General features: G+C 65.3%; 42 protein-coding genes (1 of these 42 cut by a window edge). 10 read left to right on the top strand and 32 right to left on the bottom strand.

Going from position 1 to position 48,726, the window contains the following annotated elements; all coding sequences use genetic code 11:
• Positions 1-248 precede the first annotated feature (248 nt).
• From MA09_RS20950 to MA09_RS20940, 3 genes are all read right to left on the bottom strand, one after another.
• Positions 249-1,274, bottom strand: a complete 1,026-nt coding sequence (locus MA09_RS20950; protein ID WP_036245303.1) for an IS110-like element ISMass1 family transposase — start codon at positions 1,272-1,274, stop codon at positions 249-251.
• 126 nt (positions 1,275-1,400) lie between these two features.
• Positions 1,401-3,062 carry a cation acetate symporter gene (locus MA09_RS20945; RefSeq protein ID WP_036252765.1) on the bottom strand — a complete coding sequence of 554 codons (1,662 nt, stop codon included), beginning with the start codon at positions 3,060-3,062 and terminating at the stop codon, positions 1,401-1,403.
• Entirely contained in the window at positions 3,059-3,385 is a 327-nt protein-coding gene (locus MA09_RS20940; protein WP_036252763.1) for a DUF485 domain-containing protein, read from the bottom strand. Before MA09_RS20940 ends, MA09_RS20945 begins: the two co-directional genes overlap by 4 nt.
• Positions 3,386-3,545: 160 nt before the next feature.
• On the opposite strand from MA09_RS20940, the gene prpR reads away from it, so the two are divergent.
• The 3 genes from prpR (at position 3,546) to MA09_RS20925 (ending at position 7,885) form a co-directional block, all read left to right on the top strand.
• On the top strand, positions 3,546-5,150 hold the full coding sequence (gene prpR / locus MA09_RS20935) for a propionate catabolism operon regulatory protein PrpR (RefSeq protein ID WP_036252761.1): 1,605 nt from the start codon (positions 3,546-3,548) through the stop codon (positions 5,148-5,150).
• A 186-nt stretch (positions 5,151-5,336) separates the two neighbouring features.
• Positions 5,337-6,716 carry a cystathionine beta-synthase gene (locus MA09_RS20930; RefSeq protein ID WP_036252759.1) on the top strand — a complete coding sequence of 460 codons (1,380 nt, stop codon included), beginning with the start codon at positions 5,337-5,339 and terminating at the stop codon, positions 6,714-6,716.
• Complete coding sequence (locus MA09_RS20925) at positions 6,713-7,885, top strand: PLP-dependent aspartate aminotransferase family protein (RefSeq protein WP_036252758.1); 1,173 nt, start codon at positions 6,713-6,715, stop codon at positions 7,883-7,885. Before MA09_RS20930 ends, MA09_RS20925 begins: the two co-directional genes overlap by 4 nt.
• Positions 7,886-7,957: 72 nt before the next feature.
• On the opposite strand, the gene MA09_RS20920 is transcribed toward MA09_RS20925, so the two are convergent.
• The gene (locus MA09_RS20920; RefSeq protein WP_036252756.1) at positions 7,958-8,431 is read right to left on the bottom strand and encodes a DUF2127 domain-containing protein; all 474 of its coding nucleotides are present in this window, start codon (positions 8,429-8,431) and stop codon (positions 7,958-7,960) included.
• A 94-nt stretch (positions 8,432-8,525) separates the two neighbouring features.
• On the opposite strand from MA09_RS20920, the gene MA09_RS20915 reads away from it, so the two are divergent.
• From MA09_RS20915 to MA09_RS25555, 3 genes are all read left to right on the top strand, one after another.
• On the top strand, positions 8,526-8,966 hold the full coding sequence (locus MA09_RS20915) for an FKBP-type peptidyl-prolyl cis-trans isomerase (protein ID WP_036252754.1): 441 nt from the start codon (positions 8,526-8,528) through the stop codon (positions 8,964-8,966).
• Between the two features lie 389 nt (positions 8,967-9,355).
• Positions 9,356-9,778: a post-PEP-CTERM-1 domain-containing protein gene (locus tag MA09_RS20910; RefSeq protein WP_152594745.1), complete on the top strand. Its 423-nt coding sequence runs from the start codon at positions 9,356-9,358 to the stop codon at positions 9,776-9,778.
• Positions 9,765-11,201, top strand: a complete 1,437-nt coding sequence (locus MA09_RS25555) for a PA domain-containing protein (RefSeq protein ID WP_036252750.1) — start codon at positions 9,765-9,767, stop codon at positions 11,199-11,201. Before MA09_RS20910 ends, MA09_RS25555 begins: the two co-directional genes overlap by 14 nt.
• 222 nt (positions 11,202-11,423) lie before the next feature.
• Here MA09_RS25555 and MA09_RS20900 read toward each other — a convergent pair whose 3' ends face one another.
• The 4 genes from MA09_RS20900 to clpS all read right to left on the bottom strand — a co-directional run bounded on the left by MA09_RS20900 (position 11,424) and on the right by clpS (position 19,316).
• Complete coding sequence (locus MA09_RS20900; protein ID WP_036252748.1) at positions 11,424-13,004, bottom strand: methyl-accepting chemotaxis protein; 1,581 nt, start codon at positions 13,002-13,004, stop codon at positions 11,424-11,426.
• Positions 13,005-13,140: 136 nt separating this feature from the next.
• Positions 13,141-16,557 carry a S41 family peptidase gene (locus tag MA09_RS20895; protein ID WP_036252746.1) on the bottom strand — a complete coding sequence of 1,139 codons (3,417 nt, stop codon included), beginning with the start codon at positions 16,555-16,557 and terminating at the stop codon, positions 13,141-13,143.
• 159 nt (positions 16,558-16,716) lie between these two features.
• Positions 16,717-19,017: an ATP-dependent Clp protease ATP-binding subunit ClpA gene (gene clpA / locus MA09_RS20890; protein ID WP_036252744.1), complete on the bottom strand. Its 2,301-nt coding sequence runs from the start codon at positions 19,015-19,017 to the stop codon at positions 16,717-16,719.
• Entirely contained in the window at positions 19,014-19,316 is a 303-nt protein-coding gene (gene clpS, locus MA09_RS20885) for an ATP-dependent Clp protease adapter ClpS (protein ID WP_027864722.1), read from the bottom strand. The genes clpA and clpS overlap by 4 nt, the downstream gene beginning before the upstream one ends.
• 318 nt (positions 19,317-19,634) lie before the next feature.
• Here clpS and MA09_RS20880 point away from each other — a divergent pair, with 318 nt between their 5' ends.
• The gene (locus tag MA09_RS20880) at positions 19,635-19,838 is read left to right on the top strand and encodes a cold-shock protein (protein ID WP_020653506.1); all 204 of its coding nucleotides are present in this window, start codon (positions 19,635-19,637) and stop codon (positions 19,836-19,838) included.
• Between the two features lie 99 nt (positions 19,839-19,937).
• Here the strand turns inward: MA09_RS20880 and MA09_RS20875 are convergent, their stop codons facing one another.
• Positions 19,938-20,228: a hypothetical protein gene (locus MA09_RS20875; protein ID WP_036252742.1), complete on the bottom strand. Its 291-nt coding sequence runs from the start codon at positions 20,226-20,228 to the stop codon at positions 19,938-19,940.
• Between the two features lie 89 nt (positions 20,229-20,317).
• Complete coding sequence (gene icd / locus MA09_RS20870; RefSeq protein WP_036252740.1) at positions 20,318-21,571, bottom strand: NADP-dependent isocitrate dehydrogenase; 1,254 nt, start codon at positions 21,569-21,571, stop codon at positions 20,318-20,320.
• Between the two features lie 209 nt (positions 21,572-21,780).
• Here icd and MA09_RS20865 point away from each other — a divergent pair, with 209 nt between their 5' ends.
• A complete protein-coding gene (locus MA09_RS20865) occupies positions 21,781-22,329 on the top strand; it encodes a pseudouridine synthase (protein ID WP_036252738.1) in 549 nt (182 codons plus the stop codon).
• A 200-nt stretch (positions 22,330-22,529) separates the two neighbouring features.
• Here the strand turns inward: MA09_RS20865 and MA09_RS20860 are convergent, their stop codons facing one another.
• Both MA09_RS20860 and rpsT read right to left on the bottom strand, forming a co-directional pair.
• On the bottom strand, positions 22,530-24,764 hold the full coding sequence (locus MA09_RS20860) for an NADP-dependent isocitrate dehydrogenase (protein WP_036252736.1): 2,235 nt from the start codon (positions 24,762-24,764) through the stop codon (positions 22,530-22,532).
• A gap of 311 nt (positions 24,765-25,075) precedes the next feature.
• Positions 25,076-25,342: a 30S ribosomal protein S20 gene (gene rpsT / locus MA09_RS20855; RefSeq protein WP_036216299.1), complete on the bottom strand. Its 267-nt coding sequence runs from the start codon at positions 25,340-25,342 to the stop codon at positions 25,076-25,078.
• Between the two features lie 255 nt (positions 25,343-25,597).
• On the opposite strand from rpsT, the gene murJ reads away from it, so the two are divergent.
• Positions 25,598-27,148 carry a murein biosynthesis integral membrane protein MurJ gene (gene murJ, locus MA09_RS20850; RefSeq protein WP_036252734.1) on the top strand — a complete coding sequence of 517 codons (1,551 nt, stop codon included), beginning with the start codon at positions 25,598-25,600 and terminating at the stop codon, positions 27,146-27,148.
• A 123-nt stretch (positions 27,149-27,271) separates the two neighbouring features.
• Here the strand turns inward: murJ and MA09_RS20845 are convergent, their stop codons facing one another.
• From MA09_RS20845 to MA09_RS20790, 12 genes are all read right to left on the bottom strand, one after another.
• A complete protein-coding gene (locus MA09_RS20845; RefSeq protein WP_036252732.1) occupies positions 27,272-28,027 on the bottom strand; it encodes a type II secretion system protein in 756 nt (251 codons plus the stop codon).
• Between the two features lies 1 nt (position 28,028).
• On the bottom strand, positions 28,029-28,412 hold the full coding sequence (locus MA09_RS20840) for a type II secretion system protein (RefSeq protein ID WP_036252730.1): 384 nt from the start codon (positions 28,410-28,412) through the stop codon (positions 28,029-28,031).
• A gap of 5 nt (positions 28,413-28,417) precedes the next feature.
• A complete protein-coding gene (locus MA09_RS20835) occupies positions 28,418-28,888 on the bottom strand; it encodes a type II secretion system protein (protein ID WP_036252728.1) in 471 nt (156 codons plus the stop codon).
• Positions 28,888-30,921: a secretin N-terminal domain-containing protein gene (locus MA09_RS20830; RefSeq protein WP_036252726.1), complete on the bottom strand. Its 2,034-nt coding sequence runs from the start codon at positions 30,919-30,921 to the stop codon at positions 28,888-28,890. The genes MA09_RS20835 and MA09_RS20830 overlap by 1 nt, the downstream gene beginning before the upstream one ends.
• Positions 30,921-31,475, bottom strand: a complete 555-nt coding sequence (locus MA09_RS20825) for a hypothetical protein (RefSeq protein WP_036252724.1) — start codon at positions 31,473-31,475, stop codon at positions 30,921-30,923. Before MA09_RS20825 ends, MA09_RS20830 begins: the two co-directional genes overlap by 1 nt.
• Positions 31,472-32,038, bottom strand: coding sequence for a hypothetical protein (locus MA09_RS20820; RefSeq protein ID WP_051933663.1), 567 nt, complete (start codon positions 32,036-32,038; stop codon positions 31,472-31,474). The genes MA09_RS20825 and MA09_RS20820 overlap by 4 nt, the downstream gene beginning before the upstream one ends.
• 5 nt (positions 32,039-32,043) lie before the next feature.
• Positions 32,044-32,616, bottom strand: coding sequence for a PilN domain-containing protein (locus MA09_RS20815; protein ID WP_036252720.1), 573 nt, complete (start codon positions 32,614-32,616; stop codon positions 32,044-32,046).
• Positions 32,613-33,419, bottom strand: coding sequence for a hypothetical protein (locus tag MA09_RS20810; protein WP_036252718.1), 807 nt, complete (start codon positions 33,417-33,419; stop codon positions 32,613-32,615). Before MA09_RS20810 ends, MA09_RS20815 begins: the two co-directional genes overlap by 4 nt.
• Positions 33,412-35,106: a GspE/PulE family protein gene (locus MA09_RS20805; protein WP_036252716.1), complete on the bottom strand. Its 1,695-nt coding sequence runs from the start codon at positions 35,104-35,106 to the stop codon at positions 33,412-33,414. The genes MA09_RS20810 and MA09_RS20805 overlap by 8 nt, the downstream gene beginning before the upstream one ends.
• Positions 35,103-36,308, bottom strand: coding sequence for a type II secretion system F family protein (locus MA09_RS20800; RefSeq protein ID WP_036252714.1), 1,206 nt, complete (start codon positions 36,306-36,308; stop codon positions 35,103-35,105). The genes MA09_RS20805 and MA09_RS20800 overlap by 4 nt, the downstream gene beginning before the upstream one ends.
• 66 nt (positions 36,309-36,374) lie before the next feature.
• Positions 36,375-36,809, bottom strand: coding sequence for a type II secretion system major pseudopilin GspG (gspG, locus tag MA09_RS20795; protein ID WP_051933671.1), 435 nt, complete (start codon positions 36,807-36,809; stop codon positions 36,375-36,377).
• A 212-nt stretch (positions 36,810-37,021) separates the two neighbouring features.
• Entirely contained in the window at positions 37,022-37,447 is a 426-nt protein-coding gene (locus MA09_RS20790) for a hypothetical protein (RefSeq protein ID WP_036252710.1), read from the bottom strand.
• A gap of 320 nt (positions 37,448-37,767) precedes the next feature.
• On the opposite strand from MA09_RS20790, the gene MA09_RS20785 reads away from it, so the two are divergent.
• Positions 37,768-38,094, top strand: a complete 327-nt coding sequence (locus MA09_RS20785) for a hypothetical protein (protein ID WP_036252708.1) — start codon at positions 37,768-37,770, stop codon at positions 38,092-38,094.
• 107 nt (positions 38,095-38,201) lie between these two features.
• On the opposite strand, the gene MA09_RS20780 is transcribed toward MA09_RS20785, so the two are convergent.
• The 8 genes from MA09_RS20780 to MA09_RS20745 form a co-directional block, all read right to left on the bottom strand.
• A complete protein-coding gene (locus MA09_RS20780; protein WP_051933662.1) occupies positions 38,202-41,186 on the bottom strand; it encodes an ExeM/NucH family extracellular endonuclease in 2,985 nt (994 codons plus the stop codon).
• Positions 41,187-41,383: 197 nt separating this feature from the next.
• Entirely contained in the window at positions 41,384-42,472 is a 1,089-nt protein-coding gene (locus MA09_RS20775; RefSeq protein WP_307184161.1) for a TIGR03790 family protein, read from the bottom strand.
• A 133-nt stretch (positions 42,473-42,605) separates the two neighbouring features.
• On the bottom strand, positions 42,606-43,346 hold the full coding sequence (locus tag MA09_RS20770; RefSeq protein WP_036252705.1) for a PEP_CTERM-anchored TLD domain-containing protein: 741 nt from the start codon (positions 43,344-43,346) through the stop codon (positions 42,606-42,608).
• A 175-nt stretch (positions 43,347-43,521) separates the two neighbouring features.
• Positions 43,522-44,940, bottom strand: coding sequence for a mannose-1-phosphate guanylyltransferase/mannose-6-phosphate isomerase (locus tag MA09_RS20765; protein ID WP_036252703.1), 1,419 nt, complete (start codon positions 44,938-44,940; stop codon positions 43,522-43,524).
• Complete coding sequence (locus MA09_RS20760) at positions 44,937-46,127, bottom strand: sugar phosphate nucleotidyltransferase (RefSeq protein ID WP_036252701.1); 1,191 nt, start codon at positions 46,125-46,127, stop codon at positions 44,937-44,939. Before MA09_RS20760 ends, MA09_RS20765 begins: the two co-directional genes overlap by 4 nt.
• A gap of 37 nt (positions 46,128-46,164) precedes the next feature.
• Entirely contained in the window at positions 46,165-47,163 is a 999-nt protein-coding gene (galE, locus tag MA09_RS20755) for a UDP-glucose 4-epimerase GalE (RefSeq protein WP_036252699.1), read from the bottom strand.
• A gap of 181 nt (positions 47,164-47,344) precedes the next feature.
• Complete coding sequence (locus MA09_RS20750; protein WP_229440804.1) at positions 47,345-48,136, bottom strand: WecB/TagA/CpsF family glycosyltransferase; 792 nt, start codon at positions 48,134-48,136, stop codon at positions 47,345-47,347.
• 38 nt (positions 48,137-48,174) lie between these two features.
• Positions 48,175-48,726, bottom strand: the 3' portion of a protein-coding gene (locus MA09_RS20745; protein ID WP_036252697.1) for an alginate lyase family protein. Its footprint extends 1,425 nt past the window's final position; only the last 552 of its 1,977 coding nucleotides appear in the window; its start codon lies off the right edge, out of view — the gene reads right to left on this strand; it ends in the stop codon at positions 48,175-48,177.

The following is a 48,726-nucleotide window of genomic DNA, read 5'->3' as shown; positions in this document are numbered from 1 at the left end:
GGTCACCCTCCTTTTTGCAAGCTGATTTGTATGATGTAGTTGGCTTGCTCAAATCTATCCGGCGTCATGCTGGAGACTTGCTCCGCGCCACGATGAGAGTTCGCGCCTGATGGTCCTAAAAAAACCCGCGGCTTGATGAGCCGATTTTTTTGCCAGGTTATCCATCAGGCCGGTGTGCCGTTCACGTCATCCAGTATCAGCGTCGCAAAACCAAGTAGGTGGTTAGGTACAGCAAGCTCGGGAGGCCGTCACAGCGATGTGACGGCCTCTTGCATTTTGTATTCGGTATGGTGTGCGGCCATGGCCCAGGCCGTGCGGGCCAGCTTGTACGCCAGTGCGCACGCCACGACGTTGGAGTGTCGTCGCTCCAGCATGGAGCGGGCCCACTGCGCCAGGCGGTCGGTATGCCGGTCCAAACCGCGCATGTAGGATCGCGCGCATTGCACCAGCAGGCGTCGGATATTCTTGTCGCCACGTTTGCTAATGCCCAGCAGATTCGCTCTCCCACCAGTACTGTGCTGCTGGGGCACCAGGCCAAGCGAGGCGGCGAAATCGCGTCCGCAGCCATATTGCTTGCCGTCGCCCATCTCGGCCGACAAGGCGCTCGCAGTAATCGGTCCGACGCCAGGAATCGCCATCAGGCGCTGTCCAAGGTCGTCTTCCTGCAGTTGCCTGCCCAGCTCCTTTTCGAGCTCGTCGAGCTGCTCGTCGAGATACTTGATGTGGGCACGCAGTCTCTCGATCAGGCTGACCAGCCGTACTGGCAGAGCGTGCTCTGCCAGTACGGAAGGCAGGCGCCGTATGATTGCCGGGCCTTTGGGCAGGCCGATTCCAAACTCGAGCAGAAAGGCGTGGATCTGGTTGATTGCCTTGACCCGGTCGCGCATCAGCGACTCGCGCGTTCGGTGCAGGGCCGACAGGCATTGCTGGGCTTCAGTCTTGGGCGTGACAAAACGCATTGATGGCCGGCTGGCCGCTTCGCAGATCGCTTCTGCATCGATGAAGTCGTTCTTGTTGCCCTTGACGAAGGGCCGGACAAACTGAGGGGAAATGAGTTTGGCCTCGTGGCCAAGTGCCGACAGCTGCCGCGCCATCCAGTGGGCGCCGGCACAGGCTTCCATCACGATCGTGCAAGGCTGGAAGTTGGCGAGAAACGTGATCAGGTGCTTGCGGTCGAACTTCCTGCGCAACACCGCCTTGCCGTGCCGATCCTGTCCGTGCACGTGAAAGCCGTGCTTGCCGAGATCGATGCCGATGAGAGCGACGTCTTGCATGATGGCCTCCGTCCAAAAATGAAAACACCCTACAAGCTTAGTAACTTGTAGGGTGGAGGGTGACCATCTCATTAAACCCCGCCGCAGCGGGGTTTTACCTGAACAGCGGTTGGCTCAGCGGGCCGCTCAGTGGGCGGATGCGGCGGCAGCGCCGATACCGGTTTCCGAACGCACTTCCTGCGCCTCGAAGCCGGCCTTGTCGATCGCGGCGCGCGGGCTCTTGTCGGTCACCGAGAAGAGCCAGATGCCGATGAAGCCGACCGCCATCGAGAAGATCGCCGGCGAGGTGTAGGGGAAGATCGCCGTGGCATTGCCGAGCACGTCGACCCATACCGACTTCGACACCACGGTCAGCACGACCGCAGTGGCCAGGCCCAGGAAGCCGCCGACGGTGGCGCCGCGGGTGGTGCAATCCTTCCACAGCACCGACATGAACAGCACCGGGAAGTTGGCCGAGGCGGCGATCGCGAAGGCCAGCGACACCATGAAGGCGACGTTCTGCTTTTCGAAGGCGATACCGAGCAGCACGGCGATGACGCCCAGCGCCAGGGTGGTGATCCTGGAGACCTTCAGCTCGCTGGCGCTGTCCGCCTTGCCCGCCTTGAACACGGTGGCGTACAGGTCGTGCGACACCGCCGATGCGCCCGACAGGGTCAGGCCCGCCACCACCGCCAGGATGGTCGCGAAGGCCACCGCCGAGATAAAGCCCAGGAAGATGTCGCCGCCCACGGCCTGGGCCAGGTGCACCGCCGCCATGTTGTTGCCGCCGAGGAGCTTGCCGGCCGCGTCCTTGAAGGCCGGGTTGGTACCGACAAGCACGATCGCGCCGAAGCCGATGATGAAGGTGAGGATGTAGAAGTAGCCGATCCAGGTGGTGGCCCACAGCACCGACTTGCGCGCTTCTTTCGCGCTCGGGACGGTGAAGAAGCGCATCAGGATGTGCGGCAGGCCGGCGGTGCCGAACATCAATGCCATGCCGAAGGAGATGGCCGAGATCGGATCGGTCAGGAAGGTGCCCGGCCCCATGATGGATTCGCCGCTGGCATGCACTTCGGTGGCGGTGGCAAACAGTTTCTCAGGGCTGAAGTCGTACTGCGCCAGCACCGCGAAGGCCATGTACGAGGCGCCCGACAGCAGCAGCACGGCCTTGATGATCTGCACCCAGGTGGTGGCGGTCATGCCGCCGAACAGCACGTAGACCATCATCAGCGCGCCGACGATCACCACGGCGATCCAGTACTCCAGGCCGAACAGCAGCTTGATCAGCTGGCCGGCGCCGACCATCTGCGCGATCAGGTAGAAGGCCACCACGACCAGGGTGCCGGAGGCCGCGAACACGCGGATCGGCTTCTGGTGGAAGCGGTAGGCGGCGACGTCGGCGAAGGTGTAGCGGCCCAGGTTGCGCAGGCGCTCGGCCATCAGGAAGGTGATGACCGGCCAGCCGACCAGGAAGCCGATCGCGTAGATCAGGCCGTCGAAGCCGTTCAGGAACACGGCGGCCGAGATGCCCAGGAAGGAGGCGGCCGACATGAAGTCGCCCGCGATCGCCAGGCCGTTCTGGAAGCCGGAAATGCCGCCGCCGGCGGTGTAGAAGTCGGATGCCGAGCGGGTCCTGCCGGCGGCCCACTTGGTGATGAACAGGGTCGCCACCACGAAGATCGCGAACATGCCGATCGCGGTCCAGTTGGTAGCCTGCTGGGTGGCCTGGCCGAGGTCGGGCGCGGCCAATGCAGCGCTGCTGGCGGCCAGCAGCGCCGATGCGGTCGAGGTGCGGTAGAGGCGCTTCATGCTGCCACCTTCTTGCCGCCGCCAGCGTTGGCCTTGATGGCCTCGGTCAGCTCGTCGTACTCGCCGTTGGCACGGCGTACATAGATGGCGGTCACCAGGATGGTGAACACGATGACGAACAGGCCCAATGGAATCCCCCAGGTCATCACACCGTCGCCGATGCGGCTGCCCATGAACTCCTTGTTGAAGGCGCAGAGCAAGGTGAAGCCGTAGTACACGACCATCATGCTCCAGGTAAGAATCCAGCCGAAACGCGAACGCTTCGTGACCAGCTTGCGATAGTTGGGGTCTGCCTTGACCCGCTGTACGACGTCTTGATCCACTTGTGTCTCCGGTTATCTATTCTGGTGATGCCTGGTATTCAGGACTGGGACCATCCTACGGGCGCGCCCTTACCGTAGTCTTACACACCCTTACGCGATACTGACAGCGGCAGACGTTGCAGGCTGAAACATGGCACATGGAATCGGCTACACTTGCAACATGAGTCCATCCACCCGCAGCCCGGTGGACGGCGGCGACAAGCCGGTCATTTGGACCGTGTCGGTATCCCGCCTGTCCGACCTGTTCCGCGACATTACCCTCGAGTACGACCATCTCGCGACGATCGAACCGGTCCACCTCGGCTTCGACGAAGCCGCGCGCGCGCTGCGCGCGCGCCTCGCAACCGAGCGCTGCGACGTCGTGATCGCCGCAGGCTCGAACGCCGCCTACCTCAAGGGCAGGATCTCGGTCCCGGTCGTGGTGGCGAAGGCCAGCGGCTTCGACGTGATGCAGGCGTTGGCGCGCGCCCGCCGTGTGTCGAACCGCATCGGGGTCATTACCTACCAGGAACCCCTGCGCGAGCTGGCCGAGTTCGCCGACACTTTCGGCATCGCGATTGCACAGTATACCTACGTGACCGAGGAAGATGCGCGCGCTAGCATCAATGCACTGAAAGCGTCGGGCATCGAGGTGATCGTCGGCGCGGGCTTGATCACCGACCTGGCCGAGGAAGCGGGCCTGACCGGCGTGTTCCTGTACTCGGCCGCCTCGATCCGCCAGGCTTTCGACGACGCGCTCGAGATGGCGCGCCTGACCCATCTGGAGGCGAACCGCGGGCGGCGTGTTGCAAACGCGGACACGCGCCGCGCGCGGCGCGGCCTGCACGACCTGCGCGGCGAGTCTGGCGCGATGGAGCGCCTGCGCCAGACCGTGGTGCTGTACGCCCGCTCCCCGGCAACCGTCCTGATCCAGGGCGAGACCGGCAGCGGCAAGGAACTGGTGGCGCAGGCCATCCACCGCGAAGGTCCGGCGCGCGCCGCCAACCGCCCCTTCGTGGCGGTGAACTGCGGCGCGATCGCGGAATCGCTGCTGGAATCGGAACTGTTCGGCCACGAGGAAGGCGCCTTCACGGGAGCGCGGCGCGGCGGCCACGCCGGCCTGTTCGAGGCGGCCAACGGCGGCACCCTCTTTCTCGACGAGATCGGCGAGATGCCCCTGGCCCTGCAGACGCGCTTGCTGCGCGTGCTGGAAGAGCGCGAAGTGATGCGCGTGGGCGGCACGCGGCCGGTGCCGATCGAGGTGCGCGTGATCAGCGCCACCCACTGCGACCTGGAAGCACGGGTGCGCGAGGGGCGCTTCCGTGCCGACCTGTTCTACCGGCTGGCGGTGCTGCGCCTGGCCCTGCCCGCGCTGCGGGAACGGGTCGCCGACATCGTGCCCCTTGGCGAATGGTCGCTCAAGCATGCGCTGGCAGCGCTGGGCGCCAAACCGCATCCGAACCTGCATGCGGAAATCACGGCCTGCGCATCCCTGCTCGAATCCTACGGCTGGCCGGGCAACGTACGCGAATTGCGCAACCTGATGGAACGGCTGGCGCTGTTCCTGGCGGCCGAGCCGCTGCAGGCGCTGACGCCGAGTTTCCTGTTGTCGATTGCCCCTGAGCTAGCAAAGGGTGAAGACAAGACGCTCGCCTTGCTCGCGCCCAAGGCCGATGCGGAAAGCATTGCCGAGGTGCTGGCGCGCTTCGGCGGCCAGCGCGACGCGGCGGCGAAGCACCTGGGCATCAGCCGAACGACCTTGTGGCGCCGCTTGAAGAATCCGTAGGTGTCGGCTTCGCCGACCACCCTACGAGATCAACACGATGTTAGATTATCGCCGTACCATGTCATTTTCACATGGCCTGGCGCCCATCGATACACGGTTGATACCACCCAAGCGCCAGCTCTTCGACGAGCGTCCGCCCATGAAGCGGCGCAACGCCGGGGTCCTGCCCGGCCTGACGGAGGCACTATGCAACATGCGTCGCAAGCTGCACTGTTTTCCCTGATCGGTGAGACCCCCCTGATCGAAGTGACCCGGATCGACACCGGTCCCTGCCAGCTGTTCCTGAAGCTCGAATCCCAGAACCCCGGCGGCTCCATCAAGGACCGCATCGGCCGCGCCATGATCGAGCAGGCCGAGCACGACGGATTCCTGGAGCCCGGCGGCACCGTGGTCGAAGCCACCGCCGGCAATACCGGCCTGGGCCTGGCCCTGGTGGCGCGCATCAAGGGTTACCGCGTGGTGCTGGTCGTCCCCGACAAGATGGCGGCCGAGAAGATCCTGCACCTGAAGGCGCTCGGCGTCGAAATCCACCTCACGCGCTCCGACGTCGGCAAGGGCCACCCCGAGTACTACCAGGACTACGCGGCGCGCCTGGCGAAGGAAATCCCCGGCGCCTGGTTCGCCGACCAGTTCAACAATCCGGCCAACCCGCGCGCCCACGAAACCACCACCGGCCCCGAGATCTGGGACCAGGTCAACCACAAGCTGGACGCGATCGTGGTCGGGGTCGGTTCCTCGGGCACCCTCACCGGGCTGTCGCGCTACTTCAGGAAGACGCAGCCCCTGCTCGAGTTCGTCCTGGCCGACCCGCAGGGTTCGATCCTGGCCGACTATATCAACACCGGCGTGCTGCGCACCGATGCAGGCTCGTGGGCGGTCGAGGGCATCGGCGAAGACTTCATTCCCGGCATCGCCGACCTGTCGCGCGTGAAGAAGGCCTATACCATCCCCGACGAGGAAAGCTTCAATACCGCGCGCCTGCTGCTGCAGCAGGAAGGCATCCTGGCCGGCTCCTCGACCGGAACCCTGCTGGCCGCCGCGCTGCGCTACTGCCGCGAGCAGACCCGCCCGAAGCGCGTCGTGAGTTTTGTCTGCGACACCGGCACCCGCTACCTGAGCAAGGTGTACAGCGACGGCTGGATGGTCGACCAGGGACTGATCACGCGCCCGAAGACGGGCGACCTGCGCGACCTGATCGGGCGCCGCTACGACGAGGGTGAAGTGGTCACGGTCGCGCCCACCGATACCCTGCTCACCGCGTTCAACCGCATGCGCAACGCCGACCTGCAGCAACTGCCGGTCATCGACAGCCATGGCAAGCTGGCCGGCCTGATCGACGAATCGGACCTGCTGCTGCACGTCACCGCAGAACCGAACCACTTCAGCGCGCCGGTTTCCAGCACCATGACCTCCTCGCTCCAGACCCTGCAGCCGACGGCCGGCATGGGCCACCTGCGCGAGATCCTCGACCGCGGGCTGACCGCCGTGATCCATGACGGCGAGCGTTTCTACGGCCTGATCACGCGCTACGACCTGCTCAACCACCTCCGAAGGACGCTTTCATGACCGACTCGATCAAACACCTCGCCACACGCGTGATCCACGGCGGCCAGGCGCCGGAGCCGAGCACCGGCGCCGTGATGCCGCCGATCTTCGCCACCTCGACCTTCCGCCAGGAGAGCCCGGGCGTGCACAAGGGCCTGGACTACGGCCGCTCGCACAACCCGACCCGCTGGGCGCTGGAGCGCTGCGTGGCCGACATCGAAAGCGGCAGCGCGGCCTTCGCATTTGCCTCGGGCCTGTCCGCCATTGCGGCGGTGCTGGAACTGCTGCCGGCGAACTCGCACATCGTGGCGGGCGACGACATGTACGGCGGCACCTTCCGCCTGTTCGAGCGTGTGCGCCGGAAAAGCGCCGGCCACGGCTTCACTTATGCCGACCTGACCGACCCGGACGCGCTGGCACGGACGCTCACGCCGGAAACGAAACTGGTGTGGGTCGAGACGCCGACCAACCCGATGCTCAAGCTGGCCGACCTGGCCGCCATCGCGCAGCTGTGCCGTGCGCGCGGCATCCTCACCGTGTGCGACAACACTTTCGCCAGTCCGATCGTCCAGCGCCCGCTGGAACTTGGCTTCGACATCGTGGTGCACTCGACCACCAAGTACATGAACGGGCATTCCGACGTGATCGGCGGCGTGGCGGTGGTGGGCAAGGAAGCGCATCACGGGACGCTGGCCGAGCAGCTCGGCTTCATCCAGAACGCCGTCGGCGCCATCCAGGGCCCCTTCGACAGCTTCCTGGTGCTGCGCGGGATCAAGACCCTGGCCCTGCGCGTGGAGCGCAGCAGCGCCAACGCGCTGGCCCTGGCCCAGTGGCTGGAGCGCGAGCCGAAGGTACGCAAGGTGTTCTACCCGGGCCTGGAGTCGCACCCGCAGCACGCGCTGGCGCGGCGCCAGATGAACGGCTTCGGCGGCATCGTCTCGATCGACCTGGCCACCGACCTGGAAGGCAGCAGGCGCTTCCTGGAAGCCTGCCAAGTGTTCACCCTGGCCGAGAGCCTGGGCGGCGTCGAAAGCCTGATCGAGCACCCGGCCCTGATGACCCACGCCAGCATCCCCGCCGAGCAGCGCGCCCAGCTCGGCATCGGTGACGGGCTGATCCGCCTGTCGGTCGGCATCGAGCACCTGGAAGACCAGCGCGAGGACCTGCGCCGGGCGCTGGCCGCGATCTGAGCACCCGGCGACGCTGGTCCCGCACACGCCATTGCACCGCCCGCAAGCGGGCGGTGCCGCCGGCACGGATGCCTAGGTCATATCGCCGGGATGGCCGTCTGGCCGGCGTCTCCTCAAGCTGTAGACCATGAAGGCGACAATGCCCAGGTTGAGGGCCAGCAGGCCGGCGCTCAACAGGCCCGGACGGCGGACCATTTCGGCCAGCTCGAACGGCAGGTAGACGGCGCCGCCCGCCGCCGCGAGGACTTCCGCCCATGCGCGGCCATGCCACAGGCCATAGGCCTCGACCATGCGCACGGCAGAATAAGCGAGGGCCGCCGCCGCAAGCTGCAACAGGCGCGCGTCGTCCAGTTGGCCTGCAAACTCGATGAACACGCGAGGCGTACGGGAGGCGGGGTTCAGGTGCGCGTGCGCCACCAGCTGCTCGGCCAGATGCTGGACGTTCCGGTGCACCAGCGCGAACAGGCCGCAGCCGGTCGACAGCACCACCATGCCCTTGGCCGCCTCGAGCGCGGCGACGGCGCGCAGTCCCTGTGTCGGGCGCATGCCTCCTCCTGCGGGTCCGGACAGTGTTTGTCATGGCGCGGCCGCCATGTATACTGCCGCTGCCTCGCCCCTGTCCCTTTTACGAAAGAATACCTTGAAACAGCTGATCTCCCACTGCATCCTTGGCGTGAGCCTGGCGCTGGCCATCACCGGCTGCAAGCGCGCCGAAACGCCTCCTGCCGCAGCCGCCGACAGCGTCGCGCTGCAAAAGATCGATACCGTCGTCGGCACCGGCAAGGAAGCGACCGATGGCGCCACCGTCGTCGTCCACTATACCGGCTGGCTGTACGCACCCGACACGGAATCGAAGCGCGGCGCCCAGTTCGACTCTTCCAGCGGACGCGAGCCGTTCAGCTTCCACCTCGGCGGCGGCCAGGTCATCCCGGGCTGGGACGCGGGCGTGCAGGGCATGAAGGTCGGCGGCAAGCGCACCCTCATCATCCCGGCCAGCCTGGGCTACGGCAGCTCCGGCGCCGGCCCGATCCCGCCGAACGCCAACCTGATCTTCGACGTCGAGCTGCTCGACGTACGTTAAGAACCTGGTTCAACATGGCGCCGGCGGCCTGCTCCGCCGGCGTCTTCTCCTTCCCGCAATCTTCCCGCTGCCTTGCCTGGCGGCCTTCCCTCCCCCCCAGTCCTGTTCGGCCCCCGCTTGGCTCGGCTTCGCGCGCAGGTCAATACCTCATCTTCGCCCACTGTGCTTTGCGCTAAAAAACAACGCGCGGGATCGCCGTCTTTACACAGGCATGTTGAGAGAGAAAACCGAATTTTATATGCATATGCGACCGAACAAAGATATAAAATTTTTAATAAAACTCTGCAATTTCGTTATTTCCAAAGCTATAGTTATTGACAACCGGCTCTAGAGACGGGGAAAGAAAAGTTGTACCGATTGACGTATATTTTTCTGAGAGAAAACACAACATGCAAATCCGTGTATCCATGCTGCGTAGCGCCGTCGCCATCGCGGCGCTGGCCTTCGCCGGTTCGGCGCTCGCCGCCGGGCAGGAAGGCCAGACCGTTGCCAAGGACCAGCGCACCGGCAAGCTTCGCAATGCGACTGCCGCTGAGGTACAACAACTGAACGCGCTTCGCAAAGCGGAGCGCGAAGCCCAGAAGGCCGCACGCGCAGCATCCGGCGCCCCGGTCGCCGGCGTCGCCAGCCTGCAGGAGAACGGCGTCCTCGCCGCCCACGTCGATGAAGAGTCGATGATGCACACCGTGGTGCGCCGCACCGCCGATGGCAGGCTCGAGGCCGAGTGCGCCCACGGCGAGTATGCCGCCCATTCCGCCCTGTCCACCCCAGTGTCCAAGCACGCCAAGGAGCACCAGAATGAAGTTCAATAAGCGTCCAAACCTCACTCTGGTGGCCGCGGCCCTGGCCCTCGCCTGCGGCAGCATGGGCACTGCCCAGGCAGCAGCAAAGATCGTCATCAACAACCTGAACGCGCCTGGCGTCGGCTTCAATGAGACGACCCCGGCCACGCCCGTCGGCGGCAATACCGGCACCACCATCGGCGAGCAACGCCTGATCGCGTTCACGCACGCGGCCAACATCTGGGGCAAGACCCTGACCAGCGACGTCCCGATCGTCATCAATGCGACCTTCGAACCGCTGTCCTGCACCGCGACCAGCGCCGTGCTGGGCAGCGCCGGCGCCACCCAGGTGTTCGCCAACTTCAAAGGCGCGCCGAAGACCGACGTCTGGTATTCGTACGCACTGGCCAACAAGCTCTACGGCAGCGAGATCTCGACCTCCCCGGGCGGCCAGATCACGGCACGCTTCAACTCCAATCTCGGCAAGCCGAACTGCCTGGCTGGCAGCGCGTTCTACCTGGGCCTGGATGCCAACGAAGGCAACAACATCGACTTCGTCGCCACCCTGCTGCACGAAATGGGCCATGGCCTGGGCTTCCAGACCTTCACCAGCGGCGCGACCGGTGCTCCGTTTGCCGGACGTGCTTCGGTCTGGGATACCTTCCTCCTCGATAACACGACCGGCAAGCTGTGGGTCGACATGACCAATGCCGAGCGCGCGGCATCGGCGCTCAAGCCGGCCGGCCTGTCCTGGACCGGCGCCCGCGTCACCGCAGCAGCACCGTCGGTCCTGACCCCGAGTGCGCAACTGCGTGTGATCGGCGTCGGCGCCGATTCGCCAGCCGGCGACCTGTACGCGGTCGGCGAAGCCGATTTCGGTCCGAAGCTGGACAAGTCGCCGCTGACCGGCCAGATCGCCGCGGTGGCGCTGCAGCCTGACAGCCCGGGCTCGGCATGCACGCCGTTCAACGCTGCCAACGCCGAAGCCGTGCGCCGCAAGATCGCCCTGGTCAGCCGCGGCACCTGCGGCTTCACCGTCAAGGTCAAGAACGCCCAGGACGCAGGCGCGATCGGCGTGATCGTGGCGGACAACGCACCGGGCGCAGTGACCGGCCTCGGTGGTGCCGATCCGTCGATCACCATCCCGGCCCTGCGCGTGAGCCAGGCCGATGGCGCCAAGATCCTGGCCAGCCTGACCAAGCCGAACGGCAACGCGAACGGCACCGTGGCCAAGTTCGAACGTTCCAAGACCCAGCTCTCGGGCGCCGATGCCCAGGGCCGCGTCACGATGTTCACGCCGAATCCGTTCCAGCAGGGTTCGTCGGTGTCGCACTACAACACCACGACCACCCGCAACCAACTGATGGAACCGTCCATCAGCGCGGACCTGACCCATTCGGTGACGGCGCCGGTCGACCTGACGATGGAACTGTTCAAGGACATCGGCTGGTAATCCTCCGGCCGCTGCAAGCGAAAGCCGCCTGCTTGCAGGCGGCTTTTCTCTTTGTACTCGACAAGAAACAAAGCTGAGTTTTGGCAAACAGAACCGCAGGTGCGGCTTGCCGATGCATGCAAGGCGGCGAGTGCGCCGCAGTGCGAACACTGCAAGCAGGCGCCAACGCAGCAGCGCTGCCGGTTATGACAGCCAACAACACATTTGTTTATGGGCGAGTACTTAGGTTACGGCAAGCGCGCGGGGGACATGCGCGGCCTGGCGCACTTTGAAAGTCGCCACCAGTTTCGACAGCTCGGCTGCCTGCTGGCGCATCGATTCCGCGGCTGCTGCGGCCTGCTCCACCATGGCGGCGTTCTGCTGGGTCGATTCGTCCATCTCGGCGATCGCCTGGCCTACCTGAGCCACGCCGCTGGCCTGTTCGCTGCTGGCGGTGGAGATGGTGTCGAGCAGGCCGGCCACGTCGTGCACGTGCTCCAGCACGGCGCGCATGGTCTCGCCCGCGGCGCCGGCGATGTCGGTGCCGGCGGCGATTTCCTCGGTCGAATCCTTGATGAGCTGCTTGATTTCCTTGGCCGCGGATGCCGAGTGCTGGGCCAGGCTGCGCACCTCGGCCGCCACCACGGCGAAGCCGCGTCCCTCGGTGCCGGCGCGCGCCGCTTCCACCGCCGCATTCAGCGCCAGGATGTTGGTCTGGAAAGCGATGCTGTCGATCATGCCGGTGATGTCCGTGATCCTGTCGGCCGATGCCTTGATCGCCCCCATGCGCACCACCACTTCCTCGACCGCCTGGGCGCTGCGGGTGGCGACGTTCGACGCCGACTGGGCGAGCGCGTTCGCGGAGCGGGCGCTGGCATTGTTCTGGGCGATGGCCTGGCTCAGCTCTTCCATCGCGCTGAGGGTCTGGCGCAGGCTCGATGCCTGGCGCTCGGTGCGGCGCGACAGGTCCTGGTTGCCGTCGGCGATTTCGCTCGACGCCGAGTCGATCGCCTGGGCGCCGGCAAGCACCTGGGAGACGGTGGCGGAGACGCCGCCGGTCATGCCGTTGAGGGCGTCGAACAGGCGGCCGATCTCGTCGCTGCGCGCGTGGCGGATGACCGGACGCAGGTCGCCATGGGCCACCTGCTCCGCCAGGGTGACGGCCTGCTGCAGCGGACCCACGATGTTCCGCGTCAGCATCCAGGCGAGGAGCCCGCCGACGCCCAGCGCGCCGAGGCCAAGCGCCAGCACCAGCGCTTTGCCGAACATCGACGCGGAAGCCGATTCCTCGGCCAGGCGATGGGCCTCCCCGGTTTCATGGGCCAGCAGGGCTTCCAGCGCGCCGGTATAGGCTTTGTAGTTCTTCTCCCAGTCGCCGCTGACGAGCTGCTCGACGACCCCGGTCTGGCCGAACTCCTTGGCCTGGAACAGCGCAGCCTGGACCTTCGCCAGCGCCGCCTTGTGCTTGCCTGCGTCACGGATCAGGGCGGTTTCAAGCTCGCCGCGCGGCAGCCTGCCCAGCTTGGCTTCAAGCTCGGCGGCGGCCTTCTTGCCCGCTGCCAGCTGGGCGCCGAAGTAGTCGGCCAGCTCCAGGCTGTCGCTGCGTGCGATGGCGACCGTGCGCGAGCCGTTCAGGCGTTCGACGCCGAGCAGGTCGGAAGTCAGCTGCTGCTTGGCCAGCTTGTCGTAGACGAGGTCGGAGGTCAGGGCATCGTTGGACTGCATGCGCCATAACGCCACGCTTGACAGCAGAACGATCAGGAAGGAAACGACGCCGAAGGAGCCAAGAATTTTGGTGCCGGTCTGGAGCTTTGCGAGGGGCATTGCAAGTATCGGAGTTGGAAGGATACTTGCAGTTTAGAAACTCAATATGACATGGCGATGAAATTCCGTGACATCCACCGGCGCGGATGTCACGGAAGCGCGCCGGGAATGGGTGCATTCCCGCTCACCATCGCGCCTACTTGTTGGTCGGCGGCGCCTTGTTGGCAGCCTCGCCGGCTTCCCATTGACGCTTGAGCGCGGGAATTGCCGCCGGCTTCCATGGCCTGACCGGCTGCTCCTTCATCTTCTTCTCGAGCAGTTCGATCGCCACTTCCAGCTGGCGGTCGCGGCCTTCGAAGGTCTCGTGCGGCAGGTTGTCGACCTCGACGTCCGGCGACACGCCCACGCCTTCGATCAGCCACTCGCCGTCGGCGGCGAACTGGCCGAACTCCGCCACGCGCGCCCTGCCGTTGTCGGCCAGGCTGTTGCCGTCGCTGAGCCAGACGCCGGCGCCGGCGGTGCGCTTGCCGACCAGCGGGCCCAGTTTCAGGGCCTTGACGCCGGCGGCGAAGGTCTCGCCGTCCGAATAGGTCAGCTCGTCCATCAGCACCACCAGGTGGCCGCGGAAGGTGTTCTGCATATTCGACTGCGGCAGGGCGCCGTTCGAGGTCCAGAACGCCCACGAGCGGCGCAGCAGCTTCTCGATGATCCAGCTGTCGATGTTGCCGCCGTTGTTGCGGCGCACATCGATGATCAGGCCTTCCTTGTTGATGTTGGCGTAGAAGTCGCGGGCGAAGGCATTGATGTCGCGCGCCACCATGGCGCGCAGGTGCAGGTAGCCGATCCTGCCCTTCGATGCCTCGTCGGCCTGCCGGGCCCTGCCCTGCTCCCAGTCCGCGTAGCGCAGGCTGGCGTGCTGCGCCATCGAGACCGGCGTCACGATGACCGGGCGCGGCCTGCTTCCCGGTTTGTCGCCCGGGCTCTTCACGTGCAGCAGCACCTGCTTGTCGGCCTGGTCGAGCAGCAGGTCGGCGATGTCGCGCGCTTCGGTGAGTAGCTTGCCGTTGACGGCGGTGATGATATCGCCTTCCTTCACGCCGACGTCGGGTGCCGCCAGCGGGCCGCGCTCGGACGGCAGTTCCGGCTCGCTGCGGTAGACGCGGTCGACACGGAAGCCCTCGGGCACGCGCGTGAGCACGGCGCCCAGGCTCGAGGGCACGCCTTCGCCCCCGGCACGGCGCACGTCGCCCGGGATGATCTGCGAGTGCAGCGCACCCAGCTCGCCCACCATCATGCCCAGCACGTCGTTGAGCTCGGCGCGGTCGGTCACGCGCTCGACCAGCGGCGCGTAGCGGTTGCGCACGGCCACCCAGTCGATGCCGCGCATGTTGGCGTCGTACAGGAAGTCGCGGTGCATGCGCCAGGCGTCGTTGAACATCTGCTTCCATTCCAGGCGCGGGTTGGTGCTCACCGCCCAGTCGTCGATCTTGATGCGTGCCTTCGACACGTCGGCCGGGGCCTTGGCGCCGGCGGCGACGATCAGCATCTCGCCCGGTCCATTCGCGCTGAAGGTGCGGTAGAAGACGTGCTTGCGGTCGGTGCTCAGGCCGAACTCGCGCACGTTGTTGACGAAGACCTCCGGCTGCGGGCTGCTGCGCGAGATTTCCAGGGTCTTGAGCGCACCGCTGCGGCCGTTGTCGGACTCGAGGATGTACAGGCGCTTCTCGTCGATGGCCAGGGCGCGGTAGTTACCCGGCGCGACCGGCACTTCGTACAGGCGCTCGCGCAGGCCGGCATAGTCGATGGCCGGGGTCGGCGCCGGCTTGGCCTTGGGATCGGCTGCATTGGCCGCGGCGGTGACAGCGGCAGCCACGGCGACCGCGGCGGTCTTGTCGGCGTCTTCCTTGCCGGGCGTCTGGACCGCGGCACGCGCGGCGGCTTCCGGCGAAGTTGCTTCCGGCTTGGTCAACTCGTCCTCGGGCTTGAAGGGGAAGCGCACGCCGGGCTGCAATGCCAGCGCGTAGATACCGACGCGGCGGTCGAACACCGGGCCCATGTTGCGGTCGCCCCAGGGACCGGCATTACTCACGTTGAAGTGACGCGAGGACAGGAAGTACAGCCACTTCCCGTCCGGCGAGAACACCGGCGAGTCGGCCGTGTAGCGGTCGGTGGTGACGAAGGCCATGGTCTTGCTGGGCAGGTTGTACATGCCGATCTGGTTGCGCTGCTCGCTGCTGCCGACGCGCACAAAAGCCAGGTTGCGGCTGTCCGGCGACCACACCACCTGGTCCGGACGCTCGGCGCCGACCTGGTTGGCGTCGTCGATGATGACATTGGTCCTGGCCTGCAGGTCGAGCAGCCAGGTGCGGCCCTTCTTGTCGGTGTGGGCCAGCCACCTGCCGTCCGGCGACGGATACAGCCCCGAGCGGTGGCTGGCGCCGTCGATGGTCAGGCGCTCGCCCTTGCCCGAGCCGTCGGCGGCGTAGCGCCAGATTTCGTTCTCGCCGGTGGTGTCCACGAAGGCATAAATCCACTTGTCGTCGTGGCTGAACACGGCGCTTCGAGCGCGCGCGCCTTCCGGCACGGCGATCTCGACGCGGCGGTAGGTGCCGGTGCCGGCGATGGTCACCTTGCCACGCGCGGTCAGGACGATGCGCTGGGCCTTGTTGGCGACGTCGATGTTGGTCAGCGCGTCGAGCGGCGAGCGCACGCGGCGGGTGCGCTGCTGGTCGAAGTCCGAGACCAGGCTGGCCTGTACGCGTGTGTCGGCGCCACTGGCGATGTCGAACACGCGCAGGTCGGCGCCCAGCTGGTAGGCGATGCGACCGTCGCCGAGCGAGGCGGTGCGCACGTCCCATTCCGTGTGCCCCGTGTGCACCTTGCGGTCGCTGCCGTCCGGCAGCGCGGACCAGATGTTGTCGGTGCCGCCGGCATCGCTGATGAAGTAGATGCGGCCCCGCCACCACATGGCGCGGCGGTTGTTGGCATTGTCGTCCTTGAACAGTCGGGTGGCCTCCCCTTTCGAGCCTGTTTCGAACCGCCACAGCTGGGCATGGGCGCCGCCGCGGTAGGCCTTGACGTTATCGTTGGTCATCGACAGGCCCATGCGCGTGAAGAACACGGTGCGGCCGTCGTCGCTCAGCACGGCGTCGTTGGCGTCGGCCAGCGGCAGCACGCGGCGCGTCATCTTCACGGGGTCGAGGGCGGCGACGATACGGTGTTTCGACGGTCCCACCGAATTTTCGGTACTTGCCAACACTTCGCCCTGCGCGGTCCAGCCCAGCACGGTCACGCCGCCATTCTCGAAGGTGATGCGCTTGGGCAGGCCGCCCTCGATCGGCATCACATAGGCTTCCTGGGCGCCTTCGTAGGAGGCGACGAAGGCGACGTGCTTGCCGTCGTGCGAAATCGCGGCCTGGGTTTCGCTTGCTGGGTGCGTTGTCAGGCGGGTCGCTTTGCCGCCCTGCGTGGTGGTGCGCCACAGGTCACCCTCGGCGGTGAAGACGATGCTGTCGCCGCGGATGGCGGGGAAACGGAAGTAGGGGTCGGCGGCGGCGGCCTGGCTGCCGATCAAGGCAAGCGACAGGGCAAGGATCGGGCGGAACACGGGCATGTTTACATGGGGCAAAGTTTACTCAAGAGGAAGAGTTTGCCACATGAGTGCTGCCGCGCGACGGGCAAATGTGCAAAAAAAGCTGGGCCGGTCAGCTGCGTGCCGGACAGGCATAAAAAAACCGCGCTTGACGCGCGGTTTTTTGCGATACCCGATCGGTTACTCGATCTCGACCGTCTCGGCCGGAGCCGGTGGCGGCAGAACGTCCCCTTCCGGGAACTCGAGGATGACGTCGTCCTTCTCGTTCAGGTCCACCGTGACGCGGCCACCGTTGACCAGGCGGCCGAACAGCAGCTCGTCGGCCAGCGCCTTGCGGATCATGTCCTGGATCAGGCGCGACATCGGACGGGCGCCCATCAGCGGGTCGAAGCCCTTCTTCGCGAGGAACTTGCGCAGCTTCTCGCTGAAGACCGCTTCCACCTTCTTCTCGTGCAGCTGCTCTTCCAGCTGCATCAGGAACTTGTCCACGACGCGCAGGATGATGTCCTCGTCCAGCGCGCGGAAGCTGATGATCGCGTCCAGGCGGTTGCGGAACTCCGGCGTGAACATGCGCTTGATGTCGGCCATCTCGTCGCCCTGCGCCTTCGAGTCCACGAAGCCCACCGAGCGCTTGGTCAGGCTCTCGGCACCCGCGTTCGTGGTCATGATGATGATCACGTTGCGGAAGTCGGCCTTGCGTCCATTGTTGTCGGTCAGCGTGCCGTGGTCCATCACCTGCAGCAGGATGTTGAAAATGTCCGGGTGGGCTTTTTCGATCTCGTCCAGCAGCAGCACCGCGTGCGGCTTCTTGGTGATGGCCTCGGTCAGCAGGCCGCCCTGGTCGAAGCCGACGTAGCCCGGCGGCGCACCGATCAGGCGCGACACCGCGTGGCGCTCCATGTACTCGGACATGTCGAAGCGCACCAGCTCGATGCCCAGGATGAAGGCCAGCTGCTTGGCGACCTCGGTCTTGCCGACGCCGGTCGGGCCCGAGAACAGGAAGGAGCCGATCGGCTTGTCGGTCTTGCCCAGGCCGGCGCGCGCCATCTTGATGGCCGATGCCAGCGCGTCGATGGCAGGATCCTGGCCGAACACCACGTTGCGCAGGTCGCGGTCGATGGTCTGCAGCTTGCTGCGGTCGTCCTGGTTGACGGTCTGCGGAGGGATCCGCGCGATCTTCGCGATGATGTCCTCGATCTCGGTCTTGCCGATGGTCTTCTTCTGCTTCGACTTCGGCAGGATGCGCTGTGCGGCACCCGCTTCGTCGATCACGTCGATGGCCTTGTCCGGCAGGTGGCGGTCGTTGATGAAGCGCGCCGCCAGCTCGGCCGCGGTCGACAGCGCCGAGGCCGAATATTTCACGCCGTGGTGCTCTTCGAAGCGCGACTTCAGACCGCGCAGGATCGCCACGGTCTGCTCGACCGACGGTTCGTTGACGTCGACCTTCTGGAAGCGGCGGCTCAGCGCATGGTCCTTCTCGAACACGCCGCGGAATTCGGTGAACGTGGTCGCGCCGATGCACTTGAGCTGGCCGTTCGCCAGGGCCGGCTTGAGCAGGTTCGATGCGTCCAGCGTGCCGCCCGACGCGGAACCGGCGCCGATGATCGTGTGGATCTCGTCGATGAACAGGATGCCGTTCGGTGTGTCCTTCAACTGCTTGAGCACGGCCTTCAGGCGCTGCTCGAAGTCGCCGCGGTACTTGGTGCCGGCCAGCAGCGCGCCCATGTCGAGCGAATACACGACGGCGTTCTGCAAGATCTCGGGCACGTCCTCCTGGACGATGCGCCATGCCAGGCCTTCGGCGATGGCGGTCTTGCCGACACCGGCCTCGCCCACCAGCAGCGGGTTGTTCTTGCGGCGCCGGCACAGGATCTGGATCACGCGGTCGACTTCTTCCTCGCGGCCGATCAGCGGATCGATCTTGCCGTCGGCAGCCGACTTGTTCAGGTTCTGGGTGAACTGGTCGAGCGGGCTTTCCTTGGCCTGGCCTTCGACTTGCGCCTCTTCCACGCCTTCCGACGCCTTGCTGGTGTCGAGCTGCTGGTCCTTGCGCACGCCGTGCGAGATGAAGTTGACCACGTCGAGACGGGTCACGCCTTGCTGGTGCAGGTAGTAGACGGCATGCGAGTCCTTCTCTCCGAAGATCGCCACCAGCACGTTGGCGCCGGTGACTTCCTTCTTGCCGTTCGACGCCGACTGGACGTGCATGATCGCACGCTGGATCACGCGCTGGAATCCGAGCGTCGGCTGGGTATCGACCTCGCCCGTGCCCGGCACGGTCGGGGTGTTATCACCGATAAAATTAGTCAAGGTCTTGCGCAGGTCTTCGATATTGACCGCGCACGCACGCAGGACTTCGGCGGCTGATGGGTTGTCGAGCAGGGCCAGCAGCAGGTGTTCCACGGTGATGAACTCGTGGCGGGCCTGGCGGGCTTCGACAAAGGCCATGTGTAGGGATACTTCAAGTTCCTGCGCAATCATACTTCCTCCATCACGCATTGCAGGGGGTGCCCTGCCTTACGCGCATGCGTTAAGACAAACTCCACTTTGGTACACGCTATATCTTTGGAAAACACCCCACAGACGCCCTTGCCGTGCCGATGCACGGAAAGCATGATCTGGGTCGCCGTTTCGCGATCCTTGTTGAAGTACTCCTGGATGATCGCAACCACGAATTCCATCGGCGTGTAGTCGTCGTTCAGCAACGCCACCTGGTACAACGGTGGCGGTTTTACGGTCTGCCGCTCCAGCAGCTGTTCGGTGTCATGCTTCGTAGCCATGGGCGTATTCTAATGCTTTCAAAGTCTGTGCCAAGCGTAAACATCAGCTCGTTCTCATGTGCTTCCATGTTACGCGTTTTCCGCTGAATGCGCAGATGGCGATCCAATTGACGAAATCAAGAGCCGTGTTACCTCTGCCGTGAAAAATTTGGCAACAGCTCCCCAAAACCGCTTGACTTCAGTGATTATTCCACCAACAATGCAGTCATTGACATTGTACTTATGTACTTGTTGATAAGAAGTGAGCAGGCTGAGGAGGGGCAAGAAGCTTCTTGCTTTTATGGCTCGTGTGATTAGTTAAAATTTGAAAGTTCTTTTATGGCAACTGGTACTGTTAAGTGGTTCAATGATTCCAAGGGTTTTGGCTTCATCACTCCTGATGACGGCGGCGAGGATCTGTTCGCACACTTCTCCGCGATCAATATGAACGGTTTTAAGACCCTCAAAGAAGGTCAAAAAGTCCAATTCGAAGTCACGCAAGGCCCGAAAGGCAAGCAAGCTTCCAACATCCAGGGCATGTAATCATTCCCCTCCCGGAAGCGAAGAACCCCGCGCAAGCGGGGTTTTTTTTCGCCCCGGCGGCATGCCCTGCCCTGCCGCATTCAGCTCCCGGCCCCGCATTCAGCTCCCTTGTGTACGAGCATAAGCCAGTTCCGCCGCAAAGTGTCGTGTATCGTTCAACAGTGCGGCGATCCGCTCGTCGCTGACGGAGTCGCCGCGTGCGCGCCGCGCGTCTTCTGTCCAGTCCGCCAGGACGGCATCGAAGCGCTCCGCCAATGCGGCGCCGCGGTCGGCCAGCCCGGCCGGCAGCGGGCCTTCGGCCTGCAATTCGCGCAGGGCGCCAGGCGACGCAAAGCGGTGGAAGCCATCGATGAAACGGCCGATGCGATCGAAGTCTGCGCCATGCTCCATCACGCCCCCCCATGAGAAAAGCCCCGGCGCTGCCGCGCACGGGGCTTTCATCATAGCCGAAGCCCTAGTTAGTCCGATATTTCGTCCGCTTACATCTGCTCGATCATCACCTCGCCGAAGCCCGAACAGGACACCTGCGTCGCCCCTTCCATCAGGCGCGCGAAGTCGTAAGTGACTTTTTTCGAGGTAATCGCGCGTTCCATGGCGCTGATGATGAGATCGGCCGCTTCGACCCACCCCATATGGCGGAGCATCATCTCTGCCGAAAGGATGAGGGAGCCCGGGTTCACGTAGTCCTTGCCTGCGTATTTGGGCGCGGTGCCGTGGGTTGCCTCGAACATCGCCACCGAATCCGACATGTTCGCGCCCGGGGCGATGCCGATGCCGCCGACCTGGGCCGCCAGCGCGTCCGAGATATAGTCACCGTTCAGGTTCAGGGTAGCGATCACGCTGTACTCGGCCGGGCGCAGCAGGATCTGCTGCAGGAAGGCGTCGGCGATCGAATCCTTGATGGTGATCTCGCGGCCGCTCTTCGGGTTCTTGAACTTGCACCATGGACCGCCATCGATCAGCTCGGCGCCGAATTCACGCTGCGCCAGCGCATAGCCCCAGTCACGGAAGCCGCCCTCGGTGTACTTCATGATATTGCCCTTGTGGACCAGGGTGACCGAGGGCTTGTCGTTGTCGATCGCATACTGGATCGCCTTGCGCACCAGCCGCTCGGTGCCTTCGCGCGAGACCGGCTTGATGCCCAGGCCCGAGGTCTCCGGAAAGCGGATCTTCTTGACGCCCATCTCTTCGGTCAGGAACTTGATGACCTTCTTGACGCCTTCCGAGCCTTCGGCCCATTCGATGCCCGCGTAGATGTCTTCCGAGTTCTCGCGGAAGATCACCATGTCGGTCTTCTCCGGCTGCTTCAGCGGCGACGGCACGCCGGCGAAGTAGCGCACCGGGCGCAGGCAGACGTAGAGGTCGAGTTCCTGGCGCAGCGCGACGTTGAGCGAGCGGATGCCGCCGCCCACAGGCGTGGTCAGCGGACCCTTGATCGAGACCACGTAATCCTTCACCACGTCCAGGGTTTCCGCCGGCAGCCATACGTCCGGGCCATAGACCTGGGTCGACTTTTCGCCGGCGTAGATTTCCATCCAGCTGATCTTGCGCGCGCCGCCATAAGCCTTGGACACGGCCGCATCGACGACCTTGAGCATGACCGGGGTGATGTCGACGCCGGTGCCGTCACCCTCGATGTACGGAATCACCGGATTGTCCGGCACATTCAGCGAGAAGTCGGCGTTGACGGTGATTTTCTGGCCGTCGGCCGGGACCTTGATATGTTGGTACATCGTGCTCTCCCATGTGGTCGCTTATGTGATCGCTTTGCAGGCCGGTTCGTGGCGTCTGGCCGTTACTGGCCGTGCCTGGGCCCGCATTTCATCTACAATGTGGAATACGGCTGCAAGTCTTCTATAAGACAGCTTCCCAGCATCTTGCATTATGCACCAGTATTTTCCGAGGCGCTACGCAGCACCTTTTATGACCCCTTTCGCACTCCATGCCTCTGATCCTCTTCAATAAACCGTTCCAGGTCCTGTGCCAGTTCTCCGGACAGGACGGCCGCGAGACCCTGGCCGATTACCTGGATATCCCAAACATCTACCCTGCCGGCCGCCTGGACGCCGACAGTGAGGGCCTGATGCTGCTGACCGACGACGGCAAGCTGCAGCACAAGATCGCACATCCGGACCACAAGGAAGCCAAGACCTACCTGGTGCAGGTGGACGGCCTGGCTGATGCTGCTTCCCTTGCTCGCCTGCAGGCGCCCCTGGACCTGGGAGATTTCGTGACCAAGCCGTGCAAGGCGGTCCGCATCGCCGAGCCGGCCTGGCTGTGGCCGCGCAATCCGCCGATCCGTGCACGGCAGGACAAGCCGACCGATTGGATCGCGATCACGCTCGAGGAAGGCAAGAACCGGCAGGTGCGCCGGATGACGGCGGCGGTGGGCTTGCCGACCCTGCGGCTGGTGCGTTCGAGTATCGGGCCGTTTTCGCTGGCGACGCATCCCTTGATGCCCGGCGAGTTCATCGAAGTCCGGTATCCGTAGGGTGGGCGGCTTCGCCGCCCACGCGGTGATAGTTTGCAGCGCGATCAGCCGGCGCGGGAGCGGAGCCGATAGCGATCGCCGCGTGGGCGGAAAACAGTCCACTGGACTGTTTTCCCCCGCCTACCCTACCAACGTCACGAGCAAGCACCAAAAAAAACGCCGGCGCAGAGCCGGCGTTCGTATTTGAAGCTAACGATCGCTTACGCCGCGAACGACTCCAGCGCAGCGTTGAAGGTCGCGCTCGGACGCATCACGGCCTTGACCTTGGCGTCGTCGGCCTTGTAGTAGCCGCCGATATCGGCCGGCTTGCCTTGCACTTCCAGCAGTTCCTGGACGATCCTGGCTTCGTTCTCGGTCAGTTGCTTGGCCAGCGGCGCGAACTTGGCTGCCAGTTCGGCATCCTCGGTCTGCGCGGCCAGTTCCTGCGCCCAGTACATCGACAGGTAGAACTGGCTGCCGCGGTTGTCGAGCTCACCGGTCTTCGGCGACGGCGACTTGCGGTTATCCAGCAGCTTGCCGGTGGCCGCGTCCAGGGTCTTGGCCAGCACCTTGGCCTTTGCGTTGCCGGTCTTCAGCCCCAAGTCTTCCAGCGACACCGCCAGCGCCAGGAATTCGCCCAGCGAATCCCAGCGCAGGTGGTTCTCTTCGGTCAGCTGCTGCACGTGCTTGGGAGCAGAGCCGCCGGCGCCGGTTTCGTACATGCCGCCGCCGGCCATCAGCGGGACGATCGACAGCATCTTGGCCGAGGTGCCCAGTTCCAGGATCGGGAACAGGTCGGTCAGGTAGTCGCGCAGGATGTTGCCGGTCACCGAGATGGTGTCCAGGCCGCGCTTGACGCGCTCCAGGGTGTAGCGCATTGCACGGACCTGCGACATGATCTGGATGTCCAAACCGGTGGTGTCGTGGTCTTTCAAATAGGTCTTGACCTTCTTGATCAGTTCGTTCTCGTGCGGACGGTACGGGTCGAGCCAGAACACGGCCGGCATGCCCGAGTTGCGCGCGCGCGTCACGGCCAGCTTGACCCAGTCGCGGATCGGGGCATCCTTGGTCTGGCACATGCGCCAGATGTCGCCGGTTTCCACGTTCTGGCTCATCAGGACTTCGCCGGTGGCGAGGTCGGTGATGTTGGCCACGCCGTCTTCCGGGATCTCGAAGGTCTTGTCGTGCGAGCCGTATTCCTCGGCCTGCTGCGCCATCAGGCCCACGTTCGGGACGGTGCCCATGGTCTTCGGATCGAAGGCGCCGTGCCATTTGCAGAAGTTGATGATCTCCTGGTAGATGCGAGCAAAGGTCGATTCCGGAATGACGGCCTTGACTTCCTTCAGCGAGCCGGTGGCGTCGTACATCTTGCCGCCGGCGCGGATCATGGCCGGCATCGACGCATCGACGATCACGTCGTTCGGCGAATGGAAGTTGGTGATGCCCTTGGTCGAGTCGACCATGGCCAGCGCCGGACGGTTTTCCTGGCAGGCGTGCAGGTCGCGCTCGATTTCTTCGCGCTGCGAGGCCGGCAGTGCGGCGATCTTGTTGTACAGGTCGGCCATGCCGTTGTTGACGTTGATGCCGAGGCTGTCGAACAGGGCGCCGTGCTTTTCAAACGCTTCCTTGTAGAACATGCGCACGCAGTGGCCGAACACGATCGGGTGCGAGACCTTCATCATGGTCGCCTTGACGTGCAGGGAGAACAGCACGCCGGTTTCCTTGGCGTCGGCGATCTGCTTTTCGTAGAAGGCCAGCAGGGCCTTGCGGCTCATGAACATCGAATCGATGATCTCGCCGGCCTGCAGCGCGACCTTCGGCTTCAGGACGATGGTCTGGCCCGACTTGGTGACCAGTTCCATCTTGACGTCGCGCGCGGCGTCCAGGGTCATCGACTTTTCGCCGTGGTAGAAGTCGCCGTGGGTCATGTGCGACACGTGGGTGCGCGATGCCTGCGACCACGCTGCCATCGAGTGCGGGTTCTTGCGTGCGTATTCCTTGACGGCTTTCGGCGCGCGGCGGTCCGAGTTACCTTCGCGCAGGACCGGGTTCACGGACGAGCCGATGCACTTGCTGTACTTGGCCTTGATGGCCTTCTCTTCGTCGGTCTTCGGGTCGGCCGGGTAGTCCGGCAGCTTGTAGCCCTTGTCCTGCAGTTCCTTGATGGCGGCGACCAGCTGGCCCACCGAGGCCGAGATGTTCGGCAGCTTGATGATGTTCGCGTCCGGCTCCAGGGTCTTCTTGCCCAGTTCGGTCAGCACATCCGGGACGCGCTGTTCCGGAGTCAGGTATTCCGGGAACTGCGCCAGGATACGGGCGGCAACCGAAATGTCGGCCTGCTCGACCTTGATGCCGGCCGGCTTGGTGAAGGTGCTGACGACTGGCAGGAAGGCGTGGGTCGCCAGCAGCGGCGCCTCGTCGGTCAGGGTGTAGATGATGGTCGGATCACTGCTCATACGCTTTTTCCTCGATGATCGCGCGGGTCGCACGATGTCAAAAAACAGGTGGTAACGCTCGGGTCTTGAAGCCCTCGACTTCACGAAGTCTTCTATAAGACATAAGACGGCGTTTCACATTATGCACCAGTATTTTACTGTGCGCCACGCTTTTAGCGATTCCACCGCCCTCCGCAGCGCGCAGCTCCGGGACGAAATCAGGCGAACCCGAGCGTATGCAACAAGCGAAAAAACCCGCCGGACCAATGGGTCGGGCGGGTCTTTCTCTGCACAGAACTGCCTGCGCGGCCTAGGCCGCACGCACCTCGCTATTAAGCGGACAGTGCCTTCAGGGCAGCAGCCAGGCGGCTCTTGTGGCGGGCTGCTTTGTTCTTGTGGATGATCTTCTTGTCAGCGATGCTGTCGATGGTCGACACGGACTGCTGGAAGATGGTGGTTGCAGCGGCCTTGTCGCCAGCCTGGATGGCCTTGCGAACTGCCTTGATTGCGGTGCGCAGGGTCGAACGCTGTGCCGAGTTGTGCGCGTTTTGCTTAACTGCTTGACGAGCGCGTTTGCGCGCTTGTGCGGTATTTGCCATGAAATTTCCTAAATCGGGGTCAAGTTGCGTTTGCAAACATTAGCGAGTGAAACCGGCGCTTTTCCGTGCCTGCCCAACGATTAGTGTCTGCTAACAGAATTCAGTACAGCCCACGATTATAGCGAAGGAAACCGGCCAGGGCAATTCATAAATGCATAATTGTCGTCCCGGCTCCATAGTCTGGACGAATAATTCTCGCGTTTCCGGGGCGTGCGCCGGTCCCGGGCGGGTGTTGCCCACGTATAATCCCGGGCCATGAACCTGCTCCGTACCCTCGCCGCTATTTCCAGCATGACCATGGTGTCCCGCGTCACCGGCCTGCTGCGGGACAGCCTGTTTGCCGCCACCTTCGGCGCTTCGAATTTCACCGACGCTTTCAACATCGCTTTCCGCCTGCCCAACCTGCTGCGCCGGCTGTTCGCGGAAGGCGCCTTCTCGCAGGCCTTCGTGCCGATCCTGACCGAGTACAAGACCAGGCATGGCCAGGAAGCGACCAAGACCCTGGTCGACCACGTGGCCACCGTCCTGGTCTGGGCGACCGTCCTGACCAGTATCGTCGGCATCCTGGCGGCGCCACTATTGATCTATGCAATCGGCGGCGGCCTGCAGCGCGAGCCCGCGGCTTTCGACGCCGCGGTCGTGATGACGCGCATGATGTTCCCCTATATCGCCTGCATGGCCTTCGTGGCGCTGGCGAGCGGCGTGCTGAATACCTGGCGCCACTTCAAGATCCCGGCCGTTACCCCGGTGGTGCTGAACATCTCCTTCATCGTCTCGGCCCTGGTGCTGGCCGACTGGTTCGAGCAGCCGATCTATGCGATGGCGGTCGGCGTGTGCGTCGGCGGCCTGGCCCAGGTGGCGATCCAGATCCCGTCGCTGGTCAAGCTCGGCATGCTGCCGCGCCTGTCGCTCAATCCCCTCACCGGCCTGCGCGACAGCGGCGTGCGCCGCATGCTCGGCAAGATGGGGCCAGCCGTGTTCGCGGTGTCGGCGGCCCAGATCAGCCTCCTGATCAACACCACCATCGCCGCCAGCCTGGCCGCAGGCGCGGTGACGGCCCTGCAGTACGCCGACCGGCTGATGGAATTCCCTACCGCCCTGCTGGGCGTGGCGCTGGGCACCATCCTCCTGCCCAGCCTGGCCAAGGCGAATACCGAAGGCGACACCCAGGAATATTCCTCACTGCTGGACTGGGGCCTGCGCCTGACTTTTCTCCTGGCGGTGCCCTCGTCGGTCGGCATGGCGACGCTGGCGGTGCCGATGATCGCGACCCTGTTCCATTACGGCGTGTTCACCGCTGCCGACGTGTCGATGTCCTCGCTGCCCCTGATGGCCTACAGCGCCGGCTTGCTCGGCTTCATCCTGGTGAAGACCCTGGCGCCGGCCTTCTATGCGCGCCAGGAAGTGCGCACGCCGGTCAAGATCGCAGTCGGCGTGATGGTCGCGACCCAGCTGATGAACCTCGTGTTCGTGCCGCTGTTCGGCGTGGCCGGCCTGGCGTTGTCGATCGGCGTGGGCGCCTGCGTCAACGCCGCCTTCCTGTACACCGGCCTGCGCCGGCGCCAGATCTACGTGCCGCAGCCGGGCTGGGGCAAGTTCTTCCTCAAGCTGCTGGTCGCGGTGAGCGTGATGGGGCTGGTGTCCTGGTTCGGCCAGGCGCAGTTCGACTGGATCGCCCTGCGCGCCACGCCGCTGCTGCGCGCCGGCGCGCTGGCGGCGATCATCGCCGCAGCCGCCATCGCCTATTTCGCCGTGCTGATGCTGCTGGGCTTCCGCCCGCGCGACTTCAAGCGCCGCGCCAAGTAGGGTAGGCGGGGGAAAACAGTCCAGTGGACTGTTTTCCCGCCCACGCGGTGATCGTTGTCGGTGCCCCAGGCGCACGGGCAGATCTTGCCAGGTTTGAACGCGCGGTCGGCAAAGCCGACCACCCTACTTCCCGGAATCCTGGGATTGCCCAGGCGGCTCCCTCTGTTCCTTCCCTTCCTGTTCGGCCGGCTTGTCCGGCTCCGGCTCCTCTGCCGGCGGCTCGTCCTTCGGGGGCTCGGGTTCGGGTTCGGGTGCGGGCGGTCGCTCCTGCGGCGGCACTTGCGGCACTTGCGGCGCAGGCGGCGTGGTCACGGGCTGAAGCTGCTGCTGCGGCGCGGCGCCCGGCATGGGCGGCATGCCGGATGGCCTGCCGCCCGGCGCGAGCGGCGCCGCCGCGCTCTGCTGCTCGGCCATGAACTTCCAGTCGGAGATGTGCTCGCGGTTCTCGAAGCCGGGGAAGCGCTTGTCGAAATTGGCCAGCTTGAGCGGCGCCGCCTGCGACAGGCTGTAGACACCCAGGATGCGCCCGCCCTCGCCCCCCATCCGCACCAGTCCCCATTCCGCCTTGCCGGCCACCGGGTCGACGAAGATCTTGCGCAGGTGCCGGCGCGGGCTCGGGAAGCGCGTGTCGCGCAGCAGTTCCTGCAGGGTCATCGGCTGTTGCGGCTGGCCGCGCGGGGTCGCCTCGGCATAGGTCCGCAGCGCCGTGCTGAACTGATAGCCGATCTCCAGCAATTCCTGCTCCGCGTGGGCACGCTGAAGCAGCGAGCCGATCTTCAGCGTGGCGGCGCCGACCATGCCGAGGATGAAGACGAAGATGATCAGGCCGAGATAAGTAAACCCGGCCTCGGACGAGCATCGCGCACCACGCACACCCATGTCACCACTCCGTGTAGGGCTTGCCCTTGCGGCCGTTGCCCGGCGCGCCGCTCTTGATGTTGCCGACCTCGCCCTGCTCGTCTTCCTGGGGCGGCTCCACGATCCAGGTCTCGCGGCTCTCGGTGATCGGGTCCATGGGCAGCTCGCGCAGGTACTTCTTCTCCACCAGCTGCTCGAGCGAATCCGGATAGCGCCCGGTATCGGCGCGGAACTGGTCGATAACCGCGCGCGTATTGCGCAGGTTCTCCTCGAGGATGGTCTCTTTCGTACTGTCGATGCTCGGGAACAAGCGCGGCACCGCCAGCGTCAGCAGCAGGGCCACGATGCCCAGCACCACCAGCAGTTCGATCAGGGTGAAGGCGCGCAGACGTTTCAGTTGGGGCATCGTGCTCACCACTTGTTGTAAGGGATGCCGTTCAGGCCGGGTTTCTCGGACATCGAGTACACGTCGTAGACGTCGTCGCCTTCCTTGGGCTCGTCCGGCTCGCTGGCGTAGCTGCGCTTGCCCCAGGTCTCGGCATCCGATGCCTCGGGATCGCGATGGAAGGGATCGCGCGGCAGCCGGCGCAGGAAGTAGATCTGGGCCTGCTTCGGGCTCTTCTGGTCGCGCACGCCCTCGACCAGCATCTCCAGGCGCGGCGGATAGCCGGTGGCGCCCGCCGCCTTGGCCACGCGGCCTTCGTCGCTGGCCTTCTTGTAGGCGTCGATGCCGGCACGGATCTCGCGCAGGGCGCGGCGCAGCTCCACCTCGTCGCGGCGCTGGGCCGTGACCTGGGCCACCGGCACCACCAGCGTTCCGAGCAGGGCCAGGATCGCCAGCGTGACCAGCAGTTCGATGAGGGTGAAGCCGCGTCTGGACATTACTGCTGCGTGGCCTGGTTGGCGGGCGGCGGTGGGACCGGGATGACCTGGACCGCCGCATCGGGAGCCGCCCTCGGTGCCGGTACTGCTGCCGGCATGGATGGCGGCGGGCCGGATTGCGGCGAACCGGTCTGCGGCGTCACCGGGAGCTGCGACGGTGGTACGGAGACAGGCGCCGCCGGAGCAGCACCATTGGCCGGTGCCGCGCCCTGTACCGTAGCCGCCGCACGCGCGGCGGCGGTTGCATCGACCGGCAGTTGCACCGGCGCGCGCGCCGTGCTGTCCGGCCGGCGGCGGAAGCTGGCCTCGGTGCCGGCGCCGAATTCGGAAGCGACGGCTGCCGGACGCTGCACCGTACGCACCAGGCGCGGCGTGATCGACAGCACGATCTCGGTGCGGTCGCTGGTGTCGCGCGTGCTGCCGAACAGGCGGCCGACGATGGGCAGGTCGCCGATGCCCGGCACCTTGCTGCCGCTGGAGCGGTCTTCGTTGCTGATCAAGCCCGCCAGCACCTGGTTCTCGCCGTCCTTGAGCTGAAGGAAGGTGGTCGCCGAGCGAGTGCCGATGCGGTAGGCCACGGTGCCGGAACGGGTCGTCACCGAGTCGCCCAGGGTGCTGACCTCGAGCGAGATGCGGATGCCGACCTCGTTGTTCAGGTAGATGGTCGGCTCCACGTTCAGGGTCAGGCCGACGTCGATGTAGTTGACCGACTCGGAGGCGAAGCCACCCACCCCCGACGAGATCGTGGTCGAGATGTTCGGGATCTTGTCGCCGATGACGACCTTGGCCTTTTCCTTGTTGCGCACGCGGATGCGCGGGTTGGCCAGGATATTCGAGTCGCCGTCGGTCTTGTTGGCGTTGACGGTGGCGGTCAGGTCGCTGATGACGCCGACGTTGCCGCGGTTCAGGCCGCGTAGCTGGTCGATGCTGACGGGGTCGCCGTCGATGGTGGCCAGCGGCGCGAACGAGACCGAGGACGGCCAGGAAATACCGAGGTCGACCATGCGGCTGCGCTTGATCTCCAGCACCTCGACTTCCAGCATCACCTCGGGTTCCGGCACGTCCTGCAACGCCACCAGCTGGGTTGCCACGCGCACCGCTTCCGGACTATCGCGCAGGATCACGAGGTTGAGCTTTTCGTCCACCACCACGTCACGCGACTTGAGGATGGTCTTGAAGGTATTGGCGATGCTCTTGGCTTCGGCATTGGCCAGGAAGAAGGTCTTGACCGTCATCTCCTGGTATTCCTTCAGCTTGGCCGCCACGTTCGGGTAGATCAGGATGGTGTTGCCGTCCATGACCTGGCGCTCGAGCTGGTTGGTCATCAGGAGGTAGTAGACAGCCGCTTCGACCGTGCTGTTCTTCAGGAAGATCGAGCTGCGCTGGTCGGCCTTGACGTCCTTGTCGAAGACGAAATTCAGGCCGGCGTGGCGCGAGATCACCTCGAAGATCTGCTTCAGCGGCGCGTCACGGAATTCCAGGCTGATCGGCTTGCGGAAGGATGCCGCCAGCGCCGCCTCGCCGGCCGGCGCCGCGGCCGCCTTCTCGTCGATTTCGAGCATCAGGAGCCGCGCCGGCTCGTGGGCCGGACGCTCGGCCAGGATTGCGGCCAGCTTCTGGCGCGCGCCATCGAGCTGGCCCTTTTCGAAAGCGGTGCGCGCCTCCTGCAGCATGGCGCCATGGCGGCGGTCGGCCTCGACCTGGCGCAGGCCGCTGCTGGCACGCTCGTTGGCCGGATCGAAGGCCAGTACGCGGCGGTAATCCTGCAGCGCCTGTTCCGCCTGGTTGTTGGCGAGCGCGCTCTCTGCCTGACCGATCAGGCGGTTGGCCGCCGTGTCGCGCGCGCGCAGGTAGGCGGTGCGGTACCGGGGATTGCCCGGGTCGGCGGCCACCGCCTCCTGGTATTTCGCCAGCCCGGCCCCTACCTGGTCCTGCGCCACGAGCGCATTGCCTTCCTGGTAGGCGCGCTGCCCGGCGCAGCCGCCGATCAGGACGACCGCCAGGGCAAGGGCGTGTATCCGGAAACGAAGCATCAATCGAACACTCCAATATTGAGCTGCTGAACCTGGTTCAGCGGCAGATAAGTCAGGGTCAGCACCGGCGGCTTGATCGCATCGACGCGGTACATGCCGTCGATGACCGTGTTCTCGCGCACCAGATGGGTACGGTCGCCGCGGGCAAGGTAGATCTCCCAGACGCCGTCCTGCAGCGACTTGCCGATGAAGGTGAAGGGCAGTGGCGGTGCGCTTGGCGGCGGAGGCGGCGGCGCGGGCGGCGGCGGAGGCGGCGGCGGGGTCCAGTCCTGGCGCGCAAACACGCCGTTCGCACCTGCATTGAAACGGTCGCCGCTGTCGCCGATGAGCACCTCGCGCGGGACGAGGCGCAGGATGGCCACGCTATTATCCTTATCCTTGCCGTTGTCCGGTACGGCGCCGGCTTGAACGGCGGGCGCGGCTGCAACGGATGCCGTGGGCTGCGCGCGCTCGACCGGCTCGGCCACCACGTCCTCCGGCGAGTTGTCGCCGAAGACCACCAGGACCGTGGCCGCCACCAGGGCGACGCTCATCGCGATATGGCGCGGCTTCATCGCGCTCCCTCAGGGGTGGCCGCCAGGTACAGCGTCAGGCGCAGGCGCGCCTCGACGGTCTCGCTGCCGATGGCGTCGCGCCGGAAACCGACGTCGTCGAGCGAGGCATGCGGCAAGGCGCGCAGGGCGTCGAAGGCGAACTGCCAGATCGCGCCATAGCGGCCGGTCACCGGCAAGGTGATCTGGTAGGTCAGGAAGCGCCCTGCCCGGTCCTGGCTGCTCCGGTACTCGCCCTGGCGCAGGGCCAGGCCATTCTTCTCGGCCAGCGCGAACAGGGTCTTGAGCTGGCGGTCGACGTTGCGGCGCCCGCCCAGCGAGGCATAGAAATGCGCAAGGTTCTGGTCGGCGCTCGGTGGAGGCGGCGCGATTGCACCAGGGACGGACGGCGGCAAGGCGGCCTGGCGGCGCGCCGCCGCGTACTGTTCGTCGAGGTCGAGCAGGGCCTTGAGCATCAGGGCGATCGCCACGATGACGGCCAGCGCCAGCGTGGCCGCGCCGGCGACGACCGGATTCATGCGGCGCACCACGAGCACCAAGCGCAGCCACAGCGAGGACAGGCTCATGTCTCTCATTGGCCGCCCCCGCTTGTGTCCCCGTTGGTGCCCCACTGTGCGCTGAGCTGGAAGCGCAGGGGGCGGTTCGGTTCCTGCTCGGCGATCTCGTGGCGCACCAGGGTCACCGAGCCGAACCAGCCCTGCTCCTCCATCTTCGCCACATAGGCCAGCATGTCGTCGCTGTTGCGCGCTTCGGCCGTGATGCGCAGGGTGCGGCGCCTGGCGTCGGGTTCCAGCGCCAGCAGGGCGACGTTGCCCGGCGTCGCCGCGCGCACCGCCTCGACCAGGTCGCGCCACGGCAGGTTGAGCTGCATGACGGCGTCGTTGACGGCCTGCGCCTGGGCGTCGGACACGCTGAACTTCGGCGTTGCGGCCACCGGCAGCGGACGCGCGGCCTGCGAACGCGCCGCAATGGCGGCCTGCAGTGCCTCCAGCCCTTCGCGCTCTTCCTGGTACTTGCGTACCTGCCCCACCAGCACGAAACACAGGCAGGCGGTCGGAAGCAACAAAGCGGCGAAGCGCGGCGGCACCCGGAACAGGGCGCGTCGCAGCGTACGCGGCGCAAAATCGATATTGGTGCGCTTCATGATCCGACCCCGGTGCGCGCCAGGCGCACGTGCGGCGACCAGTCGGCGCTGTCGTCTTCCAGCAGGGTGCAGGCGAACTTCAGGCGGCCCGCCGAGCTGGCCCAGCCCCCCGGTGCGGCGCCGCACAGCTGGATGCGTTCCGGCCGCCCTACCCCGACGCGCAGTGCTTCGCGCGCCACGTGGGCTTCCAGCCAGTCGCGGTCGGCCCCTTGCGGGATCACGGCGGTGCGCACCGCAGCCAGTACGCTGCCCTCGTAGGCGGCGATCGAGAGCACGCCGCCGTGCACCAGGCCGAACCAGGCGCCCGGACGGCGCTGGCGGCGCCAGGCGTTCATCGCGGCCACGAACTGCGGCGCCACCTCGACCAGGTGGAAGCGGTGCTCGCGCGCCAGCGATTCGAGGAGCGCGAGCAGCGCTTCGGGCGCGGCGGCGGCCAGGAAGGGCCGCGCCGCATCCCAGTCGGCGCTGATGCGCCACTCGACGGGCGGCGCGCCGAACAGATGCTGGTGGCGCAGCGCGGCGGCAGCCTGCAGGTCGCCCAGGCGCGTCGCGCCCTGCGGCGGCGGCACCTGCCACAGGCGCACCAGCTCGTCGGCCAGCACGACGCCGACCGGCCAGCCGCGCGGGTCGATTTCCGCCAGCAGCGCGCGCAGGCCCGCGGCCAGCGCATCGGGAGCGCCGGCTTCGACCGCCGGCTGGGCCAACACCTCCACGCCGGCGCGCGGCCAGCCGCGCACGCGCAGCAGGGCCAGGCCGTCGGCGGCGATGCCGAGGCGCAGGGACTGTCCGAAAGGCCTACGCATGGAGGGTCACCCGCTTGATCTCGTCGATGGTGGTGGCGCCGCGCTTGACCAGGTCGAGCGCGGCCAGGCGCAGGCTGCGGGTGCCGTTGGCGTGGGCGGCGGCCTTGATGCGGCGGATCGGCTGCTTGTCGACGATCAGCTCGCGGATCTCGTCGTTCAGGGTCAGGATCTCGGCGATCGAACGGCGCCCGCGGTAGCCGGTGCCGCGGCAGTCGCCGCAGCCCTTGCCGCGCATGAAAACGTAATCCTGGGCGTCCTCGCGCGCCAGGTGCACCGAGGCGAGCTCCAGCACGTCCGGCTCGTATCGCTCGGCGCAATGCGGGCAGTTCATCCGGATCAGGCGCTGGGCCCAGATGCCGTTCAGCGCCGACACGAAGGCATAGGGGTCGATGCCCATGTGGGTAAAGCGCCCGAACACGTCGAACACATTGTTGGCGTGGACGGTGGTGAGCACCAGGTGGCCGGTCAGCGCCGACTGCACCGCGATCTCGGCGGTCTCGCGGTCGCGGATCTCGCCGACCATGATCTTGTCGGGGTCGTGGCGCAGGATCGAGCGCAGGCCTTTCGCGAAGGTCAGGCCTTTCTTCTCGTTGACCGGAATCTGCAGGATGCCCGGCAGCTGGTACTCGACCGGGTCCTCGATGGTGATGATCTTCTCGCGCCCGTTGTGGATCTCGGTGAGCGCCGCGTACAGCGTGGTGGTCTTGCCGGAACCGGTCGGTCCCGTCACCAGGAGCATGCCGTAGGCTTCCTGGGCCAGCGTACGCAGGGTCACCAGGGACGGCGCGTCGAAGCCCAGCGCTTCCAGGGTCAGCGCGCCGTAGGATTCGATCATGGCGCGCTTGTCGAGGATACGGATCACCGCGTCCTCGCCGTGGATGCTGGGCATGATCGACACGCGCAGGTCGATGTCGCGCCCGCCGGATTCGACCCGGAAGCTGCCGTCCTGTGGGATGCGCCGCTCGGCGATGTCGAGCTCGGCCAGCACCTTCAGGCGCGAGATGATGTGCTCGGCCAATTCGATGCCGCCCACCGTGGCCGCATGGTCGAGCACCCCGTCCACGCGGTATTTCACCGCCAAGCCGCCAGCCGTGCTCTCGAGGTGGATATCGGAGGCACCGGCCTTGAGCGCGTCGTACAGGGTCGAATTGACCAGCTTGACGGCCGGGCTGCCGCTTTCCGACACCGAGGCAAAGGACAGCACCTGGTTCACCTTGCCGTCGCGCCGGCCCTCGCCGTCGCTTCCTACCAGGCTGTCGACCGCGCGCGCGGACTCCTCCTGCTTGGAGAGATAGGCCTGGATGTCGGACTGGAGCGCCAGGCACAGGTCGAGCGGGGTCCTGGCCGTGGCGCGCGCCTGCGCGCCCAGCCAGGTCTGCAGGTCGAGGTCGAAGGGATCGGACAGAACGCCGGTCAGGTGGCCGCTGCCATCGCGCAGCAGGACACAGTGGCGCGACATGGCCCCGGCCAGGGGCAGCAGGTCGAAGGCGGGCGACTGCGCCAGCATGGCGGCGGTTTCCATCACCGCCAGCCCGAACGGCGCCGCCAGCTCGCGAATGATCCGCCGCGGCTCCAGCCCGGTCAGTCCTTCGAGCTCGGCCACCAGGCCGCAGCGCGAGTGCCGCGAGAGGGCGCGGGCACGCGCCAGCAGCGCCGGATCGAGCAACTTGTCTTCGGGCGCGTTCACGACATGTCCCCCGCGAGGTCGAAGATCGGCATGTAGAGCAGCACCACGATCGCCCCCACCACCAGGCCGATCGCCGCCATCAGCAAGGGCTCGAAGGTGCGGGTGAAGCGGTCGATCCAGCGCGTGATCTCGCCGTCGTAGAAGGCGGCCGACTGGGTCAGCATGGGCCCCATGTCGCCGGTGCGCTCGCCCACGCGCAGCATGCGCAAGGAAATCGGCGTGGTCAGGCCATTCGCTTCGAACGCATTGGACAGCGGCTGGCCGGATTCGATCGCGGCGCGCGCATGCAGCAGGCCCTTGCGCACGTTACCGGACACCATCGGCTGCACGGTTTCGATGGCGCCGACGATGGTGATGCCGCCCTCGGTCAGCATGCCGAGGGTCAGGTACAGGCGCGACAGTTCATAGATGCGGGCGCGCTCGCCGATGCCCGGCAAGCGCACCAGCAGGCGGTTGATGCCGCCGCTGCGTGCCAGGCGCCGCACCCCGGCAACCGCGCCCACGATGGCGAGCAGCGCCGCGACCAGGATCGCGCTGCCATGGCTGGACGCGAACTGGCCCCAGTCGAGCAGCAGCTGCGACATCCAGGGCAGCGTGCGCCCTGCCCCCTGGTAAACCTCGGCGAACTTCGGCACCACGTAGCCGATCAGGAAGGCGCTCACGCCTCCGCCCACCAGCAGCAGGATCACGGGATAGATCGAGGCGCTGACGATCTTGGCGCGCACGGTATCGATGCGCTGCTGGTAATCGATGTAGCGCGACAGTGCGCGCGGCAGGTCGCTGGTGCCTTCGGCAGCGCGCACGATACCGACGTACAGCGGCGGGAACAGGTCGGGCTGGGCGGCCAGCACGCTGGAAAAGCGCTTGCCCTCGCGCAGGCCGGCAAGCAGGCGCTCGAGCACGCCGCGCGCGCCCGGGCTGGCTTCTTTCTCGAGCAGCGCTTCCAGGCCCTCGACGATGCCCAGGCCGGCATTGAGCAGGGCCAGCAGTTCCTGGCTGAACAGCACCAGCGAGAGCTTGCCGCCGCCCTTGCGGCCAAACCCGGCCAGGCCGGCGAAAGGCGAAGACCGCGCCGGCTCGACGGCGCTGACGTACAGCCCGCGCGCCTCGACCTGGCGGCGCGCGTCGAGCGCGTCGGCGGCATCGACGACGAGGTTCGAGATCGACATGTCGGGCGCAAGGGTACGAACGGCAAACTGCATGAAGGCGGGCCCGGCTGTGTTTTGAGTCTGGACAATCAGGAACGGTGACGTGATCGGGTAACGCGTTCAGTTCGAGGAAATATCGGCATTGTCGCCGGTGCCGCCCGGCTGCCCATCCTTGCCGAGAGACAGGATTTCGTATTCACCCTTGCTGCCTGGCGAACGGTACTGGTAAGGGCGGCCCCAGGGATCCTGCGGCACGCCTTTCTTCAGGTAGGGGCCATTCCACTTGGCGCCGGCGCTCGGCGGTGCGGCCATCAGGGCGTTCAGGCCCTCTTCCGCGCTGGGATAGCGGCCAACGTCGAGGCGGTAGGTGTCGAGCGACTTGTCGAAGGCTTCGATCTGCGCCTTCGCCACCGTCACTTCGGACTTGCCGAGCTGCGAGAAATACTTGGGACCGACATAGGCCGCGAGCAGGCCGATGATCACGATCACTACCAGCAGCTCGAGCAGGGTGAAACCCGCCTGGGCGCCGCGCGCGCGACGCGGCGCAGCTTGCATCCCCACGTCCTGTTCCATTCCTGAATACATCGACCGACTCCTGTACACATCAATTCATTTGGCGTTGAAGGCTACCACGGCGCTCAATGCCAAGACAATATTTCTTTATTTTTTGCCATCGAACAGCATGGCTCGCCACTATGACAGCCGTGCTGTTCCCCTGCTTGCGCTGCCGCACACCGGATGCCGCGGGTGGCGCGGGCTGGCGGTGCTCAGCGCGCCAGCGATGGCGACGCGGCCCCGAGCTGGCAGCGGCCACTGACGCAGACCGCCCCCGGGTCGGGCAGGTGGCGGCAGATCGACATCATGCCGCCCGCCTTGTGCGCGGCCTGGCGCTCGGCCTTGAACTGCTCGCCCAGCGTGCGCAAGGCTTTCTCATCGGTGCCCGCCGTCGAATACGGCAGGTAGCTTTCCGGGCCGCCGCAAGGAATGGCCCCGACCGGCAGCGTACGGCACTGGCCGGATTCGGTGCAGGTGGCGTCGCCCGCCAGCGCACGGATGCGTGCCAGGGTGTCGCCGCCGGCCGCCCCGGTCGTGGCTGCGCTTGCCGGCGTTCCCACGTCCTTGCGGCCCGGGTCCAGGGCCTCGGTAGTACAGGCGGCACAAGCGAGCAGGAAGATAAGGATGAGTTTTCGCATATGTCCATCTTCCCTTCTTGCCAACATGTGGTCAAGCGAATCCCGGTATGCATGCTTGACCTTGCCGAGGCGACAGCAAATGGCCAATGCGTCGTGGTACAGCAACAGCGGACTGTTGCCGTGCGACATCAATTTCCATGGAGAATTTTTTGTTTCCTTAAAAACAGATGGTTCAATTGCTGCGAACACAAGCTAACTTCGCTCAATTCTATTTCTAAATCTTAATATTTGCTGTTCGCTAACGAAAATAATTGAGCACCGGAAAAATTTACTCACTACAATAGGACTCGTTACAGACGAGCTTGCTCAACAGACCGATCATGAACATCTCCTTCCGTACTATCGCCGCCATCGCCCTGACCACCTTCCTGACCGCCTGCGGTGCAGGCCAGCAGGAAACCCAGATGCCGAAGACGCTTGGCTCGGCAGTCCAGAGCGACCTGGGCGTTGCCGGCGCCATCGGCGCCCCGGCCGCCCCATCGACCGGCCCGGCCGTCGCTGCCGCCAGTGGCCCGAACAATCCGACCCCCGACTGCGCCGCCGAAGGCTGCGGCAGCCTGCGCATCATCGACGGCAATGCCGAAGCCTACCGCATCGATGCCATGCGCCGTGCGCTCGCCGAAGGCAAGGACCTGACCCAGTCCTGATCCATTCCGGATCGTCGCGGCGCCGCACGGGCGCCGTTTTCTTTTCACCCCGATAAAGCAAAAACACCTGCCCGAAAGCAGGTGTTCCTGTCACGGCCAGCCTGTCATCAAGGCTGCAGGTCGCCGCTGAAGAGCTTGGGCGTGTAGTCGATCGACTTCTTCTTCTCGCCATAGGTGAAGCTGAACTCCACGGTCACCTTCTCGCCCGGCGCCAGCGTGGTTTGCGGCAGGGTCAAATAAGGTGCGCCCTTGTGGCTGCCGTGCGCGCCGTTGAGAACGACGCCCTGGGTCAAGCCCCGCAGCACGAAATGCAACGGGCCGTTCAAGGTCGTGCTGCCCGTATTGGTGAACATGACCTTGCCGCTGTATTGCTGTGCAGCGTAGTTCACCGCCAGGCCGCTTTGCACGACCCGCACCGAGCCGGTCACGTCCACGTATGGCGGGGTCAGGCCGAGGCTGACGATCACCGGGTCGTGGTCGGAGGCGCGATAGGCGTTGTCGACGTACAGGTCCTGCGGCTTGCTTTCCTTGTTGTAGTCGATCGCTTCCGGTTCGTCGGCGTTATTGTGCCATTCGGCGGCGCCAAGCACCTGCTTGCTCAGCGAGGCGCTGGTGAGCGCGTGGTCCAGGTAACCGACTTCGCCATCGAACACATAGGAGTACACCATGCCCTGCGGACGCACGAAGCGCTCCAGTTCGTTCACCATGCCGGCACCCAGCAGGGTCGCGATCGGGTCCTCGAAACCGTAGGCATTCATGTCGCCGATCACCAGCACGTCCGGATCGTTGGCGCTCGCCACCACCTGCGGGATGAAGACGTTCGCCAGGCGCTGGGCCTGCAGCACGCGGGTGGCGTTCCAGCAGCCCTGTCCGTCGCCCTGGTCGGTGTCCAGGCCACTGTCCTTGTCGCAGCCCGCCTTGGCCTTGAGGTGATTCACGATCACGGAGAACTTGGCGTCGTTGTTGGCACGGAAGGTCTGGGCCATCGGCGGACGGTTGTTGACCCGATCGCCATCCGACAGCGCACTGCCCACCAGCGAGACTGAAGCCGGCTTGTAGATCATCGCGACGCGGATGGCATCGGTGCCGGTGGCTTCGGGCTTCGGCACCACCGCGTAGACCGGCGCGCCGAGCGCAGTGTTCAGGCTGTCGACCAGGTAGCCGACGGCGGTGTCGCCATTGTTCTGGATTTCCATCAGGCCGACCACGTCGGCATCCAGGGCGATCAGCGACTTGACGATCTTGTCGCGCTGGCGCACGAACTCGTCCATGTTGTCCGCGCCGCGGCAGTTGCTGGCGCGGGTGCTCGTGCCGATCTTGCAACCCTGGCCGGTGGCGCCGTCAGCGGTGCTGCCGTTGGTGAAGGTAGTGAAGAAGTTCAGCACGTTGGCGCTGGCGACCTTGATGCCGGCCGGCAGGTTCGGCGCCGCCGGGCGCGGATTGGTGCGCGAGAACTGCGGCGCCACGGTCGGCTGCAGCTTGAAGCCGGCGCCGCCGCCGCCCAGCGAACCGAAGTCCAGCACGCCTTCCAGGCCGGTGACGGTATCACCCGCCCGTACGGTGCCATCCGCGCCGATGTAGGGAATCACGGCAGGTGTGACGAACAGGCCGTCGTCAAGCACGATCGCATTGGCGGCGTTGTCGGCGGCCATGGCCTGCGCTTCCGGCGTACGCGGACGGTAACGGTTGGTCGGGATTTCACGGCGTCCGCTGGACAGGGTCAGTTCGCCCCGTGCGCCCAGGTATTTGTTGTCGTTGACGGTCAGCGGGTTGGTGAAGCGCACCAGCATGCCCTCATGGGCTTCCAGGTCGCTGCCCGGCAGGGTGATGTTGGCGGCGCTGACGGCCTGGCCGGCGCCGAGCACGCTGGAGACGGCGTCGGTCAGTTCGGTGTAGGTACTGGTGGCGCCCGACGGTGCGTATTCGGTGACGAGGCCGGTGACGCGCACGCGCTGGCCGACGCTGCCTGAAGTCTGGCCGAACACGAAGATGCCATCCGAGGTGGTCGGGTCGCCGTCGCCGGCAGGATCCTGGATGAAGTAGCCGCTGCCGACCTTCGCGGTAATGACGCCTTCGGTGGTCTGGGCCGTGCGATTGAGCGGGCTTTCCGCGCCCGATCCCTGGATGGCCGGGATGGTGTTGGTGTCGGCCGAGCGCACGGTGACCGTGCAGCTCTGGGCCTGGTTGGCGTCGTTGGTGAAGTTGATGGTCACCGGATGGTTGCCCGGCACGACCGCAGCATCGACCACCAGCTTGACCGCGGCGGCGCTGTTGACCGCGCCCGATGCGGCGAACTCTTCCAGGCGGATGCCGGCGACCGGACTCGAGGTGATGGTGGCGCCGGTGACACGGCTGTCCTTGTCGATGGCGTTCAGGCTGCGGGAGGCGAGCTCGCCGTGCGGACGCAGCAGCGTGGCCGGGCAGTTGGCGACGATCGGCTCGGCGACCGGATCCAGGTTGCAGGCCTTGAACGGGCTCGCGCTGTTGCGCGGGTCCGGGGCACCGACCGTGAAGTCGGTCAGGTTGTGGTCGGTATCGGCGCAGCCGCCGTCATTGCGCGAGGCCGATTTGGTATTGCTCAGGACCGGGGTAGGCAAGCCCTCGTAGCCCGCGCTGTTGCCGAAGCCGACCAGGTCGACCAAGGCAGCACTCGTCGGGGTGGCCCCGCTCAGGGCGGTGCTGTTCTTGGCCAGGGCGACCTTGCCCGCAGTACCAGAAAGGTTCAAGCCGCCCGCGGCGTCGCTCGGCACGTCCCTGGTGCCGCCAGTACCCGCGGCCTGGCGGATCAGGTAATACTGGCCCGCCTTCAGCACGGTGCCGGCCGGGATCGCACTCACCTGCCAGGTGGTACCGGCGCTGGATGCGTACTGCACGCTCCAGCCGCCGATCGCCACGTCGGCGCTGCTGCGGTTGAAGATCTCGATGAAGTCCTGGCGATACTCCGCCCCGGAATTGCCGCCGCCGCCATATACCTGGCTGATAACGATGTTCGGCGATCCGGTTGCCAGCGCGGGAAGGGAAAGGCTGGCCAGTAGCGCCGCTAGCACGGTCTGCCGTCCGGGGAAATGGATGGAGGCGAGGAACTTGTTCATGGGATCCTGTTGAGTGGGACGATAATTTTTATGAAACACTACTTAGCGAACGCAATTTAGCATTAGCAAAATTTATAGTAAATGCAATAAATTGCGTGCTGATGACAGTGTTGCATCGATGCACTCAAAACAACAAAGCTGCGCCCTTCCACCTCGTTTGTGATAGAAGCAGGACCAGATCCGCCCGTGGCACGCCCTCAGCGGGCGCGATACGGCGCCGCCAGCGGCTCACCGATGAACAGGCCCTGGACAGGCCAGGCAACGCTCTTCCAGTAGGCTTCGATCGCGCTGTTGCCGCTCAGGTAGTGGCGCAGCAGGACGGAGGGATTGGGGAACTTCTGCCAGTGGTTGCAGGGTTCGCTGACGGTGCCGTAGCTGGCGGTGGCGCCCGCCTCCAGCCAGCGCAGACTGCTCATCTGGCTGCTGCCGAGCAGGTCGCCGCCGAGCGAGGTCAGGTGGTCGGCCAGGGCGCCGGGCACGAAGCCGATCGTCTCCAGCTTGGCGACATGCGCCATGCCGGTCTGGTAGACCAGCACGTCCTGCACGCCTTCGAGCACGTCGGCTTGGATCACCTTGGTAGTCAGGCGGCGCGCGGGGATGCGGCCGGGACGGGGAAAGAAGCCGGCGCGGGTATTGCGTGCCTTTTCCGACGTGGTGAGGAAGTAGGCGGTGGCGGGTACGGTGCGGAAGCCCGCCGTGACGCCGCGGTCGATCAGGTCTTTCGCGTCCTGCACCGACTCGGTCGGCAGCAGCATCGAGATCCGCATCTGGTGGTCGCTGAAGGGCTTTGCCGACTTGCTGTTGAAATACGGGCTGGGCTGGCCCGCGGCGCAGGTCTTGGCGCACTGGCCGCCGTCGAAGCCGAGGGTATAGGCGCCCGTGATCGAATTGCAGTCCACCGCGTAGGGCGCGGTCCAGACCATCAGCACAGCCTGCACCTCCGGCCCCAGTTTCGCGTCGATCTCTTCCTTGAGCAGGCGGAACTTGGCCGGAGTCAGCGAGCGCGGCAAGGACTGGCCAACACGCGGTATGCGCACGTGCACCACGTTCGCGGCCGGGATATCGCGACGCTTGCGGTAATAGGCGCCGACCGCGACGCTGTTGGGGTCCTCGTCATTGATGACGATGGCCAGCTGCCCGGGCTTGAGAGCAGGCGCGCTCTCGGCATGGGCGCTTGGCGCATGGAGGGCGCCGACGACGCACAACTGGAACAGGCAGCAGGAGAAAACGGCACGCAGGGGTGCAGGAAGGAACGCACGCAGCGGCGCACGCAAATAAGCTTGCAAGTTCGGTCGCATGAGTCGGTCGCAGGGTGGACGAATGGCGGAGCCGGGCTCCGCCGCCATCATGCCACAGCTTGCCAAGTTGTCAGGGCCGCGTTTGCCGGGGTGGCCGCAAACGTGGCGTCTGCCCTGCCCTTCAGTGCATCTTCGCCTTGCCGGCAGGAACCGCCCGAGCGCGGCGCCGCCATGCCGCCCAGCCCAGCACTCCGAGGCCGCCGATGAACATCGCCGTGTTGGCGGGTTCCGGCACGAGCGAGATCGAATACACCTCGAGCGCATCGACGCGGAACAGCTGGCCGCCGGTGCTGCCGTCGAAGATGCTGGTGCCCTCGGTGATCCCGTCGCCATAGCTCACCTGCCAGGACAGTGCGGCATTCAGGCGGTCGTTGACGAACAAGTCGGGGCCGGCGCCAAAGGTCGGGCCGTGGTTGGGCTCGTTGTACGTCTGGCGCAGGCCACGGTTCGGCAGGATGTCATCGGTCTGGACCTGGCGCCACAGCCTGGCATCGGTGAAATTGAAGATGAAGGCGGTGCGCTGCCAGTCGCGGGGCGTTTCGTGCCAGCCATCGGTGGAAGACCAGCTCTGCGGATTGTAGCCACCCACGATCCAGCTCTGGCCGAAATCGTTGGTCACCTGCAGCAGCGTGAAGGTCATGCCGGCGCCATCGGCAGCCGCATGGAAATCGCGCGAATTGTGGCCGGTTTCCCGCGTGTAGATGTTGCGCAGGTCCAGCGGCCCGGCGCCGAGCCAGCGTTCCAGCTGGCCGTACAGGGTCAGGTCCAGCAGCGGTGCGCCGACCTGGGCATGCGCGGCCGGCGCAGCCAGGCCGAGTGTCATGGTAATCGCCAGGCTCGACGCTGCAAGCATTGTTTTCATGGATGGCCCCCTCGCTCGGTTCAGTTGCGGGCATTGTATGCCCGCGTTCCGGCAGGGGTTCGCACGGTTCCGCTGTGCAAGCGGAACCGACTATAATTCGGCGCTATTAAGCAGGGTGGGCGGGGTAATTTCGGGAAATGTCCCGAATGACAAACGCCCACCCTACAAGCATGCCTCAGGCGCGCTGGTAGATATCCTCGAAGCGGACGATGTCGTCCTCGCCGAGGTAGCTGCCGGACTGCACTTCGATGATGTGCAGCGGCAGCTTGCCGGGATTTTCCAGTCGGTGGTTCATGCCGATCGGGATGTAGGTCGATTCGTTTTCCGACAGCAGGCTGACCTTGTCGCCGCAGGTCACGCGCGCGGTGCCCGACACCACGACCCAGTGTTCGGCGCGGTGGTGGTGCATCTGCAGCGAGAGCTTCTCGCCCGGCTTGACGGTGATGCGCTTGACCTGGAAGCGGTCGCCGGCATCGATGCCCTCGTAATGCCCCCACGGACGATAAACGCGCGTGTGGTGCAGGTGCTCGGTGCGCGCCTTGCTCTTGAGGTGGTCGACCACCTGCTTGACGCGCTGCACCTGGTCTTTGTGGGTGACCAGCACCGCGTCCTGGGTCTCGACCACGACCAGGTCCTCGACACCGACCACGGCCACGATGCGCGATTCGGCGCGCACCAGCGAATTCTTGACGCCGTCGAGGTAGACGTCGCCGCGCTGGGCATTGCCGTCGGCATCCTTGGGCTGCACTTCCCACAGCGCCGACCAGGAACCGACGTCGTTCCAGCCGATGTCGGCCGGCACCACGGCGGCGTCGCGGGTCTTTTCCATCACCGCATAGTCGATCGAATCGGACGGGCTGTCCGAGAAGGCCTTTTCTTCCAGGCGGCAGAAGTCGAGGTCGCGGTAGCCCGTGCCGACGGCCTTTTCGGCGGCGACGGCGATGGCCGGCGCATGCTCCTCCAGCTCCTTGAGGAAGCGCTCGGCATGGAACATGAACATGCCGCTGTTCCAGTAGTATCCGCCATCATCCAGGAAGGACTGGGCGGTAGCCGCATCCGGCTTCTCGACGAAGCGCGCCACCCGGTAGCAGTCGCCGCAACCTGCGACTTGCTCGCCGCGGCGGATGTAGCCGTAGCCGGTCTCGGGGGTCTTCGGGACGATGCCGAAGGTGGCCAGGGCGCCCTGCCCGACGAGAGTGACGGCGCGTTCGACGGCGTCGCGGAAGGCGGCGCCGTTCTCGATCACGTGGTCGGCCGGCAGCACCAGCATGATGGCTTCCGGGTCGATCGCCTTCAGGTAGTGGGCGGCCGCGGCCACCGCCGGAGCGGTGTTGCGGCCGACCGGCTCGAGCAGGATGCCGAGCGGGGTGATGCCGGTCTCGCGCAGCTGCTCGGCCACCATGAAGCGGTGGTCGTTGCCGCACACGACCAGCGGCGCCATCACTCCCGGCCACCCGGCCACCCGCAGTGCAGTTTCCTGCAGCATGGTCCTGTCCCCTACCAGGGGCAGGAGCTGCTTGGGCAGCACGGCGCGCGACAGCGGCCACAGGCGGGTACCGGCACCGCCGGAGAGGATGACTGGATAAATTTTCATGCGCTTACTTTCTCGGTTATTTTCTCTCTGATCTTCTGGACAGCGTTCTGGGCTTCGCCATCGATTTCCTTGCGAACCGAACGGCGGCGATCGCGCGCGTTCAGCCATTCCTGCGAAGAATATTCGGAAGCGTGCTTCATCTCGCCCTTGCGGTCGACACTGTAATCTTTGAAAACGATCATTTCATGCAATGTTACATCATGCAACACCCGTGTGTATTCGAACAACACGCTACGCACGATCTCGGCGCCTTCGCAGATGTGGCTGCCGTGGCCGATCCAGGTCGGACCGACGATGCGGGTGCCCGCCTCGATCTTGACGTTGGAACCGATATAGACCGGTCCCTCGATGGTGGTGCCTTCCCAGTCGATGCTGGTGTTCAGGCCGGTCCAGACGCCCGGCTCGATCTGGATGCCCGGCACGTCCATGTGGTTGACCTCGCCGGTCAGCACGGTCTGCAGCACTTCCCAGTAGTCGCTCATGGTGCCGATGTCGAGCCAGTTGAAGGGGCGGCCCTGGGCATAGAACGGCAGTCCGCGCTCTGCCAGCAGCGGGAACAGTTCGGAACCGATGTCGAAGGGCACGCCCGACGGAATCAGGTCGATGACTTCCGGTTCGAAGATGTAGATGCCGGTGGAGATGAAGTTGGACTTGGCTTCGGCTTCGGACGGCTTTTCCTGGAACTCGGTGATGCGGCCTTCGGCGTCGGTGACCACCACGCCATAGGACGAGACCTTGTCCCATGGGACTTCCTTGGTGATGACCGTGGCCATCGCGCCCTTGCGGCGGTGCTCGAGCAGCGCGGCTTTCAGGTCGAGGTCGATCAGGGCGTCGCCGCACAGCACGATGGTGGTGTCGTCGAAGAAGCCGCCGAATTCCTGGATCTTCTTCATGCCGCCGGCCGAACCGATCGGCTCGGGCACGATCTCACCCTCGTTGTTGATGTAGCCCTCGAACGAGTAGCCGATCTGGACGCCGAACTGCTCGCCCTCACCGAAGTATTCCTCGATCTTCTCGTGCAGCCAGCTGACGTTGACCATGATTTCGGTCACGCCATGCTTTTTCAGGTGCTCGACCAGGTAGGCCATCACGGGTTTGCCCAATAAGGGGATCATGGGTTTTGGCAGGTCATAGGTCAGCGGGCGCACACGCGTGCCCTTGCCTGCAGCGAGAATCATTGCTTTCATCAGACCTTCCTTTACAAAATAAATTATTTGGCCATGCTTATTTGGCAGTAGTTTGGTAGCGCCACACGTCGGCGCACATCTGAGCGACATCACGCTCGGCAGTCCAGCCCAGTTCTTCGCGCGCCTTGGCCGGGTCGGCGTAGCATTGGGCCACGTCGCCGGGGCGGCGGTCGACGATCTGGTAGGGAATCGGGCGGCCGCAGGCCGCTTCGAAGGCACGCACCATTTCCAGCACGCTGTTGCCGCGGCCGGTGCCGAGGTTATAGGTGACGATGCCCGGCTCCTTGGCCAGGCGATCGAGGGTTTTCACGTGGCCGATCGCGAGGTCCACCACGTGGATGTAGTCGCGCAGGCCGGTACCGTCCGGGGTCGGGTAGTCGCCGCCGAACACGGACAGCTTCTCGCGCTGGCCGTTGGCGACCTGGGCGATATACGGGACCAGGTTGTTCGGGATGCCGTTCGGCTCTTCGCCGATCAGGGCGCTCTCGTGGGCGCCGACCGGATTGAAGTAGCGCAGCAGCGCGATGCGCCAGTCCGGCTCCGCCTTGGCCAGGTCGCGCAGGATGTCTTCGATCATCAGCTTGCTGCGGCCGTAGGGATTGGTCGCCGAGAGCGGGAAGTCTTCGCGGATCGGCACCGAGGCCGGGTCGCCGTACACGGTGGCAGAGGACGAGAACACGATGGTCTTGACGCCGAACTTGGCCATGGTCTCGAACAGGATGACGCTGCCGTTGACATTGTTGTCGTAGTAGCGCAGCGGCTGCGCCACCGATTCGCCCACCGCCTTCAGGCCGGCGAAGTGGATCACGGCATCGACCTTGTGGGCGCCGAAGATGCGCTCCATGGCCGCGCGGTCGCGGATGTCGGCTTCCTCGAAGACGAAGGTCTTGTCCGTGATGCGCTGCACGCGCTCCTGCACCGAGGCGACCGCGTTGGACAGGTTATCCACGACGACCACTTCGTGACCGGCGTTCTGCAGCTCGACGACAGTATGCGAACCGATATAGCCCATGCCGCCAGTAACCAGAATCTTCATTGTCTTTCTCTCTGTGATATATGAAATGTATTAATAATGTGGCAATCAATGGCGTAGCATATCACTGCCGGGGCGAAAACCCACGCACGGCACTCGCTGGCCGCGTGCCATGCCGTCTCCACATTGTCTTTTCTTGGGGCTAGTATCTTGTGTTCTTGCTCAGGCAGCTTCTACGGCCACCCTATCCCTGCTTGACCTGCCTGCCCTTGAACGCTTCCTTGAGGAACAGCCCGATGAAAGCCATGTCTTCAATGAAATAGCGCCGGAACATGCGGCGCGGCTCCTGCAGGAAGCGGTAGAACCATTCGAGCCCGGACCTCTGCATCCACAGCGGCGCCCGCTTCACCTTGCCGATGGCGACATCGAAGGTGCCGCCGACGCCCATCGCGAAGGGAATCCGCATATGGGCCTGGTATTTGCCGAGGAATTGTTCCTTCTTGGGCGAGCTGATCGCCACGAACAGCAGGTCGGCATTGCTGGCGCGGATCTGTTCCGCGACCGTCCGCTCTTCTTCCTCGCCCTTCCAGTAGCCGTTGCGGTAGCCCGCCAGCCTGAGCGCCGGGTACTTGCGGGTATAGGTCTCGGCCACCTTGCTGACGACTTCCTCGCGCGCGCCCAGCAGGAATACGCGCCAGCCCTTCTCGCCGGCGCGCCGCATCAGCGCCTCGAACAGGTCGACGCCGGCGACCCGCTCCTTGAGCGGCTTGCCGAGCAGGCGCGAGGCCCACACCACCGGCATGCCGTCCACGTTGACCAGGGCGCAGTCGTTGATGATCTGCCGCAGTTCCGGATCGCGGCTGGCCTTGACCAGCTTGTCCACGTTGACCACCACGTGCTGGTGGGGCAGCCCGGACCCGATGAAGCCCTCGACCCTCCCCAGCGTTTCTTCCATCGTCAGGTTGTCGACCTGGCAACCCATCAGGGTGATGCGGTCCCCGTCGGGCGGCGTGGCTTGCGTGGTCTGTGCGTTCATGCGGCTTCCTTTGGAACTTTCCCAATAATAACTTTTTGTTAATGCAGGAACGTTATTGTAAACCTGCATTCGACAGGGACGGCGGACGATACCGTCGTGATACGAAGTACCTCGCAGGGACGCTTCGATTCATAAGTGCGCGAACACCAGCCGAGCGGCGGATTTTCGGCGCCGCGCACCAGTTCCAGCTGCAAATCGGCGCCATTGGCCTGCATTTGCAGCACGAAACGCTTGCCGCGCACCGACAGGCCATGGCTGGTCAGGCGCACGTCGAGCTCCGGTGCGAAGTGCCAGAACAGCTCGACCTTGTGCTGCTTGCGCGCCGAGACTTCGTCGCGCACCACCAGCGTATTGCTGGGCCCGTCGAAGCGCACGCTGCGCATGTGGCGCACCGGGTCGGACAGGCGGGTATAGCCGTCGTGCGAGCCGCGGAAATCGAAGTCGTTCGGGCTGCTGGGCATGCGCTCGATGCGGGCCTGCGCCTTGCGCAGCCACATGAAGCGCCCGCCGCTGACGGACTGGTCCTGGCCGTCGATGCGCACGGTGTTATGGGCGGAGGTGCCGCGGAAATAGTCGCGCCACTTCTGGTC

This window comes from Massilia sp. BSC265 (genome assembly GCF_000740675.1).
GTDB lineage: Bacteria > Pseudomonadota > Gammaproteobacteria > Burkholderiales > Burkholderiaceae_D > Telluria.
This window is presented reverse-complemented; position numbering and strand designations above follow the sequence as displayed.

What these genes read in the sequence shown, in the direction of transcription:
- galE (WP_036252699.1), bottom strand. Translation starts at nt 47,163, where the DNA reads ATGAAGATTCTGGTTACTGGCGGCATGGGCTATATCGGTTCGCATACT.
- clpA (WP_036252744.1), bottom strand. Translation starts at nt 19,017, where the DNA reads ATGATTGCGCAGGAACTTGAAGTATCCCTACACATGGCCTTTGTCGAA.
- MA09_RS20945 (WP_036252765.1), bottom strand. Translation starts at nt 3,062, where the DNA reads ATGAAGCGCCTCTACCGCACCTCGACCGCATCGGCGCTGCTGGCCGCC.
- MA09_RS20780 (WP_051933662.1), bottom strand. Translation starts at nt 41,186, where the DNA reads ATGAACAAGTTCCTCGCCTCCATCCATTTCCCCGGACGGCAGACCGTG.
- MA09_RS20925 (WP_036252758.1), top strand. Translation starts at nt 6,713, where the DNA reads ATGACCGACTCGATCAAACACCTCGCCACACGCGTGATCCACGGCGGC.
- MA09_RS20790 (WP_036252710.1), bottom strand. Translation starts at nt 37,447, where the DNA reads ATGCGAAAACTCATCCTTATCTTCCTGCTCGCTTGTGCCGCCTGTACT.
- MA09_RS20910 (WP_152594745.1), top strand. Translation starts at nt 9,356, where the DNA reads ATGCAAATCCGTGTATCCATGCTGCGTAGCGCCGTCGCCATCGCGGCG.
- MA09_RS20765 (WP_036252703.1), bottom strand. Translation starts at nt 44,940, where the DNA reads ATGAAAATTTATCCAGTCATCCTCTCCGGCGGTGCCGGTACCCGCCTG.
- murJ (WP_036252734.1), top strand. Translation starts at nt 25,598, where the DNA reads ATGAACCTGCTCCGTACCCTCGCCGCTATTTCCAGCATGACCATGGTG.
- MA09_RS20930 (WP_036252759.1), top strand. Translation starts at nt 5,337, where the DNA reads ATGCAACATGCGTCGCAAGCTGCACTGTTTTCCCTGATCGGTGAGACC.
- MA09_RS20770 (WP_036252705.1), bottom strand. Translation starts at nt 43,346, where the DNA reads ATGAAAACAATGCTTGCAGCGTCGAGCCTGGCGATTACCATGACACTC.
- rpsT (WP_036216299.1), bottom strand. Translation starts at nt 25,342, where the DNA reads ATGGCAAATACCGCACAAGCGCGCAAACGCGCTCGTCAAGCAGTTAAG.
- MA09_RS20825 (WP_036252724.1), bottom strand. Translation starts at nt 31,475, where the DNA reads ATGAAGCCGCGCCATATCGCGATGAGCGTCGCCCTGGTGGCGGCCACG.
- clpS (WP_027864722.1), bottom strand. Translation starts at nt 19,316, where the DNA reads ATGGCTACGAAGCATGACACCGAACAGCTGCTGGAGCGGCAGACCGTA.
- MA09_RS20785 (WP_036252708.1), top strand. Translation starts at nt 37,768, where the DNA reads ATGAACATCTCCTTCCGTACTATCGCCGCCATCGCCCTGACCACCTTC.
- MA09_RS25555 (WP_036252750.1), top strand. Translation starts at nt 9,765, where the DNA reads ATGAAGTTCAATAAGCGTCCAAACCTCACTCTGGTGGCCGCGGCCCTG.
- MA09_RS20950 (WP_036245303.1), bottom strand. Translation starts at nt 1,274, where the DNA reads ATGCAAGACGTCGCTCTCATCGGCATCGATCTCGGCAAGCACGGCTTT.
- MA09_RS20865 (WP_036252738.1), top strand. Translation starts at nt 21,781, where the DNA reads ATGCCTCTGATCCTCTTCAATAAACCGTTCCAGGTCCTGTGCCAGTTC.
- MA09_RS20860 (WP_036252736.1), bottom strand. Translation starts at nt 24,764, where the DNA reads ATGAGCAGTGATCCGACCATCATCTACACCCTGACCGACGAGGCGCCG.
- MA09_RS20895 (WP_036252746.1), bottom strand. Translation starts at nt 16,557, where the DNA reads ATGCCCGTGTTCCGCCCGATCCTTGCCCTGTCGCTTGCCTTGATCGGC.
- MA09_RS20760 (WP_036252701.1), bottom strand. Translation starts at nt 46,127, where the DNA reads ATGAAAGCAATGATTCTCGCTGCAGGCAAGGGCACGCGTGTGCGCCCG.
- MA09_RS20750 (WP_229440804.1), bottom strand. Translation starts at nt 48,136, where the DNA reads ATGAACGCACAGACCACGCAAGCCACGCCGCCCGACGGGGACCGCATC.
- MA09_RS20800 (WP_036252714.1), bottom strand. Translation starts at nt 36,308, where the DNA reads ATGCAGTTTGCCGTTCGTACCCTTGCGCCCGACATGTCGATCTCGAAC.
- MA09_RS20840 (WP_036252730.1), bottom strand. Translation starts at nt 28,412, where the DNA reads ATGCCCCAACTGAAACGTCTGCGCGCCTTCACCCTGATCGAACTGCTG.
- gspG (WP_051933671.1), bottom strand. Translation starts at nt 36,809, where the DNA reads ATGCAAGCTGCGCCGCGTCGCGCGCGCGGCGCCCAGGCGGGTTTCACC.
- MA09_RS20810 (WP_036252718.1), bottom strand. Translation starts at nt 33,419, where the DNA reads ATGCGTAGGCCTTTCGGACAGTCCCTGCGCCTCGGCATCGCCGCCGAC.
- MA09_RS20900 (WP_036252748.1), bottom strand. Translation starts at nt 13,004, where the DNA reads ATGCCCCTCGCAAAGCTCCAGACCGGCACCAAAATTCTTGGCTCCTTC.
- MA09_RS20835 (WP_036252728.1), bottom strand. Translation starts at nt 28,888, where the DNA reads ATGTCCAGACGCGGCTTCACCCTCATCGAACTGCTGGTCACGCTGGCG.
- MA09_RS20920 (WP_036252756.1), bottom strand. Translation starts at nt 8,431, where the DNA reads ATGCGCCCGACACAGGGACTGCGCGCCGTCGCCGCGCTCGAGGCGGCC.
- icd (WP_036252740.1), bottom strand. Translation starts at nt 21,571, where the DNA reads ATGTACCAACATATCAAGGTCCCGGCCGACGGCCAGAAAATCACCGTC.
- MA09_RS20845 (WP_036252732.1), bottom strand. Translation starts at nt 28,027, where the DNA reads ATGGGTGTGCGTGGTGCGCGATGCTCGTCCGAGGCCGGGTTTACTTAT.
- prpR (WP_036252761.1), top strand. Translation starts at nt 3,546, where the DNA reads ATGAGTCCATCCACCCGCAGCCCGGTGGACGGCGGCGACAAGCCGGTC.
- MA09_RS20820 (WP_051933663.1), bottom strand. Translation starts at nt 32,038, where the DNA reads ATGAGCCTGTCCTCGCTGTGGCTGCGCTTGGTGCTCGTGGTGCGCCGC.
- MA09_RS20830 (WP_036252726.1), bottom strand. Translation starts at nt 30,921, where the DNA reads ATGCTTCGTTTCCGGATACACGCCCTTGCCCTGGCGGTCGTCCTGATC.
- MA09_RS20875 (WP_036252742.1), bottom strand. Translation starts at nt 20,228, where the DNA reads ATGGAGCATGGCGCAGACTTCGATCGCATCGGCCGTTTCATCGATGGC.
- MA09_RS20815 (WP_036252720.1), bottom strand. Translation starts at nt 32,616, where the DNA reads ATGAAGCGCACCAATATCGATTTTGCGCCGCGTACGCTGCGACGCGCC.
- MA09_RS20880 (WP_020653506.1), top strand. Translation starts at nt 19,635, where the DNA reads ATGGCAACTGGTACTGTTAAGTGGTTCAATGATTCCAAGGGTTTTGGC.